Raw genomic sequence first — 55,576 nt, 5'->3', positions numbered from 1 at the left:
TCCGCCATCAACGCCGAGTTCACCGTGAAGGTGGTCGCGGCCGGCGTGAACCCGCTCGACGCGAAGACGCGCGCGGGCCAGGGGGTCGCCTCGCAGATCGCCTCCTACCCGGCGGTCCTCGGCCACGACTTCTCGGGCGTCGTCGTCTCGAGCCCCTACCCGGCGCATCCGCTGCGGCCGGGCGACGAGGTCTACGGCTTCGTCATGGTGCCGCGCTACTCGGGCTCCTACGCGGAGTACGTCAGCGTGCCGAGCGTCTCCATCGCGCGGAAGCCGTCGACGCTCTCCCACGTCGAAGCGGCCGGCGTCCCGCTCGCGGCGCTCACCGCCTGGGGCATGGTCGTCGAGCTCGCCAAGGCGCACGAGGGTCAGCGGATCCTCATTCACGCCGGGTCGGGCGGAGTCGGCCACTTCGCGGTGCAGTTCGCCGCCTACTTCGGCGCCTCGGTGATCGCGACCGGCTCGACCCGCAACCTGCAGTGGCTGCACGAGCTCGGCGCCGCGCAGGTGATCGACCACACGGCCGAGCGCTTCGACGAGCTGCTGTCCGGCGTCGACGTGGTCATCGATCTGGTCGGCAACGTCCACGACGACACGGGCTCGCGCTCGCTGAGGGTCCTCCGCCCCGGGGGCCTGATCGTGAACGCGCCCACCGGGAGCTGGCCCGGGTTCTTCGAGGAGGCGGCCGCTGCGGGCGTGCGCGCCTCCACCTACCGCGTCGCTCCCGACGGGGCGACCCTCGGCGTGGTCTCGCGCCTTCTCGAGTCGGGCGACGTCCGCGTCTTCATCGACGGCATCTTCCCTCTCGCCCGCGCCTGCGAGGCGCACGAGCAGCTCGAGACGGGCCACACCCGCGGCAAGATCGTCCTCACCGTCTCCGAGGGCTGATCTCCGCGAGGGGCCGCTCCGGTACGCGACGCGGAGCGCGTCGCGTGCCCGGGTGGCGTCTCGCGGGGAGGGTCAGGTGAGAGAGCGCTCGAGGACGAAGTCGTCCTCCCAGCGGTCGCCGACGAGGAAGCGCTTGCGGCCGACGACCGCGAAGCCGTGCTTGGAGTAGAAGCGCTGAGCACGCGCGTTCTCCTCGTTGACGCCGAGCCAGACGCCCGCGGCATCGTGAGCCCGCGCCTCCTCGAGGGTCGCGGCCATCAGCGCGGCCGCCGCTCCGGAGCCGTGCCGGCCGGGCAGGAGGTAGAACTTGCTGAGCTCGACGGTCGGACGCAGCCGGATCGCCGCGACGACGTCGGCGTCGGCGGGCTCCCCGCGCACGAGCATCGCGTAGCCGGTCAGCGCGCCGGAGTCGTCGTCGACCAGGAGCGAGCGGAGCGGATCGGCGAGGTGGTCGCGGAAGCGCTCGACCGAGAGCACGATGCGGACGAACTCGGCCTTCGCCTCCGCGGTGGTGTGCGGCGGGCAGGCCAGCGGGAAGGTCGCGGCGGCCAGCTCGGCAACGGCCTCGGCGTCGGCGGCCGACGCGCGGCGGACGGTCACGGGAGGCGCGGCGGAGTGGAGCGGCGGATCACCGGTCCAGTATGCCGGGACGACGAAGGAGGGGGCCCGCCGAAGCGGACCCCCTCCTCACGTCAGTGCGTGCCCGGCTCAGGCCAGGACGTTGACGTCCAGCGGGATGCCGGGGCCGAAGGTCGTCGAGACGGCGGCCTTCTGGATGTAGCGGCCCTTCGAGGAGGACGGCTTGAGGCGGAGGATCTCGTCGAGCGCGGTCTTGAAGTTCTCCTGGAGCTGCTCCTCGGTGAACGCGGCCTTGCCCACGACGAGGTGCACGTTGGCGTGCTTGTCGACGCGGAACTCGATCTTTCCGCCCTTGATCTCGGTCACGGCCTTCGCCACGTCCGGGGTCACGGTGCCGGTCTTCGGGTTGGGCATGAGGCCGCGGGGGCCGAGCACCTTTCCGAGACGGCCGACCTGGCCCATGAGCTCCGGGGTCGAGACGGCGGAGTCGAACGAGGTGTACCCGCCCGCTACCTTCTCGATGAGCTCGGCGCCGCCGACCTCGTCGGCACCGGCGGCAAGCGCGGCCTCGGCGGCCGGACCGGTAGCGAACACGATGACGCGGGCGGTCTTGCCCGTGCCGTGGGGCAGGATGACCGTGCCGCGGACCATCTGGTCGGCCTTGCGGGGGTCGACACCGAGCTTGAGGGCGACCTCGACGGTGCTGTTGAACTTGGCGGAACCGGTCTCGCGGGCGAGCGCGACGGCCTCGTCGGCCGTGTAGAACTTGCCCTCTTCGAGCTTGGCCGCGGCGGCCCGGTAGGCCTTCGACTTCTGTGCCATGTTGTTTCTCCTTGAAACGAGAATGTGGTTCTAGAGCCTGGCGGGCTCTCCCACGGGGGTGATGGAGTTCTGGTGGTGCCGCGATCGCGGCCGTGACTGCTGCTCGCGGGAGGCGGAGAGGTCCTGCGGAGGCGCTTCCGGACCGGGCGCGACCCCGCTGAGGGGCCGCCGTCGGGTTCTCGAGGCTTCCGCGGTGGGTCCGCGCCGGTGGGCGCGTCGCTCCCGCCGTCGAGCAGCCGTCGCGCTACTCGACCGTGATGCCCATCGAGCGGGCGGTGCCGGCGATGATCTTCGCGGCGGCGTCGATGTCGTTGGCGTTCAGGTCGACCTGCTTCGCCTCGGCGATCTCGCGGACCTGCGCCTGGGTGAGCTTCGCGACCTTCACGGTGTGCGGGGTCGAGGAGCCCTTGGCGACGCCGGCGGCCTTCTTGATGAGCTCCGCCGCGGGCGGGGTCTTCAGCACGAAGGTGAACGAGCGGTCCTCGTAGACGGTGATCTCGACGGGGATGACGTTGCCGCGCTGCGACTCGGTCTGCGCGTTGTACGCCTTGCAGAACTCCATGATGTTGACGCCGTGCTGACCGAGCGCCGGACCGATCGGGGGCGCGGGGTTGGCCGCGCCGGCCTTGATCTGGAGCTTGATCAGGCCGGTGACCTTCTTCTTGGGGGCCATTCTGATTCCTTTTCTCAGGGTTCGAGCGGTCGGGGGCTCCCGGCCGCTCTCCCGCGCATCCGACGGTGCCGGATCGCGGTGGAGGAGGGTCGTCCGGCGCGCACAGAGGCGGGCGCCGACACGAAAACCCGTACGAGCTTACACGAGCGGGGCCACCCCCGACAGGGCGGAGGAGGGGCCGACGCCCGGGTGCGCGTGGGGCGGTGCCGGAGGGAGCGCCGCCCGGAACGGCGAACGCCCCCTCCGACGTGCGGAGGGGGCGTTCACGCGGCGCGGAGGCGACGCGTCAGAGCTTGGTGACCTGGTCGAACGACAGCTCGACCGGGGTCTCGCGCTCGAAGAGCGAGACGAGCACGGTGAGCTTGCCGCTCTCGGGCTTGATCTCGCTGATCGAGCCGGGAAGACCCGCGAACGAGCCCTCCTTGATGGTGATGGTCTCGCCGATCTCGAAGTCGACCTCGGCGGGCAGCACGCGCTGGGCCTGCTTCTGGCCCTTGGCACCGGAGGTCTTCGAGGGGGCGACGTCCTTGATCTCGACGAGGCTCTTCAGCATCGTGAAGGCCTCCTCGAAGCGCAGCGGGGTCGGGTTGTGGGCGTTGCCCACGAAGCCGGTGACGCCCGGCGTGTGGCGGACGACCGACCACGAGTCCTCGTTGAGGTCCATGCGCACCAGCACGTAGCCGGGGATGCGCACGCGGGTGACCATCTTGCGCTGGCCGTTCTTGATCTCGACCACGTCCTCCATCGGGACCTGGACCTCGAAGATGTAGTCCTCGGCCTCGAGCGAGACCTTGCGGTTCTCGATGTTGGACTTCACGCGCTTCTCGAAGCCGGCGTAGGAGTGGATGACGTACCACTTGCCCGGCTTGCCGCGCAGCTCGGTGCGGAAGGCCTCGTACGGGTCGATGTCGGCGAGGTCCTCACCGGCGGACTCGGCGTCCTCGGCGGCGACCTCGGCCTCGTCCTCGACGGCCTCGAGGGCCGCTTCGGCCTCCTCGACGGTGTCGATGTGCGCGGCCTCGTCGACCGCGGAGTCGGCCTCGGGGTCGTCGACGGAGCCGATGGCGTCCAGCGCGGCCTCGAGGTCGGAGGCGAGGTCGTCCTCGGACTCGTTCTCGTCGATGATGCTCAGCGCACCCTGCTCGGCGGGCTCGACGGCGTCCTCAGCCTGCGACTGGACGTCGCCCTCCTGCTCCTCCTCGACCTCCGACGACTGCTCGGCAGCCGTCGCCCAGTCGACGTCGTCGCGGTTTCTGTCAGACACTCGTCACAACTCTCTCTCGATCGATCGGTCGCGCCCCTCGGGGCGCGTCCCGCTGTCGCCGGCACCCTCCGCTCGCGCGGCCCGGATGCTCTCGGGTCAGGCGGCGGGTGTGCCGAACACGTACGTCACGGCCAGGGCGAAGACCCAGTCGAGGAAGGACACCAGCGCCATCATGATGACGACGAAGATCAGCACGACCACGACGTAGTTGCCCAGCTCCTTGCGGGTGGGCGTCACGACCTTCTTCAGCTCGGCGATGACCTGCCGGATGAAGAGGGCGATGCGCGCGAACGGGTTGCGCCGCGCGGCTCGCTGCTGATTGGCGATCGCGACGACGTCCTCGCTCGGCTCGTCGACTGCTTTCCCGGCCACCTGCACGCACCTTTCCCGCACCGGAACCTCCGGTGTGGCCGACCGCCCGTCATGGGCGGCCCTGGACCGATGACCGCAGCGTCGCGGGGACCGCGTGCGACGGGCATCGATGTGCAGGGCGGACAGGGCTCGAACCTGCAACCTGCGGTTTTGGAGACCGCTGCTCTACCAATTGAGCCACCGCCCTATGGATGCCGTTGCGAGCATCCGAGGAGGAGACCGACCCGCCGCCCGTCCGCCGCGACCCTCGCGGGCGCTGTGGATGAGGGCAGAGATCGACTACCTCGGACGAGTGTACGTGGACCCGCAGGGCGTGTCCAGCCGAGCGGCGGGGGGCCTCGGAGCCCCGTGCGCGCGCAGGATACGCTGGCCGTCGTGTCCTCCACCACGCGCATCTCCGCCCGCATCGCCGCCATCGCCGAGTCCGCCACTCTGAAGGTCGACGCCAAGGCGAAGGCCCTCCAGGCCCAGGGCCGACCGGTCGTGTCCTACGCCGCCGGCGAGCCCGACTTCCTCACTCCCGAGCACATCGTCGAGGCCGCCTCGGCCGCCGTGCTCGACCCGGGGAACTACCGCTACACCCCCGCGGCGGGCCTCCCCGACCTCCGCGCGGCCATCGCGGAGAAGACGGCGCGCGACTCCGGATGGGCCGTCGACCCCTCGCAGGTCGTGGTCACCAACGGCGGCAAGCAGGCCGTCTACCAGGCCTTCCAGACCCTCCTCGACGACGGCGACGAGGTGCTGGTGCCGACCCCGTACTGGACCACCTACCCCGAGGCGATCAAGCTCGCCGGCGGCGTGCAGGTGGACGTGTTCGCGGGCGCCGACCAGGGCTACCTGGTCACGGTCGAGCAGCTGGAGGCAGCGCGCACCGAGCGCACCAAGGTGCTCCTGTTCGTCTCCCCCTCCAACCCCACCGGCGCCGTCTACTCGGCCGAGCAGACCCGCGAGATCGGCGAGTGGGCCGAGGAGCACGGCCTCTGGATCATCGCCGACGAGATCTACCAGAACCTCGTCTACTCCACCGGCGACCAGGACGACGCGAGCCCGCTCGAGCACGCGACCTCGATCGTCGAGGCGGTGCCGGCCCTGCGCGACCGGACGATCCTCGTCAACGGCGTCGCGAAGACCTACGCGATGACCGGCTGGCGCGTCGGATGGATGGTCGGCCCGGCCGACGCGATCAAGGGCGCCTCGAACCTCCAGTCGCACCTCTCGAGCAACGTCTCGAACATCTCGCAGCGCGCCGCGATCGCCGCCCTCACCGGCCCGCAGGAGCCGGCCGAGGAGATGCGCCTGGCCTTCGACCGCCGCCGCCGCACCATCGTCGCCGAGCTGAACTCGATCGACGGGATCGAGTGCCCGACCCCCGGCGGCGCGTTCTACGTCTACCCCGACGTGAACGGGCTGCTGAACCGAGAGTGGAACGGCACCACCCCGACGACCTCCCTCGAGCTCGCCGACCTCATCCTCGAGCAGGCCGAGGTCGCCACCGTCCCCGGCGAGGCCTTCGGACCGAGCGGCTACCTCCGCCTGTCCTACGCCCTCGGCGACGACGCGCTCCTCGAGGGCGTGCGCCGCTTGCAGCGGCTCTTCGGCACCGTTTAGCCTCTCTCCTCCTGCGTCGTCGATCGGCCGCGGTCGGCTCGACGTCGGGGTGCGTTGCAGAGAGCGGGACGCGTCCCGCGGACGATCCGCTGACACGCGGATCGCCGCTTGGCCGTGCCGCACGGTGACGGCGGGTACTGCGACGGGCCTGTCCGACAGGTGAGGGGTGCGTGGCATCTCGGGGCGGGGAGGGCAAGAGGGAGGCGGAAATCGGGGATCACTGTCGCCGGAGGGGTGCGACAGGGCACGCTGTGACGATGAGCGAAGACCACGCCGTCCGAGTCCGCGACCTGCGGAAGGACTACGGGGGCGCTCCGGCGGTCGCGGGAGTCTCCTTCGACATCCACCGGGGCGAGACCTTCGCGCTCCTCGGCCCCAACGGCGCCGGGAAGTCGACGACCATCGAGATCCTCGAGGGCTACCGCGACCGCTCCGGCGGCGAGGTGTCGGTGCTCGGGGTCGACCCGCGCCACGGCGACCTGGCGTGGAAGGCGCGTCTGGGGATCGTCCTGCAGTCCAGCGGCGAGTCCGGCAACGCGACGGTGCGCGAGCAGATCGCGCACTTCGCCAGCCTCTATCCGCGACCGCGCGACGTCGACGAGACCATCGAGGCCGTCGGGCTGACGTCCAAGGCCCGCTCGCGCATCGGGCGCCTCTCCGGCGGCCAGCGCCGCCGTGTCGACGTCGCCCTCGGCATCATCGGCCGTCCCGAGCTGGTGTTCCTCGACGAGCCCACCACGGGCTTCGACCCCGAGGCCCGCCACTCCTTCTGGGACCTGATCGCTCTGCTCAAGAGCGAGGGCACGACCATCCTGCTCACCACCCACTACCTCGACGAGGCCGCCCGCCTGGGCGACCGCGCCGCCGTGATCTCCGGCGGGCGGCTCCTGGCCATCGGCCCGATGAGCGCGATCGGAGGGGACGAGGCGCGCGTCCCGATCGTGCAGTGGCGCGAGGACGGCGTGCTGCACCGGCTGCGCACCACCGAGCCCGCCCGGACCGTCGCCGAGCTGCACTCCCGGATCGGGGAGCCGACGGCCCTCGAGGTCGTCCGCCCCAGCCTCGAGGACATCTACCTCGACCTCATCCGCGAGGACCGCGACGCGGTCGACCTGATCGGAGAGCCCGCGTGACCGCCGTCGCCACCCGCCCCCGCACCCTCTCCACCGGCCCGGGACGCACCGTCCGCCTCGGACTCGCCCGCGCCCGCTACGAGATCCGCTCGTACTTCCGCGCTCCGGACCAGGTGTTCTTCACCTTCCTCTTCCCGGTGCTGCTCCTGACGATCTTCTCGGTCGCGTTCGGCGACACCGCGGTGATGCAGGCGAACCCGCAGGACCCGGGCATCCCGATGGCGGAGTACTACGTGCCGGGCCTGGCCGCGGCCGGGATCCTGCTCTCGGGCGTGCAGAACCTGGGGGTCGACATCGCGGTCGAGCGCGGCGACGGCACGCTCAAGCGGCTCGCGGGAGCCCCGCTGCCGGTCTTCAGCTACTTCATCGGCAAGTTCGGCCAGGTGCTCGTGACGAGCCTCGCGCAGACGGCCCTGCTGCTCCTGGTCGCGGCGACGGTGTTCTCGGTCGAGCTGCCCACCGACAGCGGGCGCTGGGCGACCTTCGCCTGGGTCTACCTGGCAGGAGTCGCGACGTCGGCCATCCTCGGCATCGCCGTCTCCGCGCTGCCCCGCTCGGGCAAGAGCGCGACCGCCGTGATCGTGCCGCCGCTGCTCGTGCTGCAGTTCATCTCGGGGTCGTACCTGTCGTTCACGACGCTGCCTGACTGGCTGCAGAACACGGCGAGCGTCTTCCCGCTCAAGTGGATCGCGCAGGGCATGCGCGCCGTGTTCCTGCCGAGCGGGTTCGAGGAGGCGGAGGTGAACGGGTCGTGGGACCTCGGCGGCGTCGCGCTGGTGCTCGGGATCTGGCTCGTCGTGGGGCTCGTCGCCTGCCGCTTCGGCTTCCGCTGGATCCGCCGCGACAGCTGAGCCGGAGGAGGCCGCGGCCGGAGGGCGCTCGTCCCCGGGAGCGCGGCGCCTGCGGGCGCAGACCGCGCGGACTCAGACCGCGGTGCCGACCACCACGGGCTCGGGGTGCAGCAGCACGCCGAACTCCGCCAGGACGCGGCCCTGGACGTACCGGGCGAGCTCGGCGACCTGCTCAGCCGTCGCTCCTCCGCGGTTGGTCAGGGCGAGGGTGTGCTTGCTCGACACGGCGGCCCGCGAGCCGGGCAGGGCGAAACCGCGCGAGACGCCGGCGTGCTCGATCAGCCACGCGGCGCTGAGCTTCACCAGGCCGTCGGCGCGGGGAGGCACGGGCAGCCCGACGGGCGCTCCTGCCTCGACCGCGGCGAGCGGAGTGATGACGGGCGCCTCCGCCGTCGGCTCGACCGGCCAGCGCGGCGCCTCGGGCGGCAGGGAGTCGGCGAACGCGCTCGTGACGAGGGGGTTGGTGAAGAAGGAGCCGGCGCTCGCGGTGTCCGGGTCCTCCGGATCGAGGACCATGCCCTTGCCCGCGCGCAGCGCCAGCACGGTCTCGCGCACCCGCGCGAGCGGCACGCGGTCGCCGAGAGCGACTCCGAGCGCCGACGCCAGCTGACCGTAGGCGACGGGAGTGCCGTCGCCCTCGGCGCCGACCTCCTCGAGCGCGAACTCGACGGCCAGCACCGCGCCTCGGCGGCCCTGCTTGATCACGGAGGTGCGGTAGGCGAACTGCAGCTCCTCCGCCGTCAGCCGGACGGGCTCGCGGGCGCCCTCGTCGAGGAAGTCGACCGCGACCAGCGTGTCCGAGAGCTCCTGGCCGTAGGCGCCGATGTTCTGCACCGGCGACGCACCGACCGTGCCGGGGATGCCGCTGAGGGCTTCGAGGCCCGCCCAGCCGCGCTCCACGGTCGTCGCGACGAGGCCGTCCCACGACTCGCCCGCCTGGACCCGCAGGAGCACGCGCCCCGGCTCGTCGGAGGGGAGCCGCTCGACGCCGGTGGTGCGCACGCGCACGACCGTGCCCTCGACCCCGTCGTCGCCCACGAGGAGGTTGGAGCCGCCGCCGAGCAGCAGCCACGGCTCGTCGTCCGACCACAGGCCGACGAGCGTCTCGACCAGCTCCGCCTCGGTGGCGGGCTCGACGAGGCGCTCGGCGGGTCCGCCGACGCGGAGGGTGGTCAGGGCGGAGAGCAGCGGCGCGGAGGTCACGCGAGTCGGACCCGCGCCTGGGCCTTGCCGAGGACGGACTGGCCCTCGACCGAGACGGCGAGGTCGACGCGGACCCAGCCCTCCTCGGCGTTCACAGCGCCGATCCTGGCGACCACGTCGATCGCGGCGCCGTCGCGCGGGTCCACCACGACGGGGCGGGTGAAGCGCACCTGGTAGTCGACCACGCGTCCGGGGTCGCCGACCCAGTCGACGACGACCTGCACCGCGGTGCCCATCGTGAGCATGCCGTGCGCGAGCACGCCGGGCAGGCCGACCTCGGCGGCGACGTCGTCGCGGTAGTGGATGGGGTTGAAGTCGCCCGAGGCGCCCGCGTAGCGCACCAGGGTGCCGCGGTCGATCGGGAAGCGGCTCTCGGCGACGACCTGGCCGACGCTCAGCTCGGCGAGAGCGGGCAGTGCGGTGCTCATTCGTCTCCCCTGACCACGAGGGTCGAGATCGCGGTGACGACGTGCTCGCCGCTCGCGTCGACCATGCGGGACTCGGTGGTGACCATCGAGTGGGCGCCGAGCTTCTTGATGGCGGCGACCGAGAGGGTCGCGGTCAGCTCGTCGCCGGCGACGACCGGACGGGACAGCACGAAGCGCTGGTCTCCGTGCACGACGCGGCTGAAGTCGATCCCGCCGTCGGGCTCGGCGAGCAGCTGCTGGAGCGTGAACTCCTGCACGACGACGGCGAAGGTGGGCGGAGCGACGAGGTCGGGGTGCCCAGCGGCGCGGGCGGCTTCGACGTCGTGGTGCAGGGGGGAGGTCGCGGAGACGGCGCGGGCGAACTCGCGCACCTTCTCGCGCCCCACCTGATAGGGCTCCGTGGGCGCGAAGACGCGCCCGACGAGTTCGGGGTTCACTGGCACCCGGCCATACTAGGCGCTGCCGTCGCGGGGCCCTCGGGGCTCCGGAGGCGCCACCGGTGGCCACCCGGGTATGACCACCGGGAATTTCCCATCCGTGTATGGCTGACCCGCGGCCGAACTTCTCCGAAGCTGGCGGGCATGTCGACACCCACTCCCGAGCGCGACTGGGCGACCTACGCCCGCGAGCTCGGCACCAACATGCACCGGGCCCGCATCGCCAAGGGCGCCAGCCAGGAGCGGATCGCCCACGCGGCCGGGCTCGCGGGCTACACCTACCAGAAGTTCGAGAAGGGCGAGTCGAAGCCCGGCTCGCCCGCGAACCCCACGCTGCACACCCTCCTCGCGCTCTGCGAGGCGCTCGAGATCGAGCTGACGGACCTCCTGCCGCCCGACCCGCCGCGCACCTCACGCAGCGCCGAGTAGCCGGAGCACCGCGCCGGCCAGCCGCGACCCCGAGCTGAGATCGAGGTCGACCTCGCCGAGCCCGTCGGCCTCCAGGCGGAGCCTGTCCTCCCCCGACTCCCCCGGGCGGCACAGGGAGACGTGCACCGTCGCGCCCGCGGCCCCGTCTCGGCCCGCCCAGAGCACCACCGGGAGCGAGCTCGCCGCGGAGCGGTGCAGCCGCTCCCCCGCCGCGACCAGCTCGTCGTGCTCGCCCGCGCACCAGCGCGGGCACCCCTCGTCGTTCCTGCCGTCCATCCGCTCCTCCACGTTCCGCACCCCTCGGTCGAGGAGACCAGCTCACCAGGCGGTACCGACACCGAGGGCCCGCCGCGCCCCGATCCCGACCGGGGTGTGGACAGGAGACGGTCGTCCGCCCGTTGTGGAGGAGCGAGGACCAGGGTCCCATACGCAGGTGGTGCCGCCAGGGGTCCGGCACGAAGCACCGGCGCGGTGTCAGCGGTGGACGATCAGCCAGGTCGCGATCGCCGTGGTCGAGCCCGTGTTGACCATGCGGTGCGGCCGCTCGCACGGGAACGTGATGGCGTCGCCCGGCCCGAGGACGACCGACTCGTCCTCGAACTCGACCGTCAGCTCTCCGAGCGTCACCGTCCCCATCTCGAACCCGTCGTGGCGGAGCAGCTGCCGGTGCGCCGTCGAGGTCGAGCCCGGCGGGTAGGTCGACTCGAAGAAGTCGACGGCGTCCAGCGGACGCGGCGCCAGACGGCGGAACAGCACTCCGCCCTCGAGCGCCACGGGCGCCGACTCGCGCGCCCGGACGACCGCGGTCTCGACCGGCGCCGACGCGCCCTGGTCGAACACGGCGGACAGCGGGACCCCCAGCGCGTCCACGAGGGCGATCAGCCGGCCGACCGAGGGCTGCATGGCTCCGCGCTCGATCTGCGAGACGGCGCTCACGGAGATGCCGAGTCGCCCGGCGAGGGCCTTCAGCGACAGGCCCGCCGAGAGCCGCAGCTCCCGCAGTCTTGCGCCGAGCCCGGCCCCGTCCGCGATCGCCCGGGCGGCCGCCTCGTCGGGCGCGGTGTCGTCGGAGGGCATGGCCCGTCCCCTCTCGCGGATCGTCACACAGCCGTAACGGAGCCGAAACGAGCGGCGGCCTCCCGACTCGTAGCGTGGCCCGCGTGAAGTGATCACTTCACTCGGAACGCTCTCCGCGACGCCCCGCCTCCTCGGCCGGACGTCCCGACCACCCTGACACATCCGCTCCGTGCCGCTCTGCGCACGACCGCCCGAGAGGTGGATCCACCCATGTCCGACCGCGCCACCGCACCCCGAGTCACCGCTCCCCCCGTCGATCCGGATCCCGCCGCCGCGGCGAGCGCCGGCTACGACGACCGCCTCTCCAACGAGGACCTCGCCCCGCTCCGGAAGCAGCGCTGGTCGAGCTACAACATCTTCGCGTTCTGGATGTCGGACGTGCACAGCGTCGGCGGGTACGTGACCGCGGGCTCGCTCTTCGCGCTGGGCCTGGCCGGCTGGCAGGTCCTCGTCGCCCTGGTGGTGGGCATCGTGATCGTGCAGGTCTTCTGCAACCTCGTCGCCAAGCCCAGCCAGGTCACCGGCGTGCCCTACCCCGTCATCAACCGCGCGATCTTCGGCATCCGCGGCGCGAACATCCCGGCGATCATCCGCGGACTGATCGCGATCGCCTGGTACGGCGTGCAGACCTACCTGGCGGCGCAGTCGCTGAACATCGTCTTCCTCAAGTTCTTCCCGGGCATGGCCGCCCTGAACACGCCCGAGGCGTCGTTCCTCGGCCTCTCGGCTCTGGGCTACCTCTCCTACGCGATCCTCTGGGTCGCGCAGGCCGCGCTGTTCTGGAGGGGCATGGAGTCGATCCGCCGCTTCATCGACTGGGCGGGACCGGCGGTCTACGTGGTGATGCTGGTGCTGGCCGTCTACCTGGTGTCGCAGGCGGGCTGGGAGAACATCTCTCTCACCCTCGGCTCCGGCGAGCCGCTCGACCTCGCCGCCGCGGTGCCGGTGATGATCTCGGCCGTCGCCCTGGTCGTCTCCTACTTCTCGGGCCCGATGCTCAACTTCGGCGACTTCTCCCGGTACGCCCGCAGCTACGGCGCCGTGAAGCGCGGCAACCTGCTCGGCCTCCCGATCAACTTCCTCTTCTTCTCCCTCCTCACCGTGATCACCGCCTCGGCGACCGTGCCGGTCTTCGGCGAGCTGATCACCGACCCGATCGAGACCGTCGAGCGGATCGACACCTGGTTCGCCGTGCTCCTCGGCGGGCTCACGTTCGTCATCGCGACGATCGGCATCAACATCGTCGCCAACTTCATCTCCCCCGCGTTCGACTTCTCGAACGTCAACCCGAAGAAGATCAGCTGGCGGATGGGCGGCATGATCGCCGCCGTCGGCTCGGTGCTGCTCACCCCGTGGAACTGGTACTCGAACGACACCGCCATCCACTACACGCTCGGCATCCTCGGCGCGCTGATCGGACCGCTGTTCGGCGTCCTCATCGCGGGCTACTACCTGATCAGCCGCCAGCGCGTCTGGGTGGACGACCTGTACACGATGAGCGAGAAGGGCCGCTACTGGTTCTCGCGCGGCTTCAACCCCAACGCCGTCTGGGCGACCGTGATCGGCGGAGTCCCCTCCGTCGCCTCGGTGCTCGTGCCGCGCTGGATCGCGGAGGCGGGAGGCGCGGAGTTCACCTGGCTCGGCGACTACAGCTGGTTCCTCGGCTGCGGGCTCGGATTCGTCGCGATGGCCGTGCTCGAGCGGCGCGCGCCGCGGATCGGGCGCCTCGACGAGGACCTCGAGCACGTCAGCGACGGCTCGACCGTCTGATCCGGCCGGCACGGAGGAGGGATCCGCTCCGGCCGCTCCGCATCCCGCGGACCGGCGGCCGGGCGGGTCCCTCCCCCTCCCGGCACCCGAACCGAGGAACCACCATGCGCATCACCGTCGTCAACCCGAACACCAGCACCGCGATGACCGCGGCGATCGGCGCGGCTGCCCGCTCCGTCGCCTCGCTCGGCACCGAGATCACGGCCGTCACCCCGCCGATGGGTCCGGCGTCGATCGAGAGCCACTACGACGAGGCGCTCGCCGTGCCCGGCGTCCTGCACGAGATCGCCCGGGCGGAGGCGGCCGGCAGCGACGGCGCGGTCATCGCGTGCTTCGGCGACCCGGGCGTCGACGCCGCGCGCGAGATCGCGAGCGGCCCGGTCGTGGGGATCGCCGAGGCCGCCATGCACATGGCCGCGCTCGTCGGCCGGGGCTTCAGCGTGGTCACCACGCTCTCGCGCACGAGCGGCCGCGCCTGGGACATCGCCCGCCGCGCCGGGTTCGGCGACGCCTGCCGTCAGGTGCGCGCCTGCGACATCCCCGTGCTCGAACTCGACGACCCCCGCTCCGACGCCCGCCGCGCGATCCTGGCGGAGTGCGCCGAAGCGCTGGCCGTCGACGGGTCCGACTCGATCGTGCTGGGCTGCGCGGGCATGGCCGACCTGTGCCGCGACCTCTCACGGGAGCTGGGCGTGCCCGTGATCGACGGCGTCGCCTCGGCGGTGCGCCTGGTGGAGGGGCTCGTCGCGATGGGCGTCAGCACCTCGCGACGCGACGAGTACGCGGCGCCGCGGACGAAGGCGATGGCGGGGCTGCTCGCTCCGTTCGAGCGGGTCTGAGGCTCCGCACCCCGCACGGTCGGGTGTTCTACCGGACCGCCGGGCCGGACCCACCTGCGAGGATCGGGGGATGAGTGTCCTCCGCGATCTCGGCCTCGGTGCCCGGCTCTTCCTCCGCGGCTTCCGCACCTGGGTCCGCTCGCCGCGGGCGATGCTCCTCGGCGCGATCCCGCCCCTGATCGTCGGCCTGGTCTTCGTCGGCGTGCTGGTCCTGGTGCTCACGCGGGTGCAGGACGCGGTGACCGCGCTCACCCCGTTCGCCGGCGGCTGGGACGAGGGCACGGCCGCCACCGTCCGCCTGGTGCTCTCGATCGCGGTGGTCGGCGCCGTGCTCGCCCTCGGCGTGGTCCTCTTCGCCGCGGTGACCCTGCTGGTCGGCGACCCCTTCTACGAGCGGATCTGGCGGCGGGTCGAGGACGACCTCGGCGGCGTGCCCGACGAGCGCGAGAGCACCTTCTGGCAGGGGGTCGGCCGCGGCCTCCGCGACTCCGCCGTGCTGGTCGCCACCTCCCTCGGGATCGGCGTGGTCCTGGTGCTGCTGGGCCTGGTGCCGCTGGTCGGCTCGATCGTCGGCCTCGTCGCCGGCGCCCTGGTCGGCGGGAGGGCCCTCGCGCTCGAGCTGACCGGGTTCGCGGGCGACGCCCGGGGGCTCTCCCTCCGCGACCGCCGCCGCCTCCTCGGCGAGCACCGCGCGGTCTCGCTCGGCTTCGGCATCGCCGTCTACCTGGCGTTCCTCGTCCCCGGGGGCGCGGTCGTCGCCACCCCCGCCGCGACGGCCGGCGCGACCCTCCTGCTCCGGACCCTGCGGGGCGAGCCGACCGAGCGGCCGGCCGCCTGACACCGCTTGGCCGCCGCCCGGCTCTCCCCTAGACTCGCCGCGTGCGCACGTCGATCCGAAGCCCCTGGTGGCCCGCCTCCTAGGCGGACCGACGCGCAGACCCCTCGCACGCGACCGCCTCCTCCGGGCGGTCGTTCTGCATGTCAGGGCCCGGGTGGGGCACGACCCGATACAAGGACCACGATGACCTCGCTCCTCTCCCGCATCCTCGCCTCCGACGGGACGCTGCCGTTCGCGGTGGTCCTCCGCCAGGGCCGCGACGCCGTCGACGTGTTCACGGGCGACGTGCTCGACGTCGAGGGCCTGGCCGACATCCCGCTCGACGGCGACGACGTGCTGACCCTCGTGCCCTACCGGCAGGTGCGCGAGCGCGGCTTCGCGGCGAAGGACGACGGAGCCCCGCTGCGCAACCTCGTGGTGCGCGAGCGCGAGAGCGTCCCCCTGGCCGAGGTGCTGCGGCTCCTGCCCGAGCGGGAGATCCCGGTCGAGGAGCGCGGCTTCGACGTGCCGGACGACGAGTACGCCGACATCGTCCGCCGGGTGATCGAGGACGAGATCGGCCGCGGCGAGGGCGCCAACTTCGTCATCAACCGCGCCTTCGTCGCGCAGACCGACGCGCCGCCCGTCGAGGCGGTCCTGGCCTGGTTCCGCCGCCTGCTCACCGACGAGTCCGGCGCGTACTGGACCTTCGCGATCCACACCCCCGGCGTCGACGGCGCGCAGACGGTCACCGCCGTCGGCGCGACCCCCGAGCGCCACGTCTCGGTGCGCGACGGCGTCGCCATGATGAACCCGATCAGCGGCACCTTCCGCCACCCCGCGGCCGGACCCACCGGGGAGGAGGTGCTCGCGTTCCTCGCCGACGTCAAGGAGAGCGAGGAGCTCTTCATGGTCGTGGACGAGGAGATGAAGATGATGAGCGCGGTCTGCCCGGACGGCGGCCGCATCCTCGGGCCGTTCCTCAAGCAGATGTCGCGGCTCAGCCACACCGAGTACCTGCTCGAGGGCCGCACCGGACTCGACGTGCGCGAGGTCCTGCGGCTGACGATGTTCGCGCCCACGGTCACCGGCTCGCCGATGGAGAACGCGTGCGCCGTGATCGCCGAGTACGAGAAGGAGCCGCGCGGCTACTACTCCGGCGTGCTCGCCCTCTTCGAGCCGGAGGAGCACGGCTACACGGTCGACGCCCCCATCCTCATCCGCACCGCCTACCTCCGCGCGGACGGCCGCCTCACCGTGCCGGCCGGCGCGACGCTCGTGCGCCACTCCACCCCCGAGGGCGAGGTCGCCGAGACGCGGGCGAAGGCGTCGGGCGTCCTCTCCGCCCTCGGCCTGCTGCCGCACCGCGAGGTGCCGCCGGCCATCGACTTGAACGCGCAGCCGGGCGTGCAGGAGGCGCTCGAGGCGCGCAACGAGCGGCTCGCCTCGTTCTGGCTCCGGCCCCAGGCGCCCGAGCACATCGCCGGCCTCGCCGGGCACACCGCGCTGATCGTCGACAACGAGGACCAGTTCACGACGATGCTCGCCCACCAGCTGCGCCACCTCGGGATGGACGCCCGGGTCGAGCGCTGGTCGGAGGTCGCCGACGTGCTGAGCGACGACCTCGTCGTCTTCGGCCCCGGCCCGGGCGACCCCCGCGACGACTCCGACCCGCGGATCGCGCACCTGCGCTCGCTGATGACCACCCGCCTCGAGGCGGAGCGGCCGATGCTCGCCGTCTGCCTCAGCCACCAGATGCTCTCACTGCTGGCGGGCCTCCCGGTCGAGCCGCTGCCCGCGCCCCGCCAGGGCGTGCGCCTGGCGGTGGACGTGTTCGGCGAGGACGCCGCGATCGGCTTCTACAACACCTTCTCCTCCGTCGCCCCCGGCGTCGCGCGCACGCCCCGGCTGGGGCTCGAGGTGTCGGTCGATCCGGAGACGGGAGTGGTCAACGCCCTGCGCGGCGAGCACGTCGCGTCGGTGCAGGGGCACCTGGAGTCGGTGCTCTCCTCCGACGGCCTGCGCACCCTGGAGCGGCTGGTCCGCACCGCGACCGCTCAGCCCGCGCGCGCATGAGCGGCCTGCGGCTGATCGCATCGCCCGCCTACCCGGCCGAGCTGCAGGAGGCGGTGGCCGCCGCCGTGCGCGCGGCGGCCGAGGCGGCGCGCGGCTGGTACGGGCGCGGCGACAAGGTCGCGGCGGACGAGGCGTCGGTCGCGGCGATGCGCGCCGTGCTGGCCGACGCTCCGTTCGACGGCGTCGTCGTGATCGGCGAGGGCGAGAAGGACGAGGCCCCGATGCTCGCGAACGGCGAGCGCCTCGGCCGCGCCTCCGCTCCCTCCTGCGACGTGGCGGTCGATCCGCTCGACGGGACCCGGCTCACGGCGGAGGGGCTCCCCGGCTCGGTGAGCGTGATCGCGCTGGCCCCGCGAGGCACGCTGTTCGACCCGCGCGACGTCTTCTACATGGACAAGCTGGTCTGCTCCGGAGCGGGCCGGGGCGCCGTCTCGCTCGACCTCCCTCCCGCCGAGAACGCCGCACGGCTGGCGGCGGCGCTCGGGAAGCCCGTCGCGGAGCTGGTCGTCGTCGTGCTCGACAAGCCGCGTCACTCCGGGCTCATCAAGGCTCTGCGCGCGGCCGGGGTCGCGCTCGAGCTGCCCGGCGAGGGCGACGTGTCGGTCGCGATCGAGGCGGCCGATCCCGCGGGCCGCGTCGACCTCGTCCTCGGCATCGGCGGAACCCCGGAGGGAGTGGTCGCCGCGTGCGCCGTCCGCGCCCTCGGCGGGGTCATGGAGGGGCGCCTCGCCCCCCAGACCGCACCGGAGCGCGCGAACGCCCTGGCCGCCGGCCACGACCTCGACCGCCTGCTGAGCCTGGAGGACCTGGTCTCCTCGGACGACGTGCTCTTCGCGGGCTGCGCGGTCTGAGACCTCTCCCGCGGGCAGGACCTCGCCCGGGAACGCCGAAGGCCCCGGTTCGACGCGCGAACCGGGGCCTTCTCGCTGTAGCGGGAGCGGGACTTGAACCCGCGACACCACGATTATGAGCCGTGTGCTCTAACCACCTGAGCTACCCCGCCGCGCGTTCTTCGCAGGTCTGGCCTGCGGGGAACGGAGCCCCCTGTGGGAATCGGACCCACTACCTCTTCCTTACCAAGGAAGTGCTCTACCAATGAGCTAAGGGGGCGCACCTGCGGGTCTGACAGCCCCTCTCGGGGCGTGCCCGCGATTTGGCACCGTTAGACGATAGCACCTCCGCGGAGCGTCGATGACCGCGGGGGACGCGCCCCCGCGGCCGCCCGTCTGCGGCTACGCCCGGCTCGCCTCGTCGAGCGCGGCGAGCTCCTCCGCGCTCAGCTCGAGGGAGGCCGAGGCGATCAGCGCCGGCAGCTGCTCCATCACGCGGGCGCTGGCGATCGGCGCGACCACTCCGGGCTGCGAGCGGAGCCACGCGAGCGCCACCGTCGCCACCTCGGCGCCGTGCGCCTCCGCCGCCACGTCGAGCACCGCCAGCACCCGGCGGCCACGGCCGTCGAGGTAGCGGGAGGCGCCGTCGGCGCGCGGACCCTCGGGCGTCGATCCGTCGCGGTACTTGCCGGTCAGGAATCCCGACGCCAGGGCGGAGTAGGGGACGACGGCCAGCCCCGCCTCGCGGGCGAGGGGCAGCAGGTCGGCCTCGATCCCGCGCTCCACGAGGTTGTAGTGCGGCTGCAGCGCGACGGGCGAGTGCAGGCCCTCCTCGCCCGCGATGCGCAGCCACTCCGCGACGCGCTCGGCGCTGAAGTTCGACACTCCGATCGCGCGGACGAGGCCCTGGTCCACGAGCTCGGAGAACACGGCGGCGATGTCGGCCATCGGCACGGCCTCGTCGTCGAAGTGGGCGTAGTAGAGGTCGATCCGGTCGGTCGCGAGGCGCTCGAGGGAGGCGCGGGCGGCCGCACGCACGGTGTCGGGCGCGAGGCCGGTGAACTGCGGGTGGCGGCCCGCCTTCGTCGCGATCACCACGTCGTCCCGGTCCCCCGAGCGCTGCGCGAGCCACTCGCCGATGATCGTCTCGGACTCGCCGCCCGTGTTGCCCGGGACCCAGGCGGAGTAGGCGTCGGCGGTGTCGATGAAGTCGCCGCCCGCGGCCGTGTAGCCGTCGAGGACATCGAAGGAGGTCTGCCGGCCCGCGGTCCAGCCGAAGACGTTGCCGCCGAGCGAGAGCGGGAAGACGTCGATGCCGGAGTCGCCGAGCGGCGAGCGGGTGACGGAGGAGGATGCTGCGCTGTCGATGGTCATCTCCCGATTCAAGACCCGCTCCCCGCCGTGATCGATCCCCCTCACGCGCATGCGCGGCAAGGACTCAGGCTCTCAGCGCCGCGGGTAGTCGGCGTAGGCGAAGCGCGTCGAGTCCGGCGCCCAGCCGGAGACGTTGATCGTCCCCTGCCCGCCGTGGAGGCGCTCCAGCACGCGGCCGGGCTCGAGCGTCGAGCGCCCGGGGAGGTCGAGCAGCCGCAGCTCGACGTCGACGTTCTCGGGGTGCCCGGCCGTCCCCTCCGGATAGGCGAGATAGAGCAGGTGAGCGCCGTCGGGCGACTCGTGCGGGAACCAGTCGACCGTGTCCGACTCGACCAGGCGGGAGAGCGCGGAGCCGTCGAGGCCGATCCGGAACAGCTGCGCACCTCCTCCGGCCCGCTCGGAGTTGAAGACGAGGGTGCGGCCGTCGGCCGAGACGTCGACGCCGTCGTCGGCCGGCTCGTCGTCGGTCAGGGCGGTGAGCGCGCCTCCTCCGGCCGGCATCGTGTAGACGTCGGTCCGCCACCGCCCGGAGGCGTCGCCGCCGCCGATCAGCGCGAGGGTCGCGCCGTCGGGCGAGACGCCGTGCAGGTAGTGCTTGAAGCGCGCGCCCTCGCGCTCGGCGGTCAGGCGGCGGGCGGGGGCGGAGCCGTCGAGCTCGACCGCGTAGAGGTGCCCGTCGCGCGCCGAGACGTAGGCGAGCCCGCCGGACGGGGCGAGCACGTGGTCGTTGTTGAGCTCGGCCGGCACTCCGTCGAGCGGGATCGGCTCGAGCACAGGCGCCCCCTCGAGCGGCAGCCGGAAGAGGCCGCCGTCGCCGTTCACGATCAGGGCGGAGCCGTCCGGAGTCCAGTTCGGCGCCTCCACGAGGACGGAGTCGGACTCGAAGACGGTCGTCGACTCCCCCGACGCGAGGTCGTGGACGCGGAGTCGGCAGAGCTGGTCGGGGAGGAGCGAGCGGGCCATGCTCCCCACGGTAGAGCCCTGGCGGATCACGACGGGGCCGTCAAGCCTCCGCGCACTCAGGTTCCGCGAGAGGGCGCTCCGATATTCTTGACCGACTTATGCGCTGGGTACACCTTGGGAGGAACATGTGATGCTCCTCATCCTCGTGATCTCGTTCGCGATCGCCGTGGTGACCCCCTGGCTGGTGGACCGGTTCGGGCCGAAGACGTTCTACGCGCTGGCGCTGATCCCGGCCGCGAGCTTCGTCGCGACCGCGACCGCCCTGCCGACGATCCTCGACGGCGGCGAGATCCGCGAGTCCGTGCCGTGGATCCCCGCGCTCGACATCGCCCTCTCCTTCCGCCTGGACGCGCTCTCGATCGTCCTCGCCCTCGTGGTCAGCGGAGTCGGCGCGCTGGTCCTCGCCTACTGCGCGACGTACTTCAGCCGCGACGAGCCCTCGCTGGGCCGGTTCGCAGCGCTCCTGTCCGCGTTCGCCGGAGTGATGTACGGGCTGGTCACGGCCGACGACGTGATCATCCTCTTCGTCTTCTGGGAGGCGACGAGCGTCCTCTCCTATCTCCTCATCGGCCACTACAGCGGGCGCAAGGAGAGCCGGGGTGCCGGTCTCCAGGCGCTCCTGGTCACGACTCTCGGCGGGCTGGCGATGCTGGTCGGGATCATCGTCCTGATCGTGCAGGCCGGTACCACCAGCCTCTCCGGGATCGTCGCCGCCGCCCCCTCCGGCCCGATCGTGTCGACGGCGCTGGTGCTGGTGCTGCTCGGCGCGTTCTCGAAGTCCGCCCTGGTGCCGTTCCACTTCTGGCTGCCGGCCGCGATGGCCGCTCCCACGCCGGTCAGCGCCTACCTGCACGCCGCCGCGATGGTGAAGGCGGGCATCTACCTCGTCGCGCGCCTCGCGCCGGGCTTCGCCGACGACTCCGTCTGGCTGCCCGTGGTGGTGAGCGTCGGAGTCTGGACCATGCTCGTCGGCGGCTGGCGCTCGCTCCGGCAGTACGACCTCAAGCTCGTGCTGGCCTACGGCACCGTCAGCCAGCTCGGCTTCCTGACCGTCGCCGTCGGCTTCGGCTCGCGCGACGCCGCGCTGGCCGGACTGACCCTGCTCGTCGCCCACGCCCTCTTCAAGGCGCTGCTCTTCCTCACCGTCGGCATCGTCGACCACCGCGCCGGCACGCGCGACCTCCGCAAGCTCAGCGGCCTGGGACGGCAGGCGCCGGTGCTCGCGGGCGCCGCCCTCGTCGGCGTGCTGTCGATGGCGGGCATCCCGCCGCTGCTGGGCTTCGTCGCCAAGGAGGCCGTGTTCACGAGCCTGATCTCGGCGATCGAGCAGGGCTCGTTCTGGGCCTGGGTCGCGCTGGTCGGCCTCGTCCTCGGCTCGATCCTCACCGTGGCCTACTCCGCGCGCTTCTTCTGGGGCGCCTTCGCCCGGAAGAAGGGGCTCGAGGACACGCACCTGCACGCCGAGCCGTGGACCTTCACCGCCGCCCCGGTGCTGCTGGCCGCCGCCAGCATGATCGGCGGGATCGCCGCCTCCGTGCTCGACCCGCTCGTCGCCGTCTACGCGGACACCCTCCCCTACGCCGCCCCGGACGCCGACCCGGAGCTCGCCGCCGCCGCGGAGGCCTCCGACCACGGCGGCTACCACCTCGCGCTCTGGCACGGCTTCGAGCCCGCGCTGGCACTCAGCGCCCTCGTGATCGCCGTGGGACTCCTGCTCTTCGCCAAGCGCGTCGCCGTCGCGCGCGCCCAGTCGATGCTGCCCAACCGGATCGACTCCGCCGAGGGCTACTGGGCCACCGTCCGCTGGCTCGACCGCGTCGCCAGCACGGTCACCGAGTCCGTCCAGCGCGGCTCGCTCCCCCGCTACCTGACGGTGATCTTCGCGGTCTTCGTCCTCGGCGTCGGCGGTGCGGCCGCCCTCAACCGCACCTGGCCGGGCGATCTCGTCTTCTGGGACAGCCCGGGCCAGCTCGCGGTCGCGGCCGTGATGATCCTCGCGGCGGTGCTGTGCGCGATCGCCCGCAACCGCGTCGCCGCCGTGCTGCTGGCCGGCGCCACCGGCTACGGGATGGTGGCCCTCTTCGCCCTGCAGGGTGCACCGGACCTCGCCCTCACCCAGGCGCTGATCGAGACGGTGACCCTCGTGGTCTTCGTCCTGGTGCTGCGCCGCCTCCCGACCCGCATCGCCGCGAAGCACCAGCCGATGCGCAAGCGCCTGCGCGCCGTCATCGGCATCGCGGTCGGAGCAGTCATGGCCCTCGCCGCCACCATCGCCCTCGGCGCCCGGACCGCGACGCCGATCTCGGCCGAGCTGCCCCGCCTCGCCTACGAGGAGGGCAAGGGCCGCAACATCGTCAACGTCCTGCTCGTCGACATCCGCGCCTGGGACACGATGGGCGAGATCTCGGTCCTCGTCGTGGTCGCCACCGGCGTCGCGAGCCTGATCTTCCTCTCCAGCCGGGCCGGAGGCGCTCCCCGCCTCGAGTCGCAGAGCGCCGACGACCGCCGCGAGCGCGCGATGGACCTGACCGCCTCCTCCGCCGACGCCGAGCGCGACGGCGACCGCGGCTCCTGGCTCGTCGCCGGGCGCACGCTCCGGCCGGAGAACCGCTCGATCGTGCTCGAGGTGCTGGTGCGCCTGCTCTTCCACCCCGCGATGATCGTGTCGGTCTACCTGCTCTTCACCGGACACAACACCCCGGGCGGAGGCTTCGCGGGCGGCCTGCTCGCCGGTCTCGCCCTCGTCGCGCGCTACCTCGCCGGCGGCCGCTTCGAGCTCGGCGAGGCCGCGCCGATCGACGCGGGCAAGGTCCTCGGACTCGGCCTCTTCTTCGCCGTCGGCACCGCCGTCTCCTCCCTCGCCTTCGGCCTCGAGGTCCTCGAGTCGAGCTGGCTCGACCTCGAGGTGCCGGTGCTGGGCGAGCTCCACCTGGGCACGTCCACCCTCTTCGACATCGGGGTGTACCTGATCGTGATCGGCCTCGCCCTCGACATCCTCCGCAGCCTCGGCGGCGAGGTCGACCGCCACGGCGAGGAGGCCGAGCAGGGCTCCCCCTCGGGCGACGGCGTCACGCACTCGACGGACAGCACCCCCGGCCCCGGCCAGGGCACGGTCGACGGGCTCGAGACCTCGCTGCCCACCGGCTCCACGGTCGTCGGCGGACCGGGCAGGGGGGACGGCGCATGAGCATCACCCTCGTCCTCGTCGTCGTGATGGCGGTGATGTACGCGGCGGGCGTCTACCAGATGCTCGAGCGCAGCCTCACCCGCATCCTGATCGGGTTCCTGCTCGTCGGGAACGCGACCAACATCCTCATCCTGCTGATGGCCGGCCGCTCGGGCATCGCGCCGTTCGTCACCGACGACGGGCGCTCCTACGAGCAGATCGCCGCCGAGATGGCCGACCCGCTGCCGCAGGCGCTGATCCTCACCGCGATCGTGATCACCTTCGGGGTGTCCGCCTTCCTCCTCGCGATGATCTACCGGCGCTGGCGCCTCGCCAACGCCGACCAGGTGGAGGACGACGAGACCGACGCCTCCGTCCGCGAGGACGCGGCGGGCATCTCGGCCCAGACCACCGCCGACGACCGGGCGCTCGACGTCCTGCTCGAGTCCAGCGACGAGGGCACCGCCGCCAAGCACGGGGAGAGCGCCATGACCGACGACAGGAAGGAGGACCGATGAATGCCCTGATCCCGCTCGTCGTCACCCTCCCCCTCCTGGGAGCGGCCGTCGCGCTGATCCTCGGACGCCACCGGCGCGCGCAGATCACCGTGAACATCGTGACGCTCTCGAGCGTTCTGGTGATCTCCTCGGTGATGCTCGTGCTGGTCCTCACCGGCGACGGAGGCGGCAGCGCCGTCTACGTGGGCGGCTGGGAGCCGCCGTGGGGCATCGTGCTGGTCGTCGATCCGCTCGCCGCGCTGATGCTCGTCATCACCTCGATCACCCTGCTGGGCGTCCTGCTGTTCTCGGTCGGCCAGGGCCTCGTCGACGGCAACCGCGAGACGCCGGTCACGATCTTCCACCCGACCTACCTGATCCTCTCGGCGGGCATCCTCAACGCCTTCGTCGCGGGCGACCTGTTCAACCTCTACGTCGGCTTCGAGATCCTGCTGGCCGCAAGCTACGTGCTGATCACCCTGGGCGGCACCGCGCCGCGGATCCGCGCCGGCACGACCTACGTGGTCGTCAGCCTGGTCTCGAGCGTGTTCTTCCTCTCGGCCATCGGCCTGCTCTACGGCGCCACCGGCACGGTCAACATGGCGCAGCTCTCGATCCGCATCGCCGAGCTCCCCGCCGACGTGCAGCTGGTGCTCCACGTGGTGCTGCTGCTCGGCTTCGGGATCAAGGCGGCCGTGTTCCCCCTGTCGTTCTGGCTCCCGGACTCGTACCCCACGGCTCCGGCGCCGGTCACCGCCGTCTTCGCCGGACTCCTCACCAAGGTCGGCGTGTACGCGCTGATCCGCACCGAGACCCTGCTCTTCCCGGGAGGGAGGCTGAGCGAAGTGCTGCTGGTGGTGGCGCTGCTGACGCTGATCGTCGGCATCCTCGGTGCGGTCGCGCAGGCCGACATCAAGCGGATGCTGTCCTTCACGCTGGTCTCGCACATCGGCTACATGGTCTTCGGGATCGCCGTGGGCACCCCGGCCGGCTACGCGGCGACGATCTTCTACGTCATCCACCACATCACGGTGCAGACGACGCTGTTCCTCGCGACCGGCCTGATCGAGCGCGTCGGCGGCACCACCTCGATCCTGCGCCTCGGCGGGCTGCTCAAGGCCTCGCCGCTGCTGGCGCTGCTCTACTTCATCCCCGCGATGAACCTCGGCGGGATCCCGCCGTTCACCGGCTTCCTCGGCAAGGTGGGGCTCTTCGTCGCCGGCACGGAGTCGGCCGTCGACCAGCCCTCGTGGCTGATCTGGGCCGTCATCGCCGCCGGAGCCGTGACCTCGCTCCTGACCCTCTACGCCGTCGCGCGCGTCTGGAACATGGTGTTCTGGCGCCGCCAGGAGGAGGTGCCCGGCTACGAGTCGCCCCTGATCGACCAGCTGCAGGAGGACCCCCACGACACGGGCAGCATCCGCACCCGCCACTCGCCGCCGATGATGGTGCTCGCCACCGCGGGGATGGTCGTCGTCGGCGTCGTGCTGACCGTCGGCGCCGGTCCCCTCTACGACGCGAGCGAGCGAGCGGCGAGCGCGGTCGCCGACCCCGCGACCTACATCGCGACCGTCTACCGCGACTCGTCCTTCGGAGAGGAGGGGCCGCGATGAGCCCCCGCCGCCGCGTCGACATCTGGAACCGCGTCGCGATGTTCGTGACCCTCGTCGGGATCTGGGTGCTGCTCTGGGACGACGTCTCGGTGCTGTCGATCGTCACCGGCTTCCTGGTCGCCCTGCTGATCACCCGGGTGTTCTACCTGCCGCCGGTCGAGTTCTCGAACCGCATCAACCCGTGGTTCGTGCTCCTCTTCCTCCTGCGCCTGCTGGCCGACATCGCGGTGGCCTCGGTGCGGGTGTCCTGGCAGATCCTGACCCTGCCCGTCCCGGTGCACAACGCCATCGTCGCCGTGCACCTGCGCAGCCGCTCCGAGGGGATGCTCGTCTGGACGACGGAGGCCGTCTCGCTCGTCCCCGGCTCCCTGGTGATCGACGTGGACCCGCAGCTGAACGTCCTCTACCTGCACGTGCTCGGCGTGACCCACGACGAGGGCGAGCGGATCGACGAGGTGCGCCGGACGGTCCTCCGGACGGAAGCGCGCATCGTCCGGGCCATCGGCTCCCGCGAGGACGTGCAGCGCGTGAATCGGCCGATCGAGGCCGGATCGGGGGTGGTCCGGTGATCGACTGGCTGATCTGGATCCTGGTGCCGGTCTTCGGCGCCGCCTGCCTGCTCGCGCTCGTGCGGATCCTCCGCGGTCCGTCCGTGCTCGACCGGGTCGTCGCGGCCGACGTGCTCGTCGCGACGATCATCTGCGGGATCGGCGCCGAGATGGCGGTCAATCACCACGCGCGGACCCTGCCCGTCGCGCTCGGGCTCGCGCTGTTCGCCGTCTTCGGGTCGATCAGCGTCGCCAAGTTCATGGCCAACCGCGAGGAGGACTGACGTGGACCTGTTCTTCGACGTGCTCACCGCTGTGCTGCTGCTGGTCGGCGCCCTGCTCTCGCTGCTGGCCGCGATCGGCCTGATGCGGTTCGACGACCTGCTCTCCCGGATGCACGCGGGCACGAAGCCGCAGGTGCTCGGACTGATCTGCGTGATGCTCGCGGTCGCCATCCGGAACCCCGGCTTCGCCGCCGCGGGGACCATCGTGCTGGTGATCGGCTTCCAGCTGCTGACCGTGCCCGTCTCGGCGCACATGGTCGGCCGGGCGGCCTACCGGGCCGAGGCCGTCTCTCCCGGGTACCTCGTCGCCGACGAGCTCGCGGAGGCGGTCACCCGCGCCGACGAGCAAACCCGCGCGACCGGGCCCGAGACCGCGCACGCGTCCGAGGAGCGGGCGCGCACCTCCTCCGCGCCCCCGCCCGAGGACGAGGACAGCCCGGCCGCGACCGCCTAGGCGACGAGGACGAGCTGCACGGCGGAGGCGCCGGTCATGCTGCGCAGCGCGAATCCGCCGATCGCGAGGGTGACGGCGACCAGGCCGCCGACCAGCAGCACCAGCAGCGGCACCACCCACAGCAGCGCCCGTCGGCGTCGGGCTCGGGCCTCGTCCGGCGTCTCATCGATCACCCGTCGACTGTACGGGACGGCGGAGGGCGTGCCCCCGGCGCCCCTGAGCCGCCCGATAAACTCGACCCCATGACCCTGGACTCCGCTCTCTCCGGCGCGCCCGAGAACTCCCCCGGCCCCGACTCCGAGGCCGAGCACCGCCGGGGAGCCGAGTGGTGGCGCACCGCCGTCATCTACCAGATCTACCCGCGCTCCTTCGCGGACGCGGACGGCGACGGCATCGGCGACCTGCCCGGCATCGCCTCGCGCCTCGAGAGCCTCGCCGAGCTCGGCGTCGACGCGATCTGGCTCTCGCCCTTCATGACCTCGCCGCAGAAGGACGCGGGCTACGACGTCGCCGACTACTGCGACGTCGATCCGCTCTTCGGCACCCTCGCCGACTTCGACGCGATGCTCGCCCGCGCTCACGCCCTGGGCATCCGGATCATCGTCGACCTCGTCCCCAACCACTCCTCCAGCGCCCACCGCTGGTTCCAGGAGGCGCTCGCCGCTCCCGCGGGCAGCGCCGAGCGGGCGCGCTACCTGTTCCGCGACGGCCGGGGCGAGTCGGGCGAGCTGCCCCCGAACAACTGGGAGTCGGTCTTCGGCGGCCCCGCGTGGACCCGCGTCATGGAGCCCGACGGCTCGGCCGGCCAGTGGTACCTGCACCTCTTCGACACCTCGCAGCCCGACTTCGACTGGACGAACGAGTGGGTGCGCGAGCGCTTCCGGGAGGTCCTCCGATTCTGGCTCGACCGCGGCGTCGACGGCTTCCGCGTCGACGTGGCGCACGGGATGATCAAGGCTGAGGGGCTGCCCGACTACACGCCGCCCGCCGACAGCGGGTCGATGGGCGGAGTCGCTCCCGCCGACGGCGAGGAGCCCGCCACCGCCCCCTACTGGGCGCAGGACGGCGTCCACGAGATCTACCGCGACTGGCACTCCCTGCTCGCCGAGTACCCGGACGACCGCGTGCTCTGCGCCGAGGCGTGGGTGCAGCCGCTCTCCAAGCTCGCCCGCTGGGTCCGCCCCGACGAGATGCACCAGGCCTTCAACTTCGCCTACCTCGAGACCCCGTGGAGCGCACCCGCCCTCCGCGACATCATCGACTCCTCCGTCGAGGCCTTCGCCGCCGTCGGCGCCCCGTCGACCTGGGTGCTGTCGAACCACGACGTCGTGCGCCACGCGAGCCGCCTGGCCCTGACGTCCGACAACCCGCAGGGCTACGGCATCGGCCCGCGCACGCAGGGACTCCCCGACCCCGTCCTGGGGCTGCGCCGCGCTCGTGCCGCGACCGCCCTCATGCTCGCGCTCCCCGGCTCCGCCTACGTCTACCAGGGCGAGGAGCTCGGGCTCCCCGAGGCGATCGACCTGCCGGACTCGGCGCGTCAGGACCCGACCTGGTTCCGCACCGGCGGCGAGCGCTACGGCCGCGACGGCTGCCGGGTGCCGATCCCGTGGGAGGCGGACGCGCCCGCGTACGGCTTCAGCGGCTCCGGCGACTCCTGGCTGCCGCAGCCCGGCGACTGGGCGCCGCTCGCCCGCGACCGCCAGCGCGGTGTCGAGGGCTCGACGCTCGAGCTGTACCGGTCCCTGCTCGCGGTGCGCCGCGCCGAGGACCTGGGCTCCGGCGCCGTCGAGTGGCTCGAGGGCTACCCGGAGGACGTCGTGGCGTTCCGCAACGGAGCCGTCACGGTGATCGCGAACCTCGGCGAGGCTCCGGTCGAGCTGCCCGTCGGCTCCGTGGTGCTGTCCTCGGAGGAGCTGCACGAGCCGGCGCTGCCCGCCGACACCACGGTCTGGCTGCGCGCGGAGTAGCGGGCCGCGGGGTCCGCCCGGCGGCTCCCGCGTCCCGCCGCCGGGTCAGCGCCCGGCGTTGGCCTTGAGCCAGAGGTAGGAGTCGACCTTCGTCACGCCGTCGAGGCGGATCTCGAAGTGCAGGTGCGGGCCGGTCGACATGCCGGTCGTGCCCACCAGGCCGAGGAGCTGACCGACCTTCACCGGGTCGCCCTCGGACACGGCCGCCGAGCCGTGCTGCATGTGCGCGTACACGCTCGAGACGAGCTGCCCGTCGATCTCGTGGTCGACGATCACGTGCACGCCGAGCGAGCCCTCGCCGTCGATGACCGTGCGCACGACGCCGTCGGCGATCGCCTGGATGGGCGAGCCGTCGCCCGGGTTGAAGTCGGTGCCGCCGTGGTTCACCGAGCAGCCCGCGCAGTTGCGGTAGCCGAAGCGGTCGCCCACCGGCACGCCGACGGCGAAGGGCCACTGGATGGACGCGTTCGGGTCGTTGGTGAAGCCGGTGTCGGAGGTGCGGACGATGTCGGCGACGTTGGTCTGCGTCTTGCGCTCCTGCACGCCGAAGCCGTCGCGGGCGACCGTCTCGGCGCTGACCTCGCCGGCGACGAACGACTGCGCGCCGCGGCGGGCGTCGGCGCCGAAGGGGGTCGAGAGGCTCTGCGCCTGCACGTCCTCCGCGGTCAGGAGCGATGTGGCCGGCAGAGAGGTCGCCGCCACGATGGCCGCGACGAAGGAGAGGGCGACGAGTCCGCCGACCCGGGCCCGGCGCACGGGCCGGAGCGGCGTCGCGCGCGGTGCGGGGACGGGGGCCGGGGCCGGGGCGCTGCGGACCGAGGCGACGCGGCGCTCCGCTTCGCGCAGCTGCTCCGCCGTGGGAGCCGCGAGGAGGTCGTCGGAGCCGCTCGCCAGCGAGACGTCGGAGGCGAGGGCCAGAGCCCGCTCGCGCTCGCGGAGCTCGCGACGGGAGAGGGGTGGAGTCGATTCGCCGGGGGTCGATGCAGGGGCAGCGGGGGCGGGCGAATCGGGGCTCACGAAATCGATGTCTTCCGTCGGGGGCAGGGGACGAGCGGGCCTCCAGGGAGAGGCACCGCTCGGCTCCGTGAGCGCAGCCTGTGCGAACATCACGAATTCATAAAGGATAACCACGGCCGGCGGGGTCCGGCCAGAGGCCGCCGCGCACAGGCGCGATCGGGGCACGACGCGCGGCGAGCCCCGGCGGGATCCTGCGCCGATCCGCCTCTCGGCGCACGGAATCCTTGTCGGCTCGGCCCGGGAGAGCGGTTACACCTCGTCCGCACGCAGGCGGCGCAGCAGATCCTCCAGCTCGGCGAAGAGAGGATCCGGTGCCGCGATGAGCAGGCCGGAGCCGAAGGGCGCGCCGTCGAGTCCCGCGACCCGCGCGCCCGCCTCCTCGGCGATGAGGGCGCCCGCAGCGAGGTCCCACGGGTTCAGGCCCCGCTCGTAGTACGCGTTCAGCTGCCCGGTGGCCACCGAGCACAGGTCGAGCGCCGCCGAGCCGATGCGGCGGATGTCGCGGACCGAGCCCAGGAGCTCCTGCACCACGGCGCCCTGACGCATCCGGCGGCCCGCGTCGTAGCCGAAGCCGGTGCCCACCAGCGCGAGCGAGAGGGAGGAGGGAGCCGAGACCTGCAGCACGACTCCGTCCCGCTCGGCTCCCCCGCCTCGGCTGGCCGTGGTCACCTCGCCCGTCGCCCCGTTCACGACCGCGCCGGCGAGCGCGGTCCAGGTCGCGGGATCCGGCTCCCCCTCCACCACAGCGATGCTGACCGCGTAGGAGGGGATGCCGTAGAGGTAGTTGACGGTCCCGTCGATCGGATCGACGACCCAGGTCAGCCCGCTCGTGCCGCCCCCCGACCCCGACTCCTCGCCGAGGAAGCCGTCGTCCGGACGCGCCTCGGCCAGGCGCCGGCGGATCAGCTCCTCGACCTCCCGGTCCGCGGCCGTCACCACGTCCTCGGGGGACGACTTCGACGCGGCGATCTCGACACCGTCCTGCCGCCGCTGGCGGGCGAGGTGCGCCGCCTCGACGGCGATCGAGCGGGCGATGGCGAGGAGGGGGGCGTTGTCGCTCATGGCCCCAGCCTAGGGATCGGGCCCATCATGGGGGGATGAGCACCCCTATCGCCCTCACGGGAGCCACCGGAGCCGTGGGCGGTCGCGTCGCGCGCGAGCTCGCCGACGCCGGTCACGCCCTCCGCCTGCTGGTCCGCGACCCGTCCCGCGCGCCCGAGCTCCCCGGGGCCGAGGTGGTGCGCTCCTCCTTCGCCGACGCGGGCGACTCGCTCGAGGGCGTGCGCCTCCTCCTGATGGTCTCCGCCTCCGAGAACGAGGAGCGCCGCGCCGAGCACCTCGCGTTCGTCGACGCAGCCGCCGCCGCGGGTGTCGAGCACGTCGTCTACACCTCCTTCGCCGGAGCCGCACCCGACGCGGTCTTCACCCTCGCCCGAGACCACGCGGCCACCGAGGACGCGATCCGCCGCTCCGGCATGGGCTGGACGTTCCTCCGCGACAACCTCTACCTCGACTTCCTGCCCGCGATGCTCGGCGACGACGGCGCGATCCGCGGACCCGCGGGATCGGGCCGTGCCGCCGTCGTCGCGCGCGAGGACGTGGCCCGCGCCGCCGCCGCGGTCCTCCGCTCCCCCTCCGAGCACCGCGGAGCCGCCTACGAGCTGACCGGGCCCGAGGCCCTCACCCTCGACGAGGTCGCGGCGACCCTGACGGCGGCGGGCCGCCCCGCCGTGTACGTCGACGAGACCCTCGAGGAGGCGTACGCGTCACGCCGCCGCTGGAACGCACCGGACTGGCAGCTGGACGCCTGGGTCAGCACCTACTCCGCGATCGCCGCCGGACAGCTGGAGCACGTCTCGGGCGACGTCGAGCGGCTGACCGGACGGCCGCCGCTCTCTCTCGCAGCGTTCCTGGAGCAGGAGGCGCGGGGCTGAGGCGACGGCGCGGGCCGGACCGGTCCTCCCCCGGAAAGGCGCTCCGCCGGAAGGGCGATCCCCCGACATGCGGAACGCCCCGCGCATCTCGTGATGCCGGGGCGTCTGCCGGGTGTTCCTGCTCGGTGGCGAGTGAGGGATTCGAACCCCCGAAGGCTACGCCGTCTGATTTACAGTCAGATCCCTTTGGCCGCTAGGGTAACTCGCCGTGGCGCACCCGACCGCGTGTTCACAACCGGAGGCGCTCAGCAAGGATACCCACGCGACCGGCGGATCGGAAATCGGTGCCGCGAGGCCTCAGTCCGCCTCCGCCGCGTAGCGGGACGCCGCCTCCGCGACCTTCCCCGCGTAGCTCCCGGCCGGGTTGTAGGCCGCGATCGCCGCCCGCCATCCCGACTCGGTCGAGAGGTCGCCGCCGGCGTCGCAGAGGTACCGGGCGGCGGTCACCGCCTGCTGGTCCACGTTCTGCGGATCCCATCCGCTCGACGCCCACGCCATCCACGTCGCCGGGATGATCTGCAGCGGACCCATCGCCCGGTCGACCTCGGCGTCGCCGTCCAGAGCCCCGCCGTCGTTGTCGGGGACCCGGTCGAAGCGCGCTCCGTCCAGGCGCGGACCGTAGATCGGCTCCGTCGGCCGCCCGTCCTCGCCCAGCTCGCCGCCGTCGATCGTGCCGTGCCTGCTCTCGACGTAGCCGATGCCGGCCAGGGTCGCCCAGTCCAACCGGCAGTCGGGGTCGACCGACGCCGTGAGGAGGGCCGTGCCCGCGTAGGCGGTGAGCGCACGCAGCGGGATGCCGCTCCCCTCGGACGCCGTGCCCAGCCACGCCTCGTCGGCGAGCAGTCGCACCGGCGTCGCCGCGGCCTGCTCGGGATCCTCCAGCACGACGGGGTCGGCCGCGACGGGAGCGGTCGCCGCGGGAGGGACGGTGGACAGGCCCTCCTCGACCGTCAGCGCGGGCGGCCGCTGGCCGCAGCCGGCCAGGAGGAGGCCGGCGAGCGGGACGAGGACGAGAACGGGGAGGCGGCGCACCCCTCAGAGGTACCAGCCGCGCCTGGGGCCGGGCTCCGCCACGCCTGAAAGCTAAACTCGGAGCCATGGCAGATTCAACGTTCGACGTCGTCAGCAAGATCGACAAGATGGAGGCGGACAACGCCCTGAACCAGGCCCACAAGGAGGTCGAGCAGCGCTACGACTTCAAGAACGTCGGCGCCTCGATCGCCTGGAGCGGCGAGAAGATCCTGATCAAGGCCAACACCGAGGAGCGGGCGAACGCCATCCTCGACGTCTTCCAGTCGAAGCTGATCAAGCGCGGCATCAGCCTCAAGAGCCTCGACGCGGGCGAGCCTTTCGCGTCCGGCAAGGAGTACCGGATCGAGGCCACCCTCAAGGAGGGCATCGACCAGGAGCACGCGAAGAAGATCAACAAGCTCATCCGCGACGAGGCGCCGAAGTCGGTCAAGTCGCAGATCCAGGGCGACGAGCTCCGCGTCTCCTCGAAGAGCCGCGACGACCTCCAGGCGACCATGGCGCTCCTGCGCGGGGCCGACCTCGAGCTCGACCTCCAGTTCGTCAACTTCCGCTGAGGAATGACGCACACGGGAGCACGCGCGTGACCGCCGGAATCGACGACCCCGACCGGCGGGGCCGCACCGGACTCGACAGGGACGGGCTCGACCTCGTCGGGAACCCCGACGTCGTCGTGAAGGAGGTCACCCTCCTCTCGAGCGACTGGTACGTCCTCCGCACCACCCGCTTCGACTACCGGCACCGCGACGGCAGCTGGACGAGCGAGCAGCGCGAGACGTACGACCGGGGGAACGGCGCGGCGGTCCTTCTCTACGACGCCGACGCGCGCACCGTCGTCCTGATCCGGCAGTTCCGCTACCCCGCGTACGTGAACGGCGACCTCGACGGGATGCTCCTCGAAGTGCCCGCCGGTCTCCTGGACGAGGACGGGCCCGAGGAGGGCGCCCGCCGGGAAGCGTCCGAGGAGACCGGACTCGAGGTCGGCCGGCTCGAGCACGTGTTCGACGCGTTCATGAGCCCCGGCTCGGTCACCGAGAAGCTGCACTTCTACGCCGGCCGCTACCGCGCGGGCACCCGCAGCGGAGCGTTCGCGGGACTCGCCGACGAGGGCGAGGACATCGAGGTACTCGAGCTCTCGTTCGACGAGGCGCTGACCCAGATCGGCGTGCAGATCGTCGACGCGAAGACGATCATGCTCCTGCAGTGGGCGGCCCTGTCCGGCCCGTTCTCGCGCTGACGCGCGAGCGTCGCGGCTGCGGACGCGTCAGCGCGCGTACTCGGCGAGGGCGCGTCCGGTCAGCGTGTCCGCCGCGGCGAGCCCGACCGGAGTCCCCTCGAAGACGATGGTCCCTCCGTCGTGCCCGGCTCCGGGCCCCACGTCGATGATCCAGTCCGCGTGCGCCATCAGGGCGCGGTGGTGCTCGATCACCACGACCGAGTTCCCGGAGTCGACCAGCCGGTCGAGCAGTCCGAGCAGCGTGTCGACGTCCGCGAGGTGCAGGCCCGTGGTCGGCTCGTCGAGCAGGTAGACGGATCCGGACGAGGCCATGTTGATCGCGAGCTTGAGGCGCTGACGCTCGCCCCCGGACAGCGTGTTCAACGGCTGTCCGAGCGTGAGGTAGCCGAGACCGACGTCGACGAGACGGGCGAGCACCGTGTGCGCCGGTCCGCTCGCGAAGAACTCCGCGGCGTCGACGATCGGCATCGAGAGCACCTCGTGGATGTTCCTCCCGCGGAGGCGGTACTCGAGCACCTCAGCGGTGAACCGCTTGCCGTCGCACTCCTCGCAGACCGACGAGACCGTCGCGGCGGGGCCCAGCTCGGTGAAGATCATCCCGGCCCCCTTGCAGACGGGGCAGGCGCCTGCCGAGTTCGCGCTGAAGAGCGCCGGTCTCACACCGTTCGCCTTCGCGAAGGCCGCCCGGATCGCGTCGAGGACCCCGGTGTAGGTCGCCGGATTGCTGCGCCGCGACCCGCGGATCGGCGACTGGTCGGCCACCACCACACCCGGCCGACCCGCGAGCGAGCCGTGCAGGAGCGACGACTTGCCCGAGCCGGCGACTCCGGTGACGACGGTCAGCACGCCCAGCGGGACGTCCACGTCGACGCCGCGGAGGTTGTGCGTGGAGGCCCCGCGGATCTCCACCGCCCCGGTCGGACGGCGCACGGCCTCCTTCAGCGGGACGCGGTGACCGAGATGACGGCCCGTCAGGGTGTCCGACGTGCGCAGCTGCGCCACCGTCCCCTCGAACCGCAGCTCGCCGCCGTGCGCGCCGGCCCTCGGACCGAGGTCGACCACGTGATCGGCGATCTCGATGATCTCCGGCTTGTGCTCGACCACCAGGACGGTGTTGCCCTTGTCCCGCAGGCGCCGCAGCAGCTCGATCATCCGCGAGACGTCGTGCGGATGCAGACCCGCCGTCGGCTCGTCGAAGACGTACGTGACGTCCGTGAGGCTCGACCCCAGATGCCGCACCATCTTGACCCGCTGCGCCTCACCGCCCGAGAGGGTGCCCGACTCCCGATCGAGCGACAGGTAGCCGAGGCCGACCTGGACGAGGGCGTCGAGCGTCCCGAGGAGGGTCTCGACGATCGGAGCGACGGACGGCGCCTGCAGTCCGCGGAGCCACGCGGCGAGGTCGGTCGCCTGCAGCGCGGCGCACTCGGCGATGTTCCGGCCCCCGATGCGCGACTCCAGCGCCGCCCGGGTGAGCCGGCCGCCTCCGCACTCGGGACAGGCGGCGAAGGTCGCCACCCGCTCGGCGAAGGCGCGGATGTGGGGCTGGGCCGCCTCCTTCGCCAGGTAGAGGCGGGTGACCTTCACCAGGAGGCCCTCGTAGGTCATCGTCATCCCGGCGATGGCCATCTTCGTGGCCGGACGGTGGAGGAACGCGTCCATCTGCTCGGGCGTGAAATCGGCGATCGGCACATCGGCCGGATAGAGGCCCGACTCGGCGAGGCCCTTCCAGTACCAGCCGCCGACGACGAAGTTGGGGATCGCATCGAGAGCGCCGCCCTCGAGCGACTTCGAGCGGTCGATCAGCGCGTCGAGGTCGATGCTCGACACCCGGCCCGTCCCCTCGCACCGCGGGCACATCCCCTCCGGCAGGTTGAAGGAGAACGCACCGCTCGTGCCCGCGTGCGGGTCGCCGAGCCGGCTGAAGAGGATCCGTAGCATCGTGTACGCGTCGGTCGCCGTGCCGACCGTGGACCGGCCGTTCGACCCCATCCGCTCCTGATCGACGACGATCGTGGCCGACAGTCCGTCGAGCGACTCCACGTCCGGGCGGGCCGGCGACCCCATGAACTGCTGCACGAAGGCGGAGTAGGTCTCGTTGATGAGGCGCTGGGACTCGGCCGCGATGGTGCCGAAGACGAGCGACGACTTGCCGGAGCCCGAGACCCCGGTGAACACGGTGATCCTCCGCTTCGGGATGTCGACGTCGATCCCCCGGAGGTTGTTCTGGCGCGCACCGCGCACCCGGATGACGTCGTGGGGCGAGGCCGTGGTCATGCTGTCTCCGTCCAGAGCGGTGCCCGAATCCTAGAGGAGGTGCGCGGCGTCCGCGCCGGAACGACGAACGGCCCCCCGGAGTGCACCGGAGGGCCGTTCGGAGAGCACGCGTCAGAGCGCGACCGGCTCCGCCCGCGAGATCGCGATCATGTCCTCGCGAGGAACGACCTTCACGCGCGCACGGCCCTCGGGCTCGCCGAGCGCCATCTCGTGCTCGTCCAGCCGGTGCCAGCCGTCGAGATCCGTGTAGGCGATCTCCCGCTCCTCGAGCAGGGCGACCACGGCCGCCTCCTCGGGGTGCTCGGGCGTCCACCAGGACGCCTGGTCGTTGAGCACGTGCGCGACGGTCTCCATGGCGTCGGACTTGGTGTGCCCGATGAGGCCCACCGGTCCGCGCTTGATCCAGCCGGTCGCGTAGACGCCGTGGACCTGCTGGTCCTCGTCGTCCAGGACCTGGCCCTCGCGGTTCGGGATCACGCCGCGCATCTCGTCGAACGGGAGGCCGTCGAGCGGCGAGCCGAAGTAGCCGACCGCGCGGTACACGGCCTGCACCGGGACCTCGCGGATCTCACCCGTGCCGCGCACTCCGCCCTCGCCGTCCGGCTCGGTGCGCTCGTACCGGATCGCGCCGACCCGACCGGATCCGTCGTCCACGAACTCGAGCGGCTTCGCCCAGAAGTGCAGGTGGAGACGACGCGAGGCGCTCCCGACCTCACGGGTGCGCCACTGGTTGAGCACCCGGTTGATGACCATGACCTGCTTGTTGGTCGCGATGGCGGCCTCCGAAGCGGGATCGAGGTCGAAGTCCTCGTCGGCGACGATCATGTCGACGTCGCGCAGCTCGCCCAGCTCGCGCAGCTCCAGCGGCGTGAACTTCACCTGAGCGGGACCGCGGCGCCCGAAGACGTGCACGTCGGTGACAGGAGACGCCTTCAGCCCCTCGTAGACGTTCGGCGGGACCTCGGTGGGCAGGAGGTCCTCGGCGTGCTTCGCCAGCATCCGCGAGACGTCGAGCGCCACGTTGCCGTTGCCGATGACGGCGACGGAGGACGCCTCCAGCGGCCAGGTGCGCGACACGTCGGGGTGGCCGTCGAACCAGCTGACGAAGTCGGCCGCACCGTAGGAGCCCTCGAGCTCGACACCCGGGACGTCGAGCGGAGCGTCCCGGACGGCGCCGGTCGCGAAGATCACGGCGTGGTAGTGCCGCTTGAGATCCTCGAGCGTGATGTCGGTCCCGAAGTGCACGTTGCCGAAGATGCGGATGTCGCCCCGGTCGAGCACCTCCCGCAGCGCGGTGATGATCCCCTTGATGCGCGGGTGATCGGGCGCCACGCCGTAGCGGACCAGGCCGTAGGGCGCGGGCAGGTGCTCGAACAGATCGATCGAGACGTCGTACTTCTTCTCGGCCTTGATCATGAGGTCGGCGGCGTAGATGCCCGCGGGACCCGCGCCGACGATGGCCAGCCTGAGCTTGGTCATTGCGTTCCTCCTGCCGGGGCGCCGCAGCGCACAACCGGTCTCATTCCTGCGGCGCAGGGCGCGCCGCGACGATCGGGGTCAGCCGTTGCGCTCGACGACGGTGTCGGCGAAGCGCGTCAGCGCCTTGCGGACGGAGCCGTCGGGCAGCGGAGCGAGGGCGGCGACGGCCTCGTCGGCCCACCGGTGGGCCTCGGCGAGGGTCTGCGCGGTGACGTCGTGATCGCGCAGCTGAGCGATGGCGTCCGAGATGTCGGCGCTCTGCTCCTCCGTGTGCGCGATGGCGTCGTTCGAGCGGCTCACATAGCTCTCGATGCGGGCGAGGAGAGCCGCGGCGTCCCTGTCCGAGGAGGCGCGCTCGCGCAGGCGCAGGATCGGCAGCGTCGACACGCCGGCGCGGATGTCCGTGCCGGGGTTCTTGCCGGTCTCCTCCGGCTGGGGAGAGAGGTCGATGACGTCGTCGACGATCTGGAAGGCGACGCCGATCTTCTCGCCGAAGACGCGCATGGCCTCCTCGTACTCCTCCGGAGCCTCCGAGAACGCGACTCCCGTGCGGCCCGCCGCGGCGATCAGGGACCCGGTCTTGTCGGCCAGGACGGACAGGTAGTGCTCGACCGGGTCCTCGCCGTCGGTCGGGCCGACCGTCTCGTGCAGCTGCCCGAGGACGAGCCGCTCGAACGTGTCGGCCTGGAGCCGGATCGCCTTGTCGCCGAGCTCGACCATCAGCTGGTTCGCGCGGGCGAAGAGCAGATCGCCCGTCAGGATGGCCACGTTGTTGCCCCACACGGTCTGCGCCGACGGGACGCCGCGGCGCTTCTCCGCCTCGTCCATGACGTCGTCGTGGTAGAGCGATGCGAGATGGGTGATCTCGATCGCCTGCGCGCCCAGCAGGACCTGCGGCGTGTTGCCACGGCCCAGCGACGCGGCCAGGAGGGTGAGCATCGGGCGCACGCGCTTGCCGCCCGCCTCGAGGAGGTACCGGGTGGAGACGTCGGCCACGGCGTCCGCGAAGGACAGCTGCCGGACGAGACCCTCCTCGACCTGCTCCAGACCCGCGTCGATCGTGCGGGCGAGAGCGCGGTCCGACGAGGAGGAGAAGATGCGCTCGGAGAGGCCGAGCTGCGCCGTCAGAGACGGGCTGCGACGGGCGACGGGCGCAGTGGCGTTCACAGGGAAACCCTAACGTCTCGGCCTGTGCGGACCCCGGTCGTCATCGGGTCGCCGCGATCGGCTTGACGCCGCGGTGCAGCGCCACGATGCCCGCGGTCAGATCGCGGTAGGCCACACGCTCGAAGCCCGCCGCGCGGAGCCAGGCGGCGACGACGCTCTGCTCCGGCCAGGCCCGGATGGAATCGCCGAGATAGTCGTACGCAGGATTGTTCGACGACGCGAGGCGCACGACGGCGGGCATGACCCTCGACAGGTAGAAGTCGTACGCGGCGGCCAGCGGAGCGATCGGCGGAGTCGAGAACTCGCAGATCACGATCCGGCCGCCGGGCTTCAGCACACGCAGGAACTCGGCGAGCGCCGTCCTCGGCTCGGCCACGTTGCGCAGACCGAACGAGATGGTCACGGCGTCGAACGACTCGTCCTCGAACGGGAGGTCCATCGCGTCGGCCTGGACGAACTCGATCCGGTCGTTGCCCGCCTGACGGCGACGGCCGACGGCGATCATCCCCGGGGAGAAGTCGGCTGCGACGACCTGGGCGCCCGACCGCGCCAGCGACGCGCTCGACGTTCCGGTGCCGGCCGCGATGTCGAGAATGCGCTCACCGGGAGCAGGGTTGACGGCGCGAGTCGTCGCGATCCGCCAGAGCCGGTCGTTCCCCACCGAGAGGAGTCCGTTCACCAGGTCGTAGGCGGGAGCCACGGTGTCGAACATCGAGGCGACCTCGTCGGGCCGTTTGGTGAGGTCTGCCTTCGTCACGATCCGCAAGTCTACGGCGAGACGAGGGACGGCGGCTGTGCATCCGCCGCCCCGCGCCCGGTCGGCGCGCTCCCCCCTGGGGAAGCGCCGGGACCGCCCCGCTCCGCCTCGCGCGGCGGCCCCGGACCGGATCACGGTAGCAACGGAGCCCTGCGCCCCGAGCCCCGCGGCATGGGACGTCCCACCTTCTGGCGCGGGCGTACCCTGCTGAGGTGACGCTCATCGGCGCTGGAACCCCCCTGCTGCGTGCGGAGACGACTCCACTGGACTCTCCGCCGTCGCTCCTCTCCCACTCCGACCCGAGGCGGCCCCTCCTCTGGCAGCGCGACGGCGCCGGGCTCAGCGGACGCGGCGAGGCCCTGCGCCTCGAGTTCTCGGGCCCGGAACGGCTGCGGGAGGCGGCGGCAACCTGGCGTCGGCTCTGCGACGCGGCGACGGTGGAGGACCGGGTCGGACTGCCCGGGACGGGGCTGGTCGCGTTCGGGACCTTCGCTTTCTCGAGCCGATCCGAGGCGACGAGCGTGCTGATCGTGCCGCGCACCGTGATCGGGACGCGCGACGGCCGGTCATGGCTGACGCGGATCACGATCGGCGAGGCGGAGAGACCGTATACGCCGAGCGAGGAGCCGCTGGGGGCGGAGTACCACGTGCCGCTCTCGCCCGGTGCGCTGCCGCCGGACGGGTACCGCGCGGCGGTCGCTGCCGCGGTGGAGACGATCCGGGCGGGTGAGCTGTCCAAGGTCGTGATCGCGCGCGATCTGCAGGGGCGGCTCCCGCCGGGGGCGGACCTGCGTCGGATGCTGGGTGCGCTCACCGAGCGGTACCCGGACTGCTGGGGCTTCGCCGTGGACGGATTCCTCGGCGCCAGTCCGGAGACGCTGGTCGCGGTCGATCGGGGCGAGATCTCGGCGAGGGTGTTGGCCGGCACGGCCGCACGAGGCGAGGATCCCCTCGCCGACGCGGACGTGGAGGCCGCTCTGCTCGAGAGTCCGAAGGACCGCTCGGAGCACGCTTTCGCTCTCGCCAGTCTGGTCCGGGAACTCGAGCCCCACACACGGGAGCTGACGGCGGGCGCCGCCCCGTTCACGCTCCGCCTGCCGAATCTCTGGCACCTCGCGACGGACGTCCGAGGAATTCTGGACGACTCCTCCAGCGCGCTCGATCTCGTCGATGCTCTTCACCCGACCGCTGCAGTGGCCGGCACTCCGACCGCCGATGCCCTTGCGCTCATCGAGCACCTGGAGCCCTTCGACCGCGGTCGGTACGCAGGACCCGTCGGCTGGATCGACGGCAACGGCGACGGCGAGTGGGCTGTCGGACTCCGCAGCGCCGAGGTCACGGCCGAGGGCGCGGTCACGGCCTGGGCGGGCGCCGGCATCGTGGCCGACAGCGTTCCCGAGTCCGAGCTCGCCGAGACCCGCATGAAGTTCCGCCCGATCACCGACGCGCTGGCATGACGCACGTCGGGAGTCGCTGAAGCCGTCGGCTACCCCGCCGGGTCCCCGTCGAGCCGGGGAGCACCCGGCCGTCGTCCTGCACCCACCGGCGGACGCCCGGGCAGTGCCGGCGGCCGGGTCGTCACGCGACGGCCGGTCGGTGTGGTCCAGTCCGCTGTGCCGTCCGGATGGAGCAGATACGTCCAGCGGTCGCCGTGGCGCACGTGGTGGTGGGCGACGCACAGGGAGGCGAGGTTGTCGGGAGTCGTCTCTCCCCCGTTCCGCCATTCGACGCTGTGGTCGGTCTCCGTCGAGGACGCCGGCCGGGTGCAGCCCGGGAAGCGGCAGGTCTGGTCGCGGAGGCGGACCAGCAGCCTCATCCTCGGCGGCGGGAGGCGGTGGCGGCGCCCGACGGAGACGACCGCGCCGGTCTCCTCGTCGGTCAGCACGGGAGTGAAGGCGGCGTCGTCGTCGATGAGCGCTCGCACCGCCTCGGCGGGGATCGGCCCGTAGCCGTCGAGCTCGGCGGCCGCCTCGTCGTCACCTGCGGCGGTGCTCGCCGCCACGGTGACTCTCACCTCGGCCCGCAGCCCGGTCGAGGGCGCCGCGGCTCCCTCCGGAGTGGTCCCCGCCACGTCCCCGTGGCAGAGCAGGTCGGCCCACGCATCGGCGCGGAGCTGCGCCAGCGTCCGCAGATCGCGGTCCCCTTCGGCGCCGTCCCGCAGATCCCTCGCGATGCGGTCGAGCCGGGCGAGCGCTCCGACGGCCTCGGGCGCGGGGACGTGCGCGCAGACCGTCGCCATGCCGTCGATCCCGGCTGTCATCCACACCCGGCGGTCCTCGCGGGCGCGAGCGTGCCGCTCAACGAGGGGCTCGTCGTGCAGCTCCTCCCGCACCCGCGCGAGGGCGTGGCGCAGCTGCCCCGGGGTCAGCGTCTCCGCGAGGTCGACGGCCCGGTCGTCGTAGGCCGCGCGCGCCGCTGCGGGGAGGGTCGCCGCGACGGAGCAGATGAGCTGGCCGGCCTCCCAGCGCATCCTGGCGTCGGCGAGCGCGGAGCGGGTCCGCGGCAGCTCCTCCATCAGGAGCGAGGCGTGCAGCAGCTCCCTGGCGGCGGTGCGCTCGGAGACCCCGAGGGCGACGGCGAACTCCGCTCGGATCGACCGTTCGACGAGGTCCGTCGCATCCTTGCTGTCCGTCGAGGAGCCTCGGGCGAACGCGTCGGGACAGGTCAGCGCCGCGCGGTGTCCCGCGTGCAGCGCCTCCGCCGCGGTCAGGAGCACCGGGGAGGCGCTCCTCGCGAGCGCCGCCGCCCGGTCGCCGAGGGCGAGGACCTCTCCTCGCACCGTCTCCGCATCAGCCATGCCTCCAGCGAAGCAGCAGCAGACGAGCTGCGGAGCTCGAACGAGGCGTCCCCGGGAGAACAGCGTCCGACGACGACCTGTGGAGGACCGTCCGACCGGACCCGCGCGGACTCAGCGCTCGAGCCGGATCTCCACGATGCCCGGCCCGTCACCCGGCGAGGTCAGCGCCTGCTCCAGCTCGCCGCGCGTCGCCGCACGACGGTGGCCCCACCCGTAGGCGCGCGCGAGAGCCTCCAGATCGGCGTTCTGCGGGGTGAACTGCACGCGGTCGAACGCATCGGGATGCGAGCTCGACGCGACCTCGAGTCCGTCGAAGATCGTGCCGCCCCCGTCGTTCACGACGACGAGCTGCACGCGCGGGCGTCGCTCTCCGGGCGGGAGGAGGAGGCCGCCGGCCTCGTGGAGCAGAGTGAGATCGCCGAGGACCGCCCGGGTGACTCCGCCGGCTCCCTGCTCGGTCGCCTGCGAAGCCACCGCGATCCCGAGAGCCGTCGAGATCGTGCCGTCGATGCCGGCGAGGCCGCGGTTCGCCAGGACGGATATCCGCTTGCCCGGCAGGGTCCCGTCGGCGACGCGGATCAGCCGCGACGCTCCGAACAGCAGCCGGTCGTGCGGCCAGGTGACCTTCCAGACCGCGGCGACGACGAAGTCGCGGGTGAGCGGTGCCCTGATCGCGGCGAGGGCGTTGCGCGCGTAGCCGCGGCGGTCCTCGACCGACATCGACCCGGCGTCGGGGACCTCGTCCAGCTCGTCGGGGTCGACCGTCAGGGCGCGGCTCGCGGACACCCAGGATCCGGCCCAGGCGCGCTCGCCGCGCTCGGGACGCGGCGACCCCTCGGGGCGGACCACGTCGACGCCTCCGACGCGGCGGGCGCGCCGGCCGGGGTTGTAGAACTGCTCGCGCACGGCGTCCACGACGATCACCTCGACGTCCTCGCGCCGCAGCAGCTCGGGGACCTCGCGGGAGAGCGTCGGGTGTCCGAGCACGATCGCCCGGCGGATGCGTCCGCCGAAGTCGGGCTCGCCGAGCAGGCCCCGCCAGGCGACGACGAGCTGCGGTCCGAAGCGGGCGCCGGAGGAGACCTCGGCCAGCAGCGGCCAGTCTCCGGCGCGAGCGATCTCCTCGGCCGCGGCGCCCGCCTTGTCCCCGGCGATGACGACCGTGAGCGGCTCACCAGGACCGGCGGTCACGACGGCACGCGGGATCCCGGATCCGGCGGCGGGCGACGAGACCGGTTCGACCCGCTCCATGTGGGGCAGAGCGGAGGAGAGCGGATCGCGGAAGGAGAGGTTCAGGTGGACCGGCCCGCGGCGCGCCGCGGTGACGGCACGATCGGCGAGCGCCCGCGCGTCCTCGGGCAGGGAGGCGTCGTCCGGAGCAGCGACGTCCTCGAACAGCCGCGCGGCTCGCCCGTACAGCTCGCGCTGCTCGGCCGTCTGGTTCGAGCGGATGCCGCGCAGCTCGTCGGGCCGGTCGGCGGTCAGGACGATCATCGGCACGTCCGAGGCGTCCGCCTCGAGCACGGCCGGGTGCAGGTTCGCGGTCGCCGTGCCGGAGGTCGTGATCACGAGCGCCGGCATCCGGGATTCGAGGGCGAGGCCCAGCGCCAGGAACCCCGCGGAGCGCTCGTCGATCCGCACGTGCAGCCGGATGTCGCCGCGGGTCTCGAGCTCGGCCGCCACCAGGGCGAGCGCCTGCGAGCGGGAGCCCGGAGCGACGACGACGTCGCGGACGCCGAGCGCGACGAAGCGGATGAGGAGGTCGACCGCGAATCGGGTGGAGGGGGCGACCGGCCGGTGCTCAGGCATCCCGGCGGCCGGGGCCGTCGGCCTCGCCCTGCTCGTCCATGTCGGCGAGGTCGCGCTCGAGCTGGGCGATGCGCTCGGCCTGCAGGCGCTCCTCCTCGGGGTCGCGCTCGGTGCGGAGGGTGCCGAGGAAGTCGGGGTCGTCGTCCGGAGCGGTGTAGCGGCGGCCGGCGGCGCGCTGCTTGCGGGGGCGGCCGATCCAGAACCACAGTCCCGCACCGATGACCGGGAGGATCAGCACCACCAGGAGCCAGGACCACTTCGGGATCGCCCGCACGGCGTGACGGTTGCTCATCGCGACGTCGATCACGGTGTAGACCGTGAAGACGGCGAGGGCCACGAGCAGGCCGATGACGAGGCGGATCATGGACACGAGTCTACGTCCGGCACCCCCGTCGGGGAGGGTCCGCACGGACGCTGGACAGGAGGCTCCCACGGTGCTCACGGAAGCGCGTGCAGGGGCCGACGTACACTGTCCCGGTGAAACTGAGCCGCGCGGTCGTCGTCTACTCGCTCCTGCGCCTGGCGATGTTCGCCGGCGTCTTCGTGCTGGTGTACCTGCCGGCGCGCACCTTCGTCGACTCGGAGCTGACGGCAGCGGTCACCGCGGGCTTCGTCGCCGCGATCGCGAGCCTGTCCCTCTCCTACATCCTGCTGAGGAAGCCCCGCGAGCGCATCGCGGAGGCGATCTACGAGCGCCGCAAGGACGTCCCGCGCGCCCCGACCGACGACGACGTCGAGGACGCCGCGGTCGACGCGACCCGCGACGACCGCTGAGCCGGGCGCTCCCGCCGGCGAGGCCTCCCCTCGGACGCGCTGACCCCGCTCGCACCAGGCCCGGCGCGCAACAGCCGATCTCACCCGATCCGGCCCACCCGAGCCCGCCTCGTGCGAGCCGCCGCTCTAGAACGCCAGCGCCGCCCCGAGGATGACCGCGTAGGCGAGCCCGCCCAGGCTGGTCAGCTGCAGCGCCAGGATGAGCTCCTTCGCCGTCTTCGCCGTCAGGGTGATCAGGATGGCCGGCAGGATCATCAGAAGCACGAAGAGCGTCAGCCACGCCAGCGGGTAGAACAGCGCGAGGATCACCGCGATGCCGAACGGGATCAGCACGAAGCCCGTGTAGATCGCCCGGGACACGGCCGGTCCCGCGAGGACCGCGAGGGTCCGCTTGCCCGAGAGGCGGTCGGTCGGGATGTCGCGGATGTTGTTGACCATGAGCACGGCGCAGGCGAACAGGCCCGCCGCCACGGCGCCGAGCCACGACTCCTGGTTGGTGCGGCCGATCTGCACGAACGTGGTGCCGACGGTGGCGACCAGGCCGAAGAACACGAAGACGAAGAGCTCGCCGAGCCCGAGGTAGCCGTAGGGGCGGCGTCCGCCGGTGTAGAACCAGCCGGCCGCGATCGCCGCCGCGCCGACGATCAGGAACCACCACTGCCCCGAGAGGGCGGTGAGCACGAGGCCGGCGACGGCCGCGATCCCGAAGAAGACCAGGGCGACGGTGAGCACCTGGCGGGGCTTCGCCGCTCCGGAGCCGGTCAGCCGCGAGGGTCCGACGCGGTTGGCGTCGGTGCCGCGCACGCCGTCGGAGTAGTCGTTGGCGTAGTTGACGGCGATCTGCAGGGCGAGCGAGACGGCCAGGCAGAGCAGGGCGCGCACCCAGTGCCAGCCCTCGTCGACGACCTGGGTCGCTCCGGTGCCGATGAGCACGGGGGCGACGGCCAGCGGGAGGGTGCGGAGGCGGGCGCCGGCGATCCACTCGCGGGGACCGGCGGGCTTCACGACGACCGCTCGCGGGCTGCCCCCGGGGCGGCCGCTGGAGGACTTCTTCTTGCGACTCGTACTCGACACGGAGGGAATCCTACCCATCGGCCCGTCGACGCTCGGAGCCGGTCAGGCCTGCTCGGCGAGCGCCTCGAGGGCGCGGCGGTCGGGCTTCCCGGAGGCGAGGAGGGGGATGCGGCCGACCGGCAGCACGGCCGCGGGAGCGGCGGCGCGCCCGAGGCGGTCGGCGATCAGGGCGCGCAGGTCGGTGAGCGCGGGAGCCTCCTCCGCCGTCACGACGACCGGGACCTCGCCCCACTGCTCGTCCACCCGCCGCACGACGACCGCGTCGGGGACGGGCCCCTCGCGGAGCACGGCCTCGACGGCGTCGAGCGAGACCTTCTCCCCGCCCGACACGATCACGCGGTCGAGCCGACCGGTCACCCGGAGGCGCCCGTCGACGATCGAGCCCGCGTCGCCCGTGCGGTACCAGCGCTCCCCGTCGATCTCGAGGAAGGCGGCGGCGCTGCGCTCGTGGTCGATCGCGCCGTCGGCGTCGAGGTAGCCCTCCGCGAGGGTCGGCCCGCCGAGCAGCACCTGCCCGTCCTCGACGCGCATCCGCACGTCGTGGAGCGGGACGCCGTCGTAGACGCAGCCACCGGACGTCTCGCTCGATCCGTAGGTCAGGCGGATGCGCACGCCGAGGGCGGCGGCGCGGTCCCGCAGCGGCTGCGGCGTCGCCTGGCCGCCGATCAGGAGCGCGTCGAACGAGCGGAGCGCCTCGGCCGCGGCCGGATCGCGCTCGGCGAGGTCCAGCAGCCGCGCGAGCTGCACGGGGACCAGCGAGGAGTACCGCCGCTCCTCCGCCGGCATCGTCCGAGCGAGAGCGAGGAAGGCCGCCGCGTCGAAGCCGCCTGCCGGGAGGACGACCGGGTCGGCCTCCGCGGTCAGCGAGCGGACGAGCACCTGCAGTCCCGCGACGTAGTGGGTCGGCAGGCAGAGCAGCCAGCGTCCCGGCCCGCCCAGCTCGGCGAGGGTCGCGGAGGCGCTGGTGAGCAGTGCCGCTGTCGAGAGCGCGACCCGCTTGGGCGGCCCCGACGAGCCCGAGGTCTCGACGACGACGGCGACGCGCTGCGGCACGACGGCATCCTCGGAGGCGGTCGCAGCGCCGGGGGCGGAGACGCGGATCGCCGGGCCGCTGCCGTCCAGGGCCGCGCGCAGAGCGAGGAGGACGGACTCGACCGTCGCGTCGACACCCGCGAGCGGGCGGGTCACCTGCGTGCCCTCCGGCTCAGAACTGCCACGGGAACGGCGACCAGTCGGGCTCGCGCTTCTCGAGGAAGGAGTCTCGTCCCTCGACGGCCTCGTCGGTGCCGTAGGCGAGGCGCGTGGTCTCGCCCGCGAAGAGCTGCTGGCCCACGAGGCCGTCGTCCACGGCGTTGAACGCGTACTTCAGCATCCGGATGGCCGTGGGCGACTTGGTGAGGATCGTCTCGGCCCACTCCACCGCGGTCGTCTCGAGCTCGGCGTGCGGGACGACCGCGTTCACGGCACCCATCTCGTAGGCGCGCTGCGCGGAGTACTCCCGCGCGAGGAAGAACACCTCGCGCGCGGCCTTCTGCCCGATCTGGCGGGCGAAGTACGCCGAGCCGTAGCCCGCGTCGAAGGAGCCGACGTCGGCGTCCGTCTGCTTGAAGCGCCCGTGCTCGGCGGAGGCGAGGGTGAGGTCGCAGACCACGTGCAGCGAGTGCCCGCCTCCCGCGGCCCAGCCGGGGACGGCCGCGATGACGACCTTCGGCATGAAGCGGATGAGGCGCTGCACCTCGAGGATGTGCAGGCGGCCGTTCCGCGCGGAGTCGATGCCCTCGGCGGTCTCGCCGTCGGAGTACCGGTAGCCGTCGCGGCCGCGGATCCGCTGGTCTCCCCCGGAGCAGAACGCCCAGCCTCCGTCGCGCGGGCTCGGGCCGTTGCCGGTGAGGATGACGACGCCGATGCGCGGGTTCGTCCGGGCGTCCTCGAGGGCGCGGAACAGCTCGTCGACCGTGCGCGGCCGGAACGCGTTGCGGACCTCGGGCCGGTCGAACGCGACCCGCGCGATGCGGCCGGAGCGGTCGTGGTGGTAGGTGATGTCCTCGAGTGCGTCGAAGCCGTCGACGGCCGCCCAGCGGTGCGCGTCGAACAGTTCGGAGACCTGCGTGCTCATGTCACGACCCTACTGATCCGGACTGCACGGCGACTCGACACCGCTCGGGCAGACGGAAGGGGACCCCGCTGACGCGGAGTCCCCCTGCCGGTGCTCGCCCCTACTTGGCGGCGGAGGTGGTGCGGTTCTCGGCCGACACCATCCAGGCGTACTGCTCGAGGCTCTGGATGATCGCGTGGAGGAGGTCCGCGCTGGTCGGGTCCTCCTCGTCCACCTGGTCGTGGACCTCGCGCATGGTGGCGGCGGTGTTCTCGAGGCGGATCGTGACCAGGTCGACGGTCTCGGCCGTGTCGATCTCGCCGTGCGGGTACTCGGGGAGGGTGGTGGTCGCGGCGACGGTGTCGCTGCGGCCGTCCGGGATCCCGTGGAGGGCGCGCATGCGCTCGGCGATGTCGTCGCTGAACTCGCGCGCGGCCTCGATGATCTCGTCGAGCTGCAGGTGGAGGTCGCGGAAGTTCTTGCCGACGACGTTCCAGTGGGCCTGCTTGCCCTGGACGTGGAGCTCGATCAGGTCGACGAGGACGATCTGGAGGCTGTCGAGCAGCTCCTTGGAGGCCTTGAAGCCCTTCTCGGCGTTCTGACGGCGGCTGGTCTTGGCACCGGAGCCCGCGGGGGCTTCGACGTGGCGTTCGAGGGTGGTGGTCATGGACCGTTCCTTTCTCTTGCAGTGCCGGGTGCGGTGTCCCGCCCCGAGTCTGGCTTCTTCGGCTGGACGGCGCCCGCACGCGCGGGGTGCGCGCGCTGGGCGGGGCCCGTGGTTGCGGGGATCAGATCGTGGCGACGGATCCGGAGTCGACGCGGTAGTTCGAGCCGTTCACGAACGAGGCGCGGTCGGAGCAGAGGAAGGCGATCACGGCTGCGACCTCCTCGGCCTCGCCCCGGCGCTTCAGCTCCATGTACGGCCGCTCCTCGTCGAGGAAGGACGAGATCGCCTCGTCGACCGAGGTGCCCCTCTGCTCGGCGCGCTTCGACATCATCGCGTCGGTCATCGGAGTGCGGATGAACGCGGGCGAGACCGTGTTCACGAGGAGGCCCTCCTGCGCGTAGGAGCGCGAGAGGCCCTTGGCGAAGGCGAGGACCCCCGCCTTCGCGGCGCAGTAGGGCAGTTCGTCGTCGTAGGGCTGCACGGCGTCCTCGGAGGCGGTGAGCACGAGCCGGCCCCAGCCTCCGGTGCGGAGGTCGGGGAGGAACTCGCGCACGAGCCGCACGGGGCCGAGCAGGTCGACCTCGAGGGTGCTGGTCCAGCCCTCGTCGTCGATCTCGTGGAAGAGGCCCTGCGCCCCCGTGACTCCGGCACACTGCACGAGGATGTCGATCGCGCCGACCGCTCCGGCCACGCGGCGGTGCAGCTCGGCGAGCTGCTCCGTGCTGGTGACGTCGGCGGCGAAGGCGTGCAGGCGGCCCTCCGGAGCGTCGAGCCCGGCCGCCGCCCGGTCGAGCTCCGCCTGGTCCTTGTCGGTGATCACGACGGTCGCGCCCTCGGCGAGGAGGAGCTGCGCCGTGGCCAGGCCGATGCCGGAGTCGCCTCCGGTGACGAGGGCGATGCGGCCGCTGATGCCGAGATCCATGCTGAGGTGCTCCTTGTGGGTGCGGTGCGAGGGGGTGGTACTGGTCTACGCCCCTCGGAGCCGGCCCTCAACGGGTTGCGCGGACGCCGTCGGCGGGGTTACGCGCGGCCGACCTTCTCCGGCGCCAGCTCCTCGATGGTGATGGCCGCGTTGATCAGCGCGAGGTGGCTGAGCCCCTGCGGCAGGTTGCCCCAGAAGGCCAGGTCGTCGACCGCGATCATCTCGGACATGATCCCGACGTCGTTCGGGACCGTGGCGACGAGCTCGTCCATCAGGGCGACCGACTCGTCGTGCCGACCGACGCAGGCCAGGGCGGACGCGAGCCAGAACGAGCAGGCCACGAACGGGTGCTCCTCGCCCTCCATGCCGGAGTAGCGGAACAGCAGCGCACCGCGGCCGAGCTCCTTCACCAGGGCGTCGATGGTGGAGATCATCCGCTCGCCGCGCTCGTAGCCGCTGGGCGCGTGCAGGAGCACCGAGGCGTCCAGCTCCTCGCTGCCCGGGTACATCACGTAGGAGCCGAGCTCCTCGGACCAGCAGTGCTCCTCGATCCACTCGCGGATGCGGTCGCGCTCGAAGCGCCAGCGGTCGGGGCTGCCCGCGACCTGGCCGAGCTCCGCCAGGTGCACGGCCGCGTCGAGCGCCTGCCAGCAGCCCATCTTCGAGGAGGTGTAGTGCTGCTCCTCCTCCAGCTCCCACATGCCCGCATCGCGGTTCCGCCACAGGTCGCAGGTGGTGTCGGCGACGCGGGCGAGGAGCCGACCGGTCTGGATGTCGAGGACGTTGCCCTCGTCGACGTAGATGCGGCAGATGTCGAAGAGGTCGCCGAAGACGCCCAGCTGCAGCTGGCTCTGCGCTGCGTTGCCGGCGACGACAGGGCCGATGCCGGCGTAGCCCGGGACGTCGAACTCCTCCAGGACGGTCGGCATGGAGCCGTCGAGTCCGTAGAAGATGTGCAGGTCCGGCCCGTGCTCCTTGATCGTGCGGAGGAGCCAGGACAGCGCGGCGTGCGTCTCCTCGCGCAGGCCGAAGCGCACCAGCGCGTGCATCGTGTACGCGGCGTCGCGCACCCAGGCGAAGCGGTAGTCCCAGTTCTTGCCGCCGTTGGGCGACTCCGGGAGCGACGTGGTCGCGGCAGCGGCGATGGCTCCTGTGGGCGAGTAGATCAGCAGCTTGAGCGCGAGGGCGCTGCGCTGGACGGCCTCGGACCACGGGCCGTCGTAGGAGAACTCCTCCGACCAGTCCTGCCAGCTGCGGATGGTGCGGTCGATGCCGCGGTCGACGTTCTTCGCGACCGGGAAGTGCAGCGGCTCGTCGTGCGTGGCCGACACGACCAGGACGTGCCGCACGGCGTCCTTGCCCGCGGTCACGACGAAGGAGCCCGTCAGCTCGTCGCCGGCGCCGGAGGGCGCGTCGTCGCCGTCGGGCCCGTGCTCCTGGCCGGTGACGCCGATGGTGATGTCGCCGGCGCGGATGAGCGAGCGGCCGTCGGCGTTCTGGATCCACGGGGAGAACCGGCCGAGTCCCGTTCCGGGACGCACGGCCCACCGCATCCGCACCTCGCCGTCGACACCGTCCACGCGGCGCGCGAGCTCGGCCCACGGGAGGCGGCCGGCGATCCCGGTGACGAGCGCGTCCGTCACGCGGACGGTGCCCGACTCGGTGGTGAAGGTGGTCTCGAGGACGTTCGTGTCGCGGATGTAGGCGCGCGAGACCTCGGCGGGCTCCTCGGGGGCGAGCTCGACGCAGCCGCCGGACTCGGCGTCGATCAGGGCGGCGAAGGCGGGGGTGGAGCCGAGGTCCGGGACGGGCATCCAGTCGACGCTGCCGTCCTTCGCGATCAGGGCGACCGTGCGACCGTCTCCGATCGCGGCGTAGTCGCGCAGGGGCCTGGTCGAGCGGGGTGCAGCCATCCCCTCACCGTAGGGCGCGGGCGGTGCGCCGATTCGGGCTTGCGGGCGGACGAGCTTGCTTGTAGCGCCCGGTCAGGTCGTGGCGACTCCGCCGTACTCCTCGAGGCGGTCGGTGAACTCGCCGCGGTCCTCGTCCTGGAGGACCCCGTTCGCGTACCCCGCCAGGAACGCGCCCTGCGGGTCCGGCGAGAGGCCGACTCCGTCGAGCATGTCGGCGACCAGGCCGGTCATATCGGCGTCGAGGTCGACGAGGCCCAGCTCGATCGCGGGCACGAGGTCGGCGGAGGAGCGGGCGGTGACGATCCAGAGCGCGGCCGAGGCCTCCTCGTCCGAGAGGTCGCCGTCGAGCTCGTAGCCCGCCTCCGACCACTCCTCGGGGGTGTCGGCCACCTCGACGTCGTCGAATCCGAGGGGCGCGAGCGCTGCGGTGAAGCGGTCGACCGCCGCCTGCCTGTCGGCGTCGGTCGAGACGTCGGCGGCGGCGTACTCGGTCGCCGAGATGTAGTCGTACAGAAGGGAGGGCCCGCCGTAGGCGTTCTGCGACTGCTCGTAGTACTCGTCGTCGGCCGAGGTCCACTCCTCGGGGACGGCGCCCTCGACGGCCGCGACGGCCTGCTCGGCACTCGCGCGCACGTCCTCCGCGGACGGCTGGCCGAGTATCGTCGCGGCGTCGCCGTCCTGGTAGCCGGGGTAGTCGTAGAGCGGATCGGACGGGTCCCCGCTGCCGAACGGGTCGTCCGTCGGGTCGCCGAACGGCTCGGACGGAGCGCTCGTCGACGCGCTGCCGGCGGCGGAGTCGAGCGCGCCGCCCACTCCGACGGCGACGAGCGTGCCGAGCACGCCGGTGTAGACGACGCCCACGAGGAGGCTCGTGCCCAGCGCGATCCAGGCGCCCCTGCCGAGCGGGCGGTGGGAGGGGACGGAGCCCTGCGTCGGCCCCGGGGCGGGCGCGGGCGGCGGGCTCATCGGCATCTGGCTCATCGCACTCCTCCGGACTCCAACGGCAGCCTCGTCAGTCTGGCACCTCGGCGGGCGCTCGGAGGAGGGACCCCGGGGGCTTGCGCGCGCGTCGCCGACCTCCTGCGCCCGGGTGGCCGCCGCGTGGCCCCGGCCGGTGGACAATGGCCGGATGGACGACGTCGTGCCCGCCTCCCCGCTCCCCTCCCTCGGCGAGATCGACGCGGGACTCCGCGTCGTCGCTCTGCCGCTCCGCACCCGCTTCCGCGGCGTCGACCACCGCGAGATCGCGCTCGTGCGCGGCCCCGAGGGCTGGACCGAGTTCTCGCCCTTCCTCGAGTACGGCGCGGAGGAGTCGGCGGCGTGGCTCCGGGCGGCGATCGACTACGGCTGGAGCGAGCAGCCGGCACCGCTGCGCGACCGCATCCCGGTGAACGCGACCATCCCGGCCGTCGCACCGCACGAGGTCGCCGCCGTGCTCGCGAGCTACCACGGCTGCCGCACGGCGAAGGTGAAGGTCGCCGAGCGCGGCCAGACGCTGGCCGACGACGTGGCCCGGGTCGTCGAGGTCCGCCGCCTGCTCGGTCCGGAGGGCCGGATCCGCGTGGACGCGAACGGCGGCTGGAACCTCGACGAGGCCGAGCACGCCGTCCACGCCCTCGCGGAGTCCGACCTCGAGTACGTCGAGCAGCCGTGCGCGAGCGTCGACGAGCTGGCGGAGCTGCGCTACCGGGTGAAGTACATGGGCATCCCGATCGCCGCCGACGAGAGCGTCCGCAAGGCCGCCGATCCGCTCGCCGTCGCCCGGGCCGGAGCCGCGGACCTGCTGGTCGTGAAGGCCCAGCCGCTCGGCGGGACACGCCGGGCGCTGGCGCTCGTCGCCGAGGCGGGGCTGCCGGCGGTGGTCTCGAGCGCGATCGACAGCTCGGTCGGACTCGCCATGGGCGCCGCCCTGGCCGCGGCGCTCCCCGAGCTGCCCTTCGACTGCGGACTCGGCACCGCGTCCCTCCTCGCCGCGGACGTCACGGAGCGGCCGCTGCGGCCGGTCGACGGCAGCATCCCCGTCGGCCGCGTGGAGGTCTCGGAGGAGCTCCTCTCCCGTCACGCCGTGTCGCCGGAGCGGCTCGCCTGGTGGCGGGCGCGGCTCCGCGACTCCTACGCGCTGCTCTGATCGTCGGCGGCGGGCGCCGCGTCCGAGGAGCGGCAGAATGGGAGCGTCGGCCGCCGGTGCCCGACGCGTCCCCCACCCTCGAGCATCGGAGCACCGTGAGCGCATCGACCGTCCCCGTCTTCCTCGACTGCGACACCGGCATCGACGACTCGCTCGCTCTGGCGTACCTCCTCCGCTCGCCCCGGGCCCGCCTCGTCGGGATCAGCACGGTCAGCGGCAACACCGACGCCCGCCGGGCCGCGGTCAACAGCCTCGGCCTGCTGGCGCTGGCCGGCCGCGACGACGTGCCGGTCGCCGTGGGGGCGCACCACTTCCTCGAGGAGGACTACGCCGGCGGATCCCCGCACGTGCACGGCGACGACGGCATCGGCGGGGTCGCGCTGCCCGAGGGCGGCGAGCCGGTCGACGAGGATCCGGCCGACCTCCTCCTCCGTCTCGCCCGCGAGCACGAGGGCGAGCTGCGGCTGGTCGCGATCGGCCCGCTGACGAATCTCGCGCTGGCCCTCCGCGCGCACCCGGAGATCGCGTCCCTCGTCCACTCGGTGACCGTGATGGGCGGAGCCGCGCTGGTCCCCGGCAACGTGACCGCCGTGGCGGAGGCCAACATCTGGCACGACCCGGCGGCCGCCGCCGAGGTCGTCGCGGCTGACTGGGATCTCACGCTCGTGCCCCTGGACGTGACCATGCGGCACCTGCTGACGGAGGAGGACCGCGCCGTCCTGCTCGCGTCGCCCGATCCCCTCGCGCAGGCCATCGGGCAGGCGCTCGACTTCTACTTCGACTTCTACGTCGGCCACTTCGGCGAGCGCACCGCTGCCATGCACGACCCGATGGCCGCCGCGATCGCCGTCGACGCCGTCGCCCTCACCTCCGCCCCGCGCGTCCACGTCACTGTCGACGCCACCCACGGCCCCGGCCGCGGCCAGACCGTCGCCGACCTCCGCGGCATCTACCGCGGCGTCCACCCCTCCGACGCCCGCACCCGCGTCGTCCTCGCCCTCGACGCCCCTTTCGCCCCCCACCTCATCGACGTCGTCACCGCCGTCTGACCCGTTCGCCGTCGCCCCCGGCGTCCTGTGCCGCCACCCGACAGGCACGGATCCGCCCGCAGCCCGTCCGTGCCCCCCTGTCCGCGACACGCCCGCTCCGCGCGCTACTCGATCAGCAGGCACCGCCCATGCGCGTCCATCTGCGGGAACTCGACCGACTTGCTTCCCGCGTTCGCGCCGTGGGATCTCGATACGCGCGTCGCGCGCGCTACCCGATCAGCATGTCCCGTCGACCGCCGTTTCCGCGGGCCTCCCGCGAAGCGCAGCTCACCCGGACCCGACCGCGAAGCGGAGCCCACCCGGACCCGACCGCGAAGCGGAGCCCACCCGGACCCGACCGCGAAGCGGAGCCCACCCGGACCCGACCGCGAAGCGGAGCCCGGCCGGACCCGACCGCGAAGCGGAGCCCGGCCAGACCCGACCGCGAAGCGGAGCCCGGCCAGACCCGACCGCGAAGCGGAGCCCGGCCAGACCCGACCGCGAAGC

General features: G+C 72.6%; 54 protein-coding genes and 4 tRNA genes (1 of these 58 only partly in view). 24 read left to right on the top strand and 34 right to left on the bottom strand.

Annotated features, from left to right (window positions below; all coding sequences use genetic code 11):
• Positions 1-888 carry the 3' portion of an NADP-dependent oxidoreductase gene (locus C5D66_RS04245; protein WP_374952914.1) on the top strand. Its footprint begins 141 nt before the window's first position, so only the last 888 of its 1,029 coding nucleotides appear in the window; its start codon lies off the left edge, out of view; the stop codon is at positions 886-888.
• 72 nt (positions 889-960) lie between these two features.
• Here C5D66_RS04245 and C5D66_RS04240 read toward each other — a convergent pair whose 3' ends face one another.
• The 6 genes from C5D66_RS04240 to C5D66_RS04215 form a co-directional block, all read right to left on the bottom strand.
• A complete protein-coding gene (locus C5D66_RS04240) occupies positions 961-1,488 on the bottom strand; it encodes a GNAT family N-acetyltransferase (protein WP_104254829.1) in 528 nt (175 codons plus the stop codon).
• Between the two features lie 108 nt (positions 1,489-1,596).
• Positions 1,597-2,289, bottom strand: a complete 693-nt coding sequence (gene rplA / locus C5D66_RS04235; protein WP_104223633.1) for a 50S ribosomal protein L1 — start codon at positions 2,287-2,289, stop codon at positions 1,597-1,599.
• Between the two features lie 244 nt (positions 2,290-2,533).
• A complete protein-coding gene (rplK, locus tag C5D66_RS04230) occupies positions 2,534-2,962 on the bottom strand; it encodes a 50S ribosomal protein L11 (RefSeq protein WP_104223632.1) in 429 nt (142 codons plus the stop codon).
• Positions 2,963-3,248: 286 nt separating this feature from the next.
• Positions 3,249-4,226, bottom strand: coding sequence for a transcription termination/antitermination protein NusG (gene nusG, locus C5D66_RS04225; RefSeq protein WP_104223631.1), 978 nt, complete (start codon positions 4,224-4,226; stop codon positions 3,249-3,251).
• Positions 4,227-4,322: 96 nt separating this feature from the next.
• Positions 4,323-4,598 carry a preprotein translocase subunit SecE gene (gene secE, locus C5D66_RS04220; RefSeq protein ID WP_068208793.1) on the bottom strand — a complete coding sequence of 92 codons (276 nt, stop codon included), beginning with the start codon at positions 4,596-4,598 and terminating at the stop codon, positions 4,323-4,325.
• A gap of 114 nt (positions 4,599-4,712) precedes the next feature.
• Positions 4,713-4,785 (bottom strand) — tRNA-Trp (locus C5D66_RS04215).
• Between the two features lie 179 nt (positions 4,786-4,964).
• Between C5D66_RS04215 and C5D66_RS04210 the strand changes: the two genes are divergently transcribed.
• The 3 genes from C5D66_RS04210 (at position 4,965) to C5D66_RS04200 (ending at position 8,190) form a co-directional block, all read left to right on the top strand.
• Positions 4,965-6,206 (top strand): pyridoxal phosphate-dependent aminotransferase, encoded by a 1,242-nt coding sequence (locus tag C5D66_RS04210; protein ID WP_374952915.1) that lies wholly within the window; start codon positions 4,965-4,967, stop codon positions 6,204-6,206.
• Between the two features lie 257 nt (positions 6,207-6,463).
• A complete protein-coding gene (locus C5D66_RS04205) occupies positions 6,464-7,339 on the top strand; it encodes an ABC transporter ATP-binding protein (protein ID WP_104254889.1) in 876 nt (291 codons plus the stop codon).
• Positions 7,336-8,190 (top strand): ABC transporter permease, encoded by an 855-nt coding sequence (locus tag C5D66_RS04200; protein ID WP_104223629.1) that lies wholly within the window; start codon positions 7,336-7,338, stop codon positions 8,188-8,190. The genes C5D66_RS04205 and C5D66_RS04200 overlap by 4 nt, the downstream gene beginning before the upstream one ends.
• Before the next feature lie 72 nt (positions 8,191-8,262).
• Here the strand turns inward: C5D66_RS04200 and C5D66_RS04195 are convergent, their stop codons facing one another.
• From C5D66_RS04195 to C5D66_RS04185, 3 genes are read right to left on the bottom strand one after another with little or no spacing between them, the layout of a single operon-like run.
• Positions 8,263-9,393, bottom strand: coding sequence for a UDP-N-acetylmuramate dehydrogenase (locus C5D66_RS04195; RefSeq protein WP_104223628.1), 1,131 nt, complete (start codon positions 9,391-9,393; stop codon positions 8,263-8,265).
• Positions 9,390-9,821 (bottom strand): MaoC/PaaZ C-terminal domain-containing protein, encoded by a 432-nt coding sequence (locus tag C5D66_RS04190; RefSeq protein WP_104238284.1) that lies wholly within the window; start codon positions 9,819-9,821, stop codon positions 9,390-9,392. The genes C5D66_RS04195 and C5D66_RS04190 overlap by 4 nt, the downstream gene beginning before the upstream one ends.
• Positions 9,818-10,264, bottom strand: coding sequence for a MaoC family dehydratase N-terminal domain-containing protein (locus C5D66_RS04185; protein ID WP_104227045.1), 447 nt, complete (start codon positions 10,262-10,264; stop codon positions 9,818-9,820). The genes C5D66_RS04190 and C5D66_RS04185 overlap by 4 nt, the downstream gene beginning before the upstream one ends.
• Before the next feature lie 138 nt (positions 10,265-10,402).
• On the opposite strand from C5D66_RS04185, the gene C5D66_RS04180 reads away from it, so the two are divergent.
• The gene (locus C5D66_RS04180; protein WP_104274301.1) at positions 10,403-10,687 is read left to right on the top strand and encodes a helix-turn-helix domain-containing protein; all 285 of its coding nucleotides are present in this window, start codon (positions 10,403-10,405) and stop codon (positions 10,685-10,687) included.
• Here the strand turns inward: C5D66_RS04180 and C5D66_RS04175 are convergent.
• Together C5D66_RS04175 and C5D66_RS04170 are read right to left on the bottom strand one after the other, a co-directional pair.
• Positions 10,670-10,963, bottom strand: a complete 294-nt coding sequence (locus C5D66_RS04175; RefSeq protein ID WP_104254833.1) for a DUF6907 domain-containing protein — start codon at positions 10,961-10,963, stop codon at positions 10,670-10,672. The two genes, C5D66_RS04180 and C5D66_RS04175, sit on opposite strands and share 18 nt — an antisense overlap.
• 198 nt (positions 10,964-11,161) lie before the next feature.
• Complete coding sequence (locus tag C5D66_RS04170; protein ID WP_104227043.1) at positions 11,162-11,764, bottom strand: helix-turn-helix domain-containing protein; 603 nt, start codon at positions 11,762-11,764, stop codon at positions 11,162-11,164.
• A 210-nt stretch (positions 11,765-11,974) separates the two neighbouring features.
• Here C5D66_RS04170 and C5D66_RS04165 point away from each other — a divergent pair, with 210 nt between their 5' ends.
• The 5 genes from C5D66_RS04165 (at position 11,975) to C5D66_RS04145 (ending at position 18,117) form a co-directional block, all read left to right on the top strand.
• Positions 11,975-13,534, top strand: coding sequence for an NCS1 family nucleobase:cation symporter-1 (locus C5D66_RS04165; protein ID WP_104254834.1), 1,560 nt, complete (start codon positions 11,975-11,977; stop codon positions 13,532-13,534).
• A 104-nt stretch (positions 13,535-13,638) separates the two neighbouring features.
• On the top strand, positions 13,639-14,373 hold the full coding sequence (locus C5D66_RS04160) for an aspartate/glutamate racemase family protein (RefSeq protein WP_104227041.1): 735 nt from the start codon (positions 13,639-13,641) through the stop codon (positions 14,371-14,373).
• 70 nt (positions 14,374-14,443) lie between these two features.
• A complete protein-coding gene (locus C5D66_RS04155; protein ID WP_104223620.1) occupies positions 14,444-15,211 on the top strand; it encodes an EI24 domain-containing protein in 768 nt (255 codons plus the stop codon).
• Between the two features lie 183 nt (positions 15,212-15,394).
• A complete protein-coding gene (locus tag C5D66_RS04150) occupies positions 15,395-17,266 on the top strand; it encodes an anthranilate synthase family protein (RefSeq protein WP_104254835.1) in 1,872 nt (623 codons plus the stop codon).
• Positions 17,263-18,117: a fructose-bisphosphatase class II family protein gene (locus C5D66_RS04145; protein ID WP_104254836.1), complete on the top strand. Its 855-nt coding sequence runs from the start codon at positions 17,263-17,265 to the stop codon at positions 18,115-18,117. The genes C5D66_RS04150 and C5D66_RS04145 overlap by 4 nt, the downstream gene beginning before the upstream one ends.
• A gap of 78 nt (positions 18,118-18,195) precedes the next feature.
• Here C5D66_RS04145 and C5D66_RS04140 read toward each other — a convergent pair.
• The 4 genes from C5D66_RS04140 to C5D66_RS04125 form a co-directional block, all read right to left on the bottom strand.
• Positions 18,196-18,269, bottom strand: a tRNA-Met gene (locus C5D66_RS04140).
• A 35-nt stretch (positions 18,270-18,304) separates the two neighbouring features.
• Positions 18,305-18,376: transfer RNA gene (locus tag C5D66_RS04135), tRNA-Thr, on the bottom strand.
• 122 nt (positions 18,377-18,498) lie between these two features.
• A complete protein-coding gene (locus tag C5D66_RS04130; protein WP_104254837.1) occupies positions 18,499-19,470 on the bottom strand; it encodes an aldo/keto reductase in 972 nt (323 codons plus the stop codon).
• A gap of 72 nt (positions 19,471-19,542) precedes the next feature.
• On the bottom strand, positions 19,543-20,433 hold the full coding sequence (locus tag C5D66_RS04125) for a PD40 domain-containing protein (protein WP_104254838.1): 891 nt from the start codon (positions 20,431-20,433) through the stop codon (positions 19,543-19,545).
• A 130-nt stretch (positions 20,434-20,563) separates the two neighbouring features.
• Here C5D66_RS04125 and C5D66_RS04120 point away from each other — a divergent pair, with 130 nt between their 5' ends.
• Genes C5D66_RS04120 through mnhG form a run of 6 tightly spaced genes read left to right on the top strand, consistent with a single transcriptional unit; the run spans position 20,564 to position 26,995 of the window.
• A complete protein-coding gene (locus tag C5D66_RS04120) occupies positions 20,564-23,620 on the top strand; it encodes a Na+/H+ antiporter subunit A (protein WP_104254839.1) in 3,057 nt (1,018 codons plus the stop codon).
• Entirely contained in the window at positions 23,617-24,117 is a 501-nt protein-coding gene (locus C5D66_RS04115) for a Na(+)/H(+) antiporter subunit C (protein ID WP_104223614.1), read from the top strand. Before C5D66_RS04120 ends, C5D66_RS04115 begins: the two co-directional genes overlap by 4 nt.
• On the top strand, positions 24,114-25,709 hold the full coding sequence (locus C5D66_RS04110; RefSeq protein ID WP_104223613.1) for a Na+/H+ antiporter subunit D: 1,596 nt from the start codon (positions 24,114-24,116) through the stop codon (positions 25,707-25,709). The genes C5D66_RS04115 and C5D66_RS04110 overlap by 4 nt, the downstream gene beginning before the upstream one ends.
• The gene (locus tag C5D66_RS04105) at positions 25,706-26,278 is read left to right on the top strand and encodes a Na+/H+ antiporter subunit E (protein ID WP_104234245.1); all 573 of its coding nucleotides are present in this window, start codon (positions 25,706-25,708) and stop codon (positions 26,276-26,278) included. Before C5D66_RS04110 ends, C5D66_RS04105 begins: the two co-directional genes overlap by 4 nt.
• Positions 26,275-26,541: a monovalent cation/H+ antiporter complex subunit F gene (locus C5D66_RS04100; protein WP_308470711.1), complete on the top strand. Its 267-nt coding sequence runs from the start codon at positions 26,275-26,277 to the stop codon at positions 26,539-26,541. Before C5D66_RS04105 ends, C5D66_RS04100 begins: the two co-directional genes overlap by 4 nt.
• 1 nt (position 26,542) lies before the next feature.
• Entirely contained in the window at positions 26,543-26,995 is a 453-nt protein-coding gene (gene mnhG, locus C5D66_RS04095; RefSeq protein WP_258061253.1) for a monovalent cation/H(+) antiporter subunit G, read from the top strand.
• Here the strand turns inward: mnhG and C5D66_RS17040 are convergent.
• A complete protein-coding gene (locus C5D66_RS17040) occupies positions 26,992-27,168 on the bottom strand; it encodes a hypothetical protein (RefSeq protein ID WP_159939698.1) in 177 nt (58 codons plus the stop codon). The genes mnhG and C5D66_RS17040 overlap by 4 nt on opposite strands.
• Positions 27,169-27,237: 69 nt before the next feature.
• Between C5D66_RS17040 and C5D66_RS04090 the strand changes: the two genes are divergently transcribed.
• Positions 27,238-28,965: a glycoside hydrolase family 13 protein gene (locus C5D66_RS04090; protein ID WP_104254840.1), complete on the top strand. Its 1,728-nt coding sequence runs from the start codon at positions 27,238-27,240 to the stop codon at positions 28,963-28,965.
• Between the two features lie 45 nt (positions 28,966-29,010).
• Here C5D66_RS04090 and C5D66_RS04085 read toward each other — a convergent pair whose 3' ends face one another.
• Both C5D66_RS04085 and C5D66_RS04080 read right to left on the bottom strand, forming a co-directional pair.
• Positions 29,011-29,982 carry a M23 family metallopeptidase gene (locus C5D66_RS04085; protein ID WP_146079254.1) on the bottom strand — a complete coding sequence of 324 codons (972 nt, stop codon included), beginning with the start codon at positions 29,980-29,982 and terminating at the stop codon, positions 29,011-29,013.
• A 249-nt stretch (positions 29,983-30,231) separates the two neighbouring features.
• Complete coding sequence (locus C5D66_RS04080) at positions 30,232-31,044, bottom strand: inositol monophosphatase family protein (protein WP_104247938.1); 813 nt, start codon at positions 31,042-31,044, stop codon at positions 30,232-30,234.
• A gap of 35 nt (positions 31,045-31,079) precedes the next feature.
• Here C5D66_RS04080 and C5D66_RS04075 point away from each other — a divergent pair, with 35 nt between their 5' ends.
• Positions 31,080-31,916, top strand: coding sequence for an SDR family oxidoreductase (locus tag C5D66_RS04075; RefSeq protein WP_104254842.1), 837 nt, complete (start codon positions 31,080-31,082; stop codon positions 31,914-31,916).
• Between the two features lie 126 nt (positions 31,917-32,042).
• Here C5D66_RS04075 and C5D66_RS04070 read toward each other — a convergent pair.
• Both C5D66_RS04070 and C5D66_RS04065 read right to left on the bottom strand, forming a co-directional pair.
• Positions 32,043-32,124 (bottom strand) — tRNA-Tyr (locus tag C5D66_RS04070).
• An 89-nt stretch (positions 32,125-32,213) separates the two neighbouring features.
• A complete protein-coding gene (locus tag C5D66_RS04065; RefSeq protein ID WP_104254843.1) occupies positions 32,214-32,948 on the bottom strand; it encodes a hypothetical protein in 735 nt (244 codons plus the stop codon).
• 65 nt (positions 32,949-33,013) lie between these two features.
• On the opposite strand from C5D66_RS04065, the gene C5D66_RS04060 reads away from it, so the two are divergent.
• Both C5D66_RS04060 and C5D66_RS04055 read left to right on the top strand, forming a co-directional pair.
• Complete coding sequence (locus tag C5D66_RS04060; protein ID WP_104223606.1) at positions 33,014-33,502, top strand: YajQ family cyclic di-GMP-binding protein; 489 nt, start codon at positions 33,014-33,016, stop codon at positions 33,500-33,502.
• 26 nt (positions 33,503-33,528) lie between these two features.
• Positions 33,529-34,182, top strand: coding sequence for an NUDIX domain-containing protein (locus tag C5D66_RS04055; protein ID WP_104233413.1), 654 nt, complete (start codon positions 33,529-33,531; stop codon positions 34,180-34,182).
• A 27-nt stretch (positions 34,183-34,209) separates the two neighbouring features.
• On the opposite strand, the gene C5D66_RS04050 is transcribed toward C5D66_RS04055, so the two are convergent.
• The 4 genes from C5D66_RS04050 to ubiE form a co-directional block, all read right to left on the bottom strand.
• Positions 34,210-36,459 (bottom strand): excinuclease ABC subunit UvrA, encoded by a 2,250-nt coding sequence (locus C5D66_RS04050; protein WP_104274184.1) that lies wholly within the window; start codon positions 36,457-36,459, stop codon positions 34,210-34,212.
• 111 nt (positions 36,460-36,570) lie between these two features.
• Positions 36,571-37,938, bottom strand: a complete 1,368-nt coding sequence (locus tag C5D66_RS04045; RefSeq protein WP_104223603.1) for an FAD-dependent oxidoreductase — start codon at positions 37,936-37,938, stop codon at positions 36,571-36,573.
• A gap of 78 nt (positions 37,939-38,016) precedes the next feature.
• Entirely contained in the window at positions 38,017-39,105 is a 1,089-nt protein-coding gene (locus C5D66_RS04040) for a polyprenyl synthetase family protein (protein WP_104233415.1), read from the bottom strand.
• A 40-nt stretch (positions 39,106-39,145) separates the two neighbouring features.
• Entirely contained in the window at positions 39,146-39,862 is a 717-nt protein-coding gene (ubiE, locus tag C5D66_RS04035) for a bifunctional demethylmenaquinone methyltransferase/2-methoxy-6-polyprenyl-1,4-benzoquinol methylase UbiE (RefSeq protein WP_104254891.1), read from the bottom strand.
• Positions 39,863-40,074: 212 nt separating this feature from the next.
• Here ubiE and C5D66_RS04030 point away from each other — a divergent pair, with 212 nt between their 5' ends.
• The gene (locus C5D66_RS04030) at positions 40,075-41,319 is read left to right on the top strand and encodes an isochorismate synthase MenF (RefSeq protein ID WP_374952913.1); all 1,245 of its coding nucleotides are present in this window, start codon (positions 40,075-40,077) and stop codon (positions 41,317-41,319) included.
• Between the two features lie 29 nt (positions 41,320-41,348).
• Here the strand turns inward: C5D66_RS04030 and C5D66_RS04025 are convergent, their stop codons facing one another.
• The 3 genes from C5D66_RS04025 to C5D66_RS04015 form a co-directional block, all read right to left on the bottom strand.
• Positions 41,349-42,659: an HNH endonuclease signature motif containing protein gene (locus tag C5D66_RS04025; protein ID WP_104254846.1), complete on the bottom strand. Its 1,311-nt coding sequence runs from the start codon at positions 42,657-42,659 to the stop codon at positions 41,349-41,351.
• Positions 42,660-42,770: 111 nt separating this feature from the next.
• On the bottom strand, positions 42,771-44,468 hold the full coding sequence (menD, locus tag C5D66_RS04020) for a 2-succinyl-5-enolpyruvyl-6-hydroxy-3-cyclohexene-1-carboxylic-acid synthase (RefSeq protein WP_104254847.1): 1,698 nt from the start codon (positions 44,466-44,468) through the stop codon (positions 42,771-42,773).
• Complete coding sequence (locus C5D66_RS04015) at positions 44,461-44,832, bottom strand: PLD nuclease N-terminal domain-containing protein (protein WP_104225908.1); 372 nt, start codon at positions 44,830-44,832, stop codon at positions 44,461-44,463. Before C5D66_RS04015 ends, menD begins: the two co-directional genes overlap by 8 nt.
• 113 nt (positions 44,833-44,945) lie before the next feature.
• Between C5D66_RS04015 and C5D66_RS04010 the strand changes: the two genes are divergently transcribed.
• Positions 44,946-45,242, top strand: a complete 297-nt coding sequence (locus tag C5D66_RS04010) for a DUF4229 domain-containing protein (RefSeq protein WP_104239140.1) — start codon at positions 44,946-44,948, stop codon at positions 45,240-45,242.
• Positions 45,243-45,368: 126 nt separating this feature from the next.
• On the opposite strand, the gene C5D66_RS04005 is transcribed toward C5D66_RS04010, so the two are convergent.
• From C5D66_RS04005 to C5D66_RS03975, 7 genes are all read right to left on the bottom strand, one after another.
• On the bottom strand, positions 45,369-46,334 hold the full coding sequence (locus tag C5D66_RS04005; protein ID WP_104254848.1) for a 1,4-dihydroxy-2-naphthoate polyprenyltransferase: 966 nt from the start codon (positions 46,332-46,334) through the stop codon (positions 45,369-45,371).
• 24 nt (positions 46,335-46,358) lie between these two features.
• Complete coding sequence (locus C5D66_RS04000) at positions 46,359-47,504, bottom strand: AMP-binding protein (RefSeq protein ID WP_104254849.1); 1,146 nt, start codon at positions 47,502-47,504, stop codon at positions 46,359-46,361.
• A gap of 16 nt (positions 47,505-47,520) precedes the next feature.
• Positions 47,521-48,432: a 1,4-dihydroxy-2-naphthoyl-CoA synthase gene (locus C5D66_RS03995; protein WP_068255374.1), complete on the bottom strand. Its 912-nt coding sequence runs from the start codon at positions 48,430-48,432 to the stop codon at positions 47,521-47,523.
• A 100-nt stretch (positions 48,433-48,532) separates the two neighbouring features.
• On the bottom strand, positions 48,533-49,078 hold the full coding sequence (locus tag C5D66_RS03990) for a Dps family protein (protein ID WP_104223596.1): 546 nt from the start codon (positions 49,076-49,078) through the stop codon (positions 48,533-48,535).
• 121 nt (positions 49,079-49,199) lie between these two features.
• Complete coding sequence (locus tag C5D66_RS03985) at positions 49,200-50,000, bottom strand: SDR family NAD(P)-dependent oxidoreductase (protein WP_104225910.1); 801 nt, start codon at positions 49,998-50,000, stop codon at positions 49,200-49,202.
• A 98-nt stretch (positions 50,001-50,098) separates the two neighbouring features.
• Positions 50,099-51,913, bottom strand: a complete 1,815-nt coding sequence (locus C5D66_RS03980; RefSeq protein WP_104247930.1) for a glycoside hydrolase family 15 protein — start codon at positions 51,911-51,913, stop codon at positions 50,099-50,101.
• Positions 51,914-51,985: 72 nt separating this feature from the next.
• A complete protein-coding gene (locus C5D66_RS03975; RefSeq protein WP_104274183.1) occupies positions 51,986-52,894 on the bottom strand; it encodes a hypothetical protein in 909 nt (302 codons plus the stop codon).
• Between the two features lie 148 nt (positions 52,895-53,042).
• Between C5D66_RS03975 and C5D66_RS03970 the strand changes: the two genes are divergently transcribed.
• Entirely contained in the window at positions 53,043-54,041 is a 999-nt protein-coding gene (locus tag C5D66_RS03970) for an o-succinylbenzoate synthase (protein ID WP_104254851.1), read from the top strand.
• A 95-nt stretch (positions 54,042-54,136) separates the two neighbouring features.
• Positions 54,137-55,090 (top strand): nucleoside hydrolase, encoded by a 954-nt coding sequence (locus C5D66_RS03965; protein WP_104239146.1) that lies wholly within the window; start codon positions 54,137-54,139, stop codon positions 55,088-55,090.
• Positions 55,091-55,576: the final 486 nt, after the last annotated feature.

Origin of the sequence: Rathayibacter sp. AY1B4 (genome assembly GCF_002932815.1) — a bacterium.
GTDB lineage: Bacteria > Actinomycetota > Actinomycetes > Actinomycetales > Microbacteriaceae > Rathayibacter.
Note: the sequence above shows the minus strand (reverse complement) of the source record. Positions and strands in the feature narration are given on the sequence as shown.

Coding starts and splice junctions, on each gene's coding strand:
- C5D66_RS03970 (WP_104254851.1), top strand. CDS start 53,043: ATGGACGACGTCGTGCCCGCCTCCCCGCTCCCCTCCCTCGGCGAGATC.
- C5D66_RS04160 (WP_104227041.1), top strand. CDS start 13,639: ATGCGCATCACCGTCGTCAACCCGAACACCAGCACCGCGATGACCGCG.
- C5D66_RS04205 (WP_104254889.1), top strand. CDS start 6,464: ATGAGCGAAGACCACGCCGTCCGAGTCCGCGACCTGCGGAAGGACTAC.
- C5D66_RS03990 (WP_104223596.1), bottom strand. CDS start 49,078: ATGACCACCACCCTCGAACGCCACGTCGAAGCCCCCGCGGGCTCCGGT.
- C5D66_RS04090 (WP_104254840.1), top strand. CDS start 27,238: ATGACCCTGGACTCCGCTCTCTCCGGCGCGCCCGAGAACTCCCCCGGC.
- C5D66_RS03995 (WP_068255374.1), bottom strand. CDS start 48,432: ATGAGCACGCAGGTCTCCGAACTGTTCGACGCGCACCGCTGGGCGGCC.
- C5D66_RS04170 (WP_104227043.1), bottom strand. CDS start 11,764: ATGCCCTCCGACGACACCGCGCCCGACGAGGCGGCCGCCCGGGCGATC.
- C5D66_RS04005 (WP_104254848.1), bottom strand. CDS start 46,334: ATGGGTAGGATTCCCTCCGTGTCGAGTACGAGTCGCAAGAAGAAGTCC.
- C5D66_RS04155 (WP_104223620.1), top strand. CDS start 14,444: ATGAGTGTCCTCCGCGATCTCGGCCTCGGTGCCCGGCTCTTCCTCCGC.
- C5D66_RS04105 (WP_104234245.1), top strand. CDS start 25,706: ATGAGCCCCCGCCGCCGCGTCGACATCTGGAACCGCGTCGCGATGTTC.
- C5D66_RS04145 (WP_104254836.1), top strand. CDS start 17,263: ATGAGCGGCCTGCGGCTGATCGCATCGCCCGCCTACCCGGCCGAGCTG.
- C5D66_RS04180 (WP_104274301.1), top strand. CDS start 10,403: ATGTCGACACCCACTCCCGAGCGCGACTGGGCGACCTACGCCCGCGAG.
- C5D66_RS04015 (WP_104225908.1), bottom strand. CDS start 44,832: ATGATCCGCCTCGTCATCGGCCTGCTCGTGGCCCTCGCCGTCTTCACG.
- C5D66_RS04165 (WP_104254834.1), top strand. CDS start 11,975: ATGTCCGACCGCGCCACCGCACCCCGAGTCACCGCTCCCCCCGTCGAT.
- C5D66_RS03975 (WP_104274183.1), bottom strand. CDS start 52,894: ATGAGCCAGATGCCGATGAGCCCGCCGCCCGCGCCCGCCCCGGGGCCG.
- C5D66_RS03985 (WP_104225910.1), bottom strand. CDS start 50,000: ATGGATCTCGGCATCAGCGGCCGCATCGCCCTCGTCACCGGAGGCGAC.
- C5D66_RS04125 (WP_104254838.1), bottom strand. CDS start 20,433: ATGGCCCGCTCGCTCCTCCCCGACCAGCTCTGCCGACTCCGCGTCCAC.
- C5D66_RS04175 (WP_104254833.1), bottom strand. CDS start 10,963: ATGGACGGCAGGAACGACGAGGGGTGCCCGCGCTGGTGCGCGGGCGAG.
- C5D66_RS04150 (WP_104254835.1), top strand. CDS start 15,395: ATGACCTCGCTCCTCTCCCGCATCCTCGCCTCCGACGGGACGCTGCCG.
- rplA (WP_104223633.1), bottom strand. CDS start 2,289: ATGGCACAGAAGTCGAAGGCCTACCGGGCCGCCGCGGCCAAGCTCGAA.
- C5D66_RS04050 (WP_104274184.1), bottom strand. CDS start 36,459: ATGACCACGGCCTCGCCCCACGACGTCATCCGGGTGCGCGGTGCGCGC.
- C5D66_RS04075 (WP_104254842.1), top strand. CDS start 31,080: ATGAGCACCCCTATCGCCCTCACGGGAGCCACCGGAGCCGTGGGCGGT.
- C5D66_RS04045 (WP_104223603.1), bottom strand. CDS start 37,938: ATGACCAAGCTCAGGCTGGCCATCGTCGGCGCGGGTCCCGCGGGCATC.
- C5D66_RS03980 (WP_104247930.1), bottom strand. CDS start 51,913: ATGGCTGCACCCCGCTCGACCAGGCCCCTGCGCGACTACGCCGCGATC.
- rplK (WP_104223632.1), bottom strand. CDS start 2,962: ATGGCCCCCAAGAAGAAGGTCACCGGCCTGATCAAGCTCCAGATCAAG.
- C5D66_RS04025 (WP_104254846.1), bottom strand. CDS start 42,659: ATGGCTGATGCGGAGACGGTGCGAGGAGAGGTCCTCGCCCTCGGCGAC.
- C5D66_RS04060 (WP_104223606.1), top strand. CDS start 33,014: ATGGCAGATTCAACGTTCGACGTCGTCAGCAAGATCGACAAGATGGAG.
- C5D66_RS04080 (WP_104247938.1), bottom strand. CDS start 31,044: ATGAGCGACAACGCCCCCCTCCTCGCCATCGCCCGCTCGATCGCCGTC.
- C5D66_RS04110 (WP_104223613.1), top strand. CDS start 24,114: ATGAATGCCCTGATCCCGCTCGTCGTCACCCTCCCCCTCCTGGGAGCG.
- C5D66_RS04115 (WP_104223614.1), top strand. CDS start 23,617: ATGAGCATCACCCTCGTCCTCGTCGTCGTGATGGCGGTGATGTACGCG.
- C5D66_RS04120 (WP_104254839.1), top strand. CDS start 20,564: ATGCTCCTCATCCTCGTGATCTCGTTCGCGATCGCCGTGGTGACCCCC.
- C5D66_RS04130 (WP_104254837.1), bottom strand. CDS start 19,470: ATGACCATCGACAGCGCAGCATCCTCCTCCGTCACCCGCTCGCCGCTC.
- C5D66_RS04190 (WP_104238284.1), bottom strand. CDS start 9,821: ATGAGCACCGCACTGCCCGCTCTCGCCGAGCTGAGCGTCGGCCAGGTC.
- menD (WP_104254847.1), bottom strand. CDS start 44,468: ATGCCTGAGCACCGGCCGGTCGCCCCCTCCACCCGATTCGCGGTCGAC.